A 55317-nucleotide genomic window follows, 5' to 3' on the forward strand; every position below is an offset into this window, starting at 1 on the left:
TCACACCCGTTCCCATCCCGAACACGGCCGTTAAGCTCTTCTGTGCCAATGGTAGTTGGGGGCTGTCCCCCTGCGAGAGTAGGTCACTGCCAGGCCTTATGGAGGATTAGCTCAGCTGGGAGAGCGTCTGCCTTACAAGCAGAGGGTCATAGGTTCGAGCCCTATATCCTCCATATTTTATGCCGGTCTAGCTCAATTGGTAGAGCAACTGAATCGTAATCAGTAGGTTGGGGGTTCAAGTCCTCTGACCGGCACTCTTTAAATGTGAGCCGCTAGCTCAGGGGTAGAGCATCTGACTTTTAATCAGAGGGTCGAGGGTTCAAATCCCTCGCGGCTCACCATTACAATTAAATTTTATGTAATGACGCGGAAGTAGTTCAGTGGTAGAACATCACCTTGCCATGGTGGGGGTCGCGGGTTCGAATCCCGTCTTCCGCTCCATTTTCATTTATTCGCATGCCGGGGTGGCGAAATTGGCAGACGCACAGGACTTAAAATCCTGCGGTGGGTAACCACCGTGCCGGTTCGAGTCCGGCCCTCGGCACCATTTTTGTATTTTTTTGATATGCGCCCTTAGCTCAATTGGATAGAGCGTCTGACTACGGATCAGAAGGTTGGGGATTCGACTTCCTCAGGGCGCACCATTTCGGGAAGTGGCTCAGCTTGGTAGAGCACCACGTTCGGGACGTGGGGGTCGCAGGTTCAAATCCTGTCTTCCCGATTATTGTCTTTGGGGCCTTAGCTCAGCTGGGAGAGCGCCTGCTTTGCACGCAGGAGGTCAGGGGTTCGATCCCCCTAGGCTCCATATCATTAACGGAAAGCAGACTGTCTGACAAGTTCAGGCAGTCTGTTTTTTTTCGCCAATATAGCAATAAGGACTTGGCTACGCCAAGTTTATCTTAAGAGATAAGAAAGTATAAGGATTTTTGCACAAAAATGCAGCGCTGGCGCGAGATGCCTGCGGGAAAAACGAGCCAAGTGAAACCCAGCAGATTCTAGTTTGATTGAGGAGGCTCACGGATCGCCCGCGGCAAGCGAGCAGCCGAAGCGCAATTGTTAAAAAAAACTTGGTTATGCCAAGTTTTTCTGACTTTTTGATATGTATTAATCAAAGATGAAAAAATGTCGGGTTTTTGATCGGTTGATAAATTGGCTCAATTAAGCCATAATATTATTATAGTCAAAGTTAGTCAAAGTCAGGGAGGTCATGCCCCGATGCGCAATATCTCAGATATCATTGAAAAATATATTAAAGAGGTCTTGGACTCAAGCGATATTGATATCATTAAGCTAAAACGCAGCGAATTGGCGGAAAAATTTCAATGTGTGCCATCGCAGATTAATTATGTTCTGAAGACCCGCTTTTCTATTGAACGCGGTTATGTTGTTGAGAGTAAACGCGGCGGTGGTGGCTATATTCAGGTTGTTAAGGTTCGCCCAGTTACTGATGCAGATTTAATTGATGAAATGATGCGAATTATTGGGTATAAAATTACGGAAAATATGGCAGATTCAATTATTGTGCATCTGCTGGAAGAAGAAGTGATTAGTGATCGAGAGGCGCGGTTGATGCTGAGCGCAATTGATCAAGGCGTGAATGACTTAGACATTCCGATTCGGGATGAAATGCGAGCCAATCTTTTAAAGGCCATGCTCTTGTCGTTGACATACAGTCGCTGATCGGATCCGTCCGAAACTTCCGGCTGCGTCATAAAGATGAAACGCTGCATAATAAAATAGAGAAGCGGGAACCATTTTTTTCAAAGTTGATGGCCCTCTTTTTTGCGGCAGTTTAGAGGATTTTTGTAGGTGTAAAACGAATAGTATAAAAGTGGGCAGTAGTTTGCCTGCGGGAACGAAAGTACGAGAATTTGGATGTATTTACCGGGCACTTTCAGGGGAAAATAGAGAACTGTGCCCCACATAACGGAAGGGTTAATTCTTTATTTTCACAAGAGTCTGAGCATAAATGTTTGAAGATTTAATTTAGGTTCTCTACAATAAACGGAACAGGAGATACAGCCGTGGAATAAGTAAACGATCCACTATTGCGGCGGCCTTCTGTCGAAGTATTTACACAGTAACAGGCAGTGATGCATTTTAAATAAGGCCATGAGAGCAACCAAAGGAGGCCAAAATTATGATGTTCGGAAGATTTACGGAGCGTGCACAGAAGGTTCTTGCCCTTTCTCAGGAAGAGGCGATGCGCCTGGGGCATAATAATATCGGTACCGAGCATATTCTGCTTGGACTTGTTCGCGAAGGGGATGGCATCGCGGCCAAAGCACTGATTGCGCTGAATCTGAGCCCGGAGAAAATCCAAAAGGAAGTGGAAGCGCTGATTGGCCGTGGCAACGAGACCGTTCAAACACCGCATTATACGCCGAGAGCGAAACGCGTGATTGAATTGTCCATGGACGAGGCGAGAAAAATCGGCCACTCGTATGTTGGCACGGAACATATTCTGCTTGGGCTGATCCGCGAAGGCGAAGGCGTAGCAGCTCGAGTGCTAAATAACCTTGGTGTCAGTTTGAACAAGGCGCGACAGCAAGTCCTGCAGCTTTTAGGCAGCCACGAGGCAACCTCCGGCGGCACGCAGGGGCGTAATACGGCTCACGCGAGCACGCCAACGTTGGACAGTCTGGCACGTGATCTGACTGCGATGGCTGCTGAAGGCGGCCTCGATCCAGTCATTGGCAGAAACAAGGAAATTGAGCGTGTTATCGAAGTGCTCAGCCGCCGGACAAAGAACAATCCGGTGCTGATCGGTGAGCCTGGCGTCGGAAAGACAGCTGTGGCCGAAGGATTGGCTCAGGAAATTGTGAACAACGAAGTGCCTGAGATTCTGCGCGACAAACGTGTCATGACGCTTGATATGGGAACCGTTGTCGCCGGTACGAAATATCGCGGTGAATTTGAGGACCGCCTGAAAAAAGTAATGGACGAAATCCGTCAAGCCGGCAATATTATACTATTTATCGATGAACTTCACACATTGATCGGCGCTGGTGGCGCAGAAGGCGCTATTGATGCATCGAATATCCTCAAACCGTCTTTGTCCCGCGGCGAATTGCAGTGCATCGGGGCGACGACGCTTGACGAATATAGAAAATACATTGAAAAGGATGCGGCTTTGGAACGACGCTTCCAGCCGATTAAGGTTAAAGAACCAACGAAAGATCAGTCCATTCAAATCCTTAAGGGCTTGCGTGATCGCTATGAGGCGCATCATCGGGTCAAAATTACCGATGCGGCAATTGAAGCTGCTGTTCGCCTGTCTGATCGCTATATTTCCGATCGTTTTCTTCCAGATAAAGCGATTGATTTGATTGATGAGGCAGCTTCCAAAGTTCGACTACGTTCGTATACCGCACCGCCGAATCTCAAGGAATTGGAGCAGCGTCTTGAAACGGTGAAAAAGGAAAAAGATGCCGCTGTTCAAAGCCAGGAGTTCGAAAAGGCTGCTTCGTTGCGAGATAACGAACAGAAATTGAAGGAACAAGTTGATGTTTGCGAAAAGGAATGGAAAGAGAAGCAGGGCAAGGAAAATACTCAGGTTTTGCCAGATGATGTTGCGCTTGTTGTAGCTAATTGGACCGGTGTGCCAGTCGTCAAATTGGAGGAGCACGAAAGTGAGCGCTTGCTCCATATGGAGGACATTCTGCATCAGCGAGTGGTTGGTCAGGATGAGGCGATTAAAGCAATTTCCCATGCGATTCGCCGGGCACGTGCCGGCTTAAAGGATCCGAAACGGCCGATTGGCTCATTCATTTTTCTCGGACCGACCGGTGTCGGCAAGACTGAACTTGCTCGTGCCGTTGCTGAGACATTGTTCGGAGACGAAGAGGCTATTATTCGAATTGACATGTCGGAGTATATGGAGAAGCATACCACATCGCGACTTGTTGGGTCCCCTCCTGGCTATGTCGGTCATGAAGAAGGCGGACAGCTGACTGAAAAAGTGCGCCAGAAGCCTTATTCCGTTATCCTTTTCGATGAAATTGAAAAGGCGCATCCGGATGTCTTTAATATTCTACTCCAAGTGCTTGATGACGGTCGTTTAACCGATTCGAAAGGACGGACAGTTGATTTCCGTAATACGGCGATTATCATGACCTCAAATGTCGGCGCGAGTGAACTGAAGCGCAATAAATACGTTGGTTTTTCGGTTGGCGATGAGGGACATGAGTATAAGGAAATGAAGGGCAAGGTGATGAATTCGCTCAAAAAAGCGTTCCGCCCAGAGTTCCTTAATCGTTTAGACGAAATCATTGTCTTCCATGAGTTAACGAAACCGCAGCTGCTAGAAATCGTTTCGCTGCTTGCTGAACAATTGAAGCACCGGTTATCAAGTCAAGGCATTGTAATTGAGCTAACCGAGGCAGCCAAGAAGCAGATTGTGGAAGAAGGCTATGATGCGGAATATGGTGCTCGTCCTTTGCGACGCGCGTTGCAGCGACGTGTCGAAGATAAATTGTCCGAAGAATTACTGAAGGGCAATATTGCCAAGGGCACGCATGTGGTTATTGATTATCAAGACGGTACGTACCAAGTGCAGACAAAGCCTAAAGAAGAAGAGGAAAAAGCTGTCGCAAAGTCGTGACTGTCACTATATATCAGGAATCACAATAAAGAAGCCGGGTTGATCTGCCTTGGCTTCTTTGGCTTCATGAAATGAAGTGCGCTGTACAAGAATAAGAATGTATAAGATTTTGCGCAAAAGATGGAGTGAAGGCGCTCTGGCGCCTTGCGGGATAAGTGAACCAAGTACGACCCGTAGATTATCGTCTATCTGAGGAGACGCGCGGCGCCCGCGGCAAGCGAGCAGCCAAAGCCAAGTTTTTCTCAAGTGCGAAGCAATGGATTGCCACGGGTAGACAGGACAGGTGATGACATGGCGAAATCGAAAACAATATTTATCTGCCAGGAATGTGGCTACGAGAGTCCAAAATGGATGGGTCGTTGCCCTGGTTGTCAGAATTGGAACACAATGGTAGAAGAGACGCTTCGACCGGCGCGGACATCCGCTGGCCGTCAGGTGAAGACGGAAAGCAAACCGTCTCGTCTGACGGATGTCGTTCTTGAAGAGGAGCCGCGTATTGTAACTGAATTAAAGGAGTTCAACCGGGTCATGGGGGGTGGTATTGTGCCTGCTTCTCTGACCTTGGTCGGCGGTGATCCAGGTATCGGCAAATCGACGCTCCTTCTCCAAGTCTGTGATCAGCTGGCTTCAGGTGGTGTTCGCGTGTTGTATATCTCAGGAGAAGAATCCGTCCGTCAGACGAAAATGCGAGCCAGCCGTCTGCATGTATCTGCCCCAGAACTTTATGTCCTTGCAGAAACGGACATTCGCCATATTGAGGATCAGATTGAAAACGTTCAGCCAGTTGTTTTAATTATTGATTCGATTCAGACGATATATGATTCGGAAATGAGTTCCGCACCAGGAAGTATCTCTCAGATCAAGGAATGTACGGCGCAACTGCTTCGTCTGTCCAAGGAATCGGGCGTGGCGGTGTTTATCGTCGGACATGTCACCAAAAACGGTGCTTTGGCTGGTCCACGGACACTCGAACACATGGTTGATACGGTTTTATATTTCGAAGGTGAACGCCATCACACATTTCGTATCCTTAGGGCGGTTAAAAACCGCTTCGGTTCGACGAATGAAATGGGTGTGTTCGAAATGAAAGAAGATGGATTAACAGAAGTTTCCAATCCCTCGGAAATTTTTCTTCAGGAACGGTCCAAGGGCGCGGCTGGTTCAGCAATCGCATCGGCAATGGAAGGCACGCGGCCAGTGCTCGTTGAAATTCAGGCGCTTGTGACACCGACGAGTTTCGGTAATCCGCGGCGAATGGCTGCTGGCATGGATAATCACCGGGTTTCTTTGTTGATGGCGGTACTGGAGAAGCGAGTCGGGCTGCTTCTTCAGAATCAGGATGCCTATATCAATATTGCGGGGGGTATCAAGCTGGATGAACCAGCCATTGACCTCGCATGCGCGCTCAGCATTGCTTCAAGCTTCAATAACCAGCCAACGCCGATAACTGATGTGTTCATCGGCGAAGTCGGCCTGACTGGAGAGGTTCGGCGTGTGTCGCGGATTGAGCAGCGCGTTCGCGAGGCGGCAAAGCTTGGTTTCACAAAGGCCTATGTTCCAGCGAAGAATATCGGCGGGTGGACACCGCCTGAAGGCATGCGCTTGGTTGGGGTTGAAACACTGGCCCAGACAATCCAAATTGCGCTCGGCAGCGTGCAGCCGCCGCAAGAAGAGGATTCTTTTTTTCTGGAAGACTTGTAAACTGTAAACGAAGTTTGTGTATCGGGATTAATAGAAATGTGGGATTATTTAAAGAATCTGTTTCATTTCCGATTATTTGTCAATAATGTTTTAAGGAGGTGATAGAAAAGATGTTAAAACGTATTATCCAGCTATTTTTTATTCTTTTAGGCGGTACATTAGGCTTTGTTTATCTGCCGAATATTGTCGTGCTTCTGAATTTTGGAAATGGAGTTCCGGACTGGATTGGGTCGCCGTTTTTCGGCATGATTGTCGGGGCGCTAGTGCTGGCGTTGGTTACTTTTTGGTTTGTGGACTCATTGCTTAATTTCTTCAAAACATTAGAAGATCGGATTATTAAAGCGCCAGTCACAGATGTTGTCTTCGGTACAATCGGGCTTGCTTTCGGGCTTGTTATTGCTTTTTTGATCCAGTTACCCCTTTCCCGATTTAATATTGCTGGGTTCGGTACGGTTCTACCGATCTTTATTTACATTCTGCTCGGGTATTTCTTTTTCCGAATTGGTTCGAAAAAGCGGGATGAATTAATCAGTCTTTTCCACATTCCGGCTCGCAGCAAGGATAAGAAGCGTGAAACGAGAATTGAGGCGCCTGCTTCAGGTATTCCGTATAAGATTTTTGATACGAGTGTCATCATTGACGGCCGTATTGCCGATATTTGCCAAACGGGATTCCTTGAAGGGACAATGGTCATCCCTCATTTCGTTCTTGAAGAGTTGCAGCATATTGCGGATTCTTCCGATGTTCTGAAGCGGAACAGAGGACGGCGCGGACTCGATATCCTTAATCGGATCCAGAAGGATACGTCGATCCATGTGGATTTGTATGAGGGCGATTATGACGATATTACAGAGGTAGACAGCAAACTCGTCCGTCTGGCCAAAGCGATGAATGGTATCGTCGTCACGAATGATTTTAACCTGAATAAGGTATGTGAATTTCAGGGCGTTCCTGTACTGAACATCAATGATCTGGCCAATGCGGTTAAGCCGGTTGTTCTTCCGGGCGAGGAACTTCAGGTTCAGGTTATTAAAGGTGGTAAAGAGCAGAACCAGGGTGTTGGCTATCTTGATGATGGAACGATGATTGTCGTAGAAGAGGGGCACCGCTATATCGGCAAGACCATTGATGTGATCATCACCAGTGTGTTGCAAACATCAGCCGGTCGAATGATTTTTGCCAAACCGAAGATGCTTGAAAAAGCATTGTAATCTTTTCAGGGCTGAAGAAAGACGGGGAATTTTCGATGAGTTATCAGGTGGTAGTCGTGGCAGCAGGTCGCGGCGCACGGATGGGGGCGGCGCAGAACAAGGTCTTGTTGCCGATTAGGGAAATACCGGTGATTTGCCGCACTTTGCGGGTTTTTGATAATGATCCGGACTGCGCGCAGATTGTACTCGTTGCCAAACCGTCCGAACAAGACACGTTCCGTTCGGTTCTCGCAAAGGAGAATCTGGCGACGCCGCTTGCTTTCGCAAATGGCGGTAAAGAACGTCAGGACAGTGTCTATAACGGCCTGCTAGCAATCAGCGGAAGAGAAGCTGATCCGATCGTGTTGATTCATGATGGGGCGCGGCCTTTTCTGAAAAAAAAACAGATTGCTGCAGTGACATCCGCGGCAGATGACACGGGGGCGGCTATTCTTGCTGTTCCGGTCAAAGACACGATCAAAGAGGTCAGCGAAGGCGAGGTCAAACAAACGCTGAAGCGGGAAAGCCTGTGGGCGGTGCAAACCCCGCAGGCTTTTCGCCTGTCGCTGATTTTGGAGGCGCACCGTCAGGGTATGAAAAAGAAATATACCGTGACGGATGATGCGTCGCTTGTGGAGCAATGCGGGCTGTCCGTGCATGTTGTACGTGGATCTTATGAAAATATAAAATTAACAACACCGGAAGATATGATTTTTGCAGAAAAGTTGCTTGAGGAAGAGGAGAAAAAACAATGAGAATTGGACATGGCTTTGATGTGCATCAATTTGCGGAAGACCGGCCGTTGCTGATCGGCGGGATCTCAATTCCCTATGCGCTCGGTCTGGCTGGTCATTCAGATGCTGATGTCTTGCTGCACGCGATCAGCGATGCGCTGCTCGGCGCTGTTGCGGCCGGTGACATCGGCAAACATTTTCCTGATACAGATGCTGCCTATAAAAATGCTGATTCAAAAGTGCTGCTCGCTCATGTGGCTAAGATTGTCCGAGAAAAAGGTTATGAGATTGGCAATATTGATGCGGTGGTTATTGCCCAGAATCCAAAGCTAGCGCCTTATATCCCAGATATGTGTCGGGTGATTGCTGAGGTGCTCGCTGTGTCTGAGGAACAGATAAATGTTAAAGCGACGACGACAGAAAAACTCGGTTTTACGGGTCGGGGTGAGGGCATCGCTTCCGAAGCCGTTTGCCTGCTAGATAAAATCACAGATGAGACGAACGGCTGAAACAGCTGAAGGCAGAAAGTATGCTCTTTTTTGCAGAAATTATTTCCTGAGTTTGTCCATCCGTGCTAAAATAAAAGCAATAACGGAAAGTGGTGAATGTCGTGACAGAAGAAGTCAGGGTACGCTATGCACCAAGTCCGACAGGGTTCTTACATATCGGCAACGCGCGTACCGCAATTTTTAATTACCTGTTCGCTCGTCATGCGGGCGGTAAATTTGTCATCCGCATTGAGGATACCGACCAGAAGCGTAATGTGGAAGGCGGCGAAGAGAGCCAGCTGAAATTTTTGAAATGGCTGGGCCTAGAATGGGATGAAAGTGTGGACATCGGCGGGGCATTCGGCCCTTATCGTCAGATGGAGCGCCTCGATATTTATAAAAAATACTATCAGGAACTGCTGGATAAGGGATTCGCATATAAATGCTACTGCACGCCTGAAGAATTGAAAGAAGAGCGTGAGCAGCAGATGGCTCATGGTCAAACACCGGGTTATTCTGGGAAATGCCGTCATTTGACGCCGGAACAGATTGCCGCGTTTGAAGCGGAAGGACGGAAACCGACACTCCGTTTCCGCGTTCCGGAAGACGAGACGATTGAGTTCAACGATATGGTTAAAGGGCACGTTACCTTCCATTCGTCAGACGTTAGCGACTTTGTCATTGTTAAACAGAACGGTGTACCAACGTATAATTTTGCTGTGGTTGTGGATGACCATCTGATGAAGATGACGCATGTCCTTCGTGGCGAAGAGCATATTTCCAATACACCGAAACAAATTATGCTTTTCCATGCCTTTGGTTGGCAGGAACCGACGTTTGCCCATATGACGCTGATTGTCAACGAAAATCATAAGAAATTGAGCAAGCGTGATAACAGTATTGTTCAGTTCATCGAGCAATATAAGAATATGGGTTTCCTTCCTGAAGCGCTGTTTAATTTCATCACGCTGCTTGGTTGGTCGCCGAAGGGTGAGGAAGAGATCTTCAGCCGTGATGAATTCATTAAGCTTTTTGATGCGGAACGATTGAGTAAATCACCAGCGATGTTTGATAAGAGCAAGCTGGAATGGATGAATGGCCAGTATATTACGAAAATGCCTGAAGACGATTATGTTGCGATGACGATCCCCTATCTCGTCAATGCCGGTCTTCTTCCGCAAGAGATGACGGATGCTCAGAAAGATTGGGCACGGCGGGTTGTTCTTCTGTACAAGGAACAGCTGCATTACGGAGCGGAAATTGTTCAATTGAGTGATATGTTCTTTAATAAAACAATTTTGAAGACGGAACTGACGAAAGATGAAGAGAAGATTCTCTCGGGTGAACAAGCGAGCGACGTGTTGTCTGCATTTAACCGCGAGCTGAAGGCACTTGATAGTTGGACTGCTGAAGTAATTGCTCCGTTAATCAAGGTTGTTCAGAAAGAGACGAAGCAACGCGGTTGGAAGTTGTACATGCCGATTCGCGTGGTTGCTACTGGCTCACAGCACGGTCCGGAACTCCCGGAAGCACTTGAATTACTCGGCCGTGATTTGGTGTTGAAACGTATGGATGCTTACTTGGAGAAGCAGCAGACGGTCTAACCGCACCTTGATGGGTGTCGGTGCATACGATGAACTAAATATCGCTAAAGCATTGACGAGGATAAGTATGATTCTGGTTCCCCAAAAACAGAGAAAGCGATCTCGGGTGAAAATCGCTTTTGGGCAGGATTCTGAAATGCACCTCTGAGTTTTCCGTTGAAAAGTATTCAATTAGACGGAGACGGGCTGTTCCGTTAGCAGCCGAAAGTGGGGGATTTGTTCCCCAAACAGAGTGGAACCGCGTCATCAGGCGTCTTTGTGTCATCGGACACAGAGACGCCTTTTAAATTAAGGCATAAAAGTCCGGCTTTTTTTAAAGAAAGTATATGATTTTTGGCAGGAAATGTAGAGCAGCCGAAGCGCAATTTTTGCAAAAAAGACTTTGCTACGCCAAGTTTTTCTCAAGCAAGCACATTTAAGGCTGTATGAAAATCAAGTAGAACAGGCAATACAGGAGGTGTAGCGATTGTTCAGTAAATTTCGCGAGGACTTGAGTAATGTCTTTGATCAAGATCCGGCGGCACGCAGCAAAATTGAAGTCGTTTTGACTTATTCAGGCCTGCATGCGATCTGGAGCCATCGAATTGCCCACTGGTTTTGGGGAAAGAGGCGATTTTTTGTCGCACGGGTGCTGTCGCAGTTCAGCCGTTTTCTAACAGGTATTGAAATTCATCCCGGTGCACAGATCGGTCGGCGATTTTTTATTGATCATGGGATGGGTATTGTGATTGGTGAAACATGTGAAATTGGCGATGATGTGACGCTATTTCAAGGTGTGACGCTTGGTGGAACCGGCAAAGAACGGGGGAAACGTCATCCGACAATTGGCAATGATGTGCTGATTTCATGCGGTGCGCGCGTCCTCGGATCGATTACGATCGGCGATCATTCTAAAATCGGTGCAGGATCAGTTGTGCTCCACGATGTGCCGGAAAATTCAACAGTCGTCGGCATTCCTGGACGAGTCGTTCGCCAGAACGGTGTTAAAGTGCATCATCATGATTTGGATCATACCAACCTGCCGGATCCGGTCGCCGATAAAATGTATCAGCTAGAAAATCAGATTGATGAAATGAGAAGGGAAATGCACGTGTTGAAAACACTAGCTGAGAAGGAGCGAAACAATGAGCATTCAAATTTTTAATACGATGTCACGGCAGAAAGAGCCGTTTGTCACTTTGGAGCCAGGAAAAGTGAGAATGTATGTCTGCGGTCCAACTGTTTATAACTATATTCATATTGGCAATGCGCGACCAGTTGTTGTCTTTGATACGGTCCGGCGCTATCTGGAATATAGTGGCTATCAGGTTTCCTATGTTTCAAATTATACGGATGTGGATGATCGACTGATACGTGCCTCAAAGGAGCGCGGCCTTTCGGTGCCCGAGATTGCCGATCAATTTATCCGGGCCTACGAAGAAGATACAGATGCATTGAATGTGATGGAAGCAACGATTCATCCGCGGGCAACGCGAACAATGCCGGAAATTATTCGCTTCATCAGCCAGCTGGTTGCTAAAGGGTTTGCTTATGCTGTGGACGGCGATGTCTATTTCCGAACACGAAAGTTTGCAGATTACGGCAAGCTATCCCATCAGTCGATTGACGACCTGAAATCCGGCGCACGGATTGAAATTGACGAGCGAAAGGAGGACCCGCTCGACTTCGCACTCTGGAAGAAAGCAAAACCGGGCGAAATCAATTGGTCGAGTCCGTGGGGCGAAGGACGACCAGGCTGGCACATTGAATGCTCCGCAATGGTAGAGAAATATTTGGGCGACACCATTGATATTCACGCGGGAGGCACAGACCTTGTTTTCCCACACCATGAGAATGAAATCGCGCAATCTGAAGCCCTCCATGGACAGACGATGGCACGGTATTGGATGCATAACGGCCATATACAGATCAACCATGAAAAAATGTCGAAATCGATCGGCAACGTCATCTTGGTTCATGATCTGGTAAAAAAATACGATCCTCAGGTCATCCGTTTCTTCATCCTTTCGGTACATTACCGTCATCCGATTAATTTCAGCGACGAATTGCTGACGGATGCCGTTCAAGCATTTAACCGAATAAAAACCGCAGCCTATAATCTGACCCATCGACTGAAAGACGAAACAGTGCAAAAGCCTGATCACGCAATCGAAAAAATTTATCGTGATCGCTTTGCTGAAGCGATGGATGATGATTTCAATACAGCAAATGCAGAGGCGGTGCTGTTCGATATCGTTCGCGATGCCAATATCGCGTTGCAGGATCCGGATGCGCCGGCTGGCCAGTTGCTCGCCTATCGGCGGGTATTGTATGAATTGTCCGATGTTCTGGGCCTGAAACTTAATGATTCGAAGGCAGGTATATTGGATAAAGAAGTTGAAGCACTGATCGAACGACGTCAAGAAGCGAGAAAAGCAAAAGACTTCAAATTGGCGGATGCACTGCGTGATCAATTGAGCGAAGCAGGCATTATTCTGGAAGATACCCCACAGGGCGTTCGCTGGAAGAGGGCAGATCAATGATCGATAGACAGCAGATAGTCGACCCAGCAGCGCTCAGTAGTCTGGCGCTTGCCTTTATGGGCGACGCAATTCTAGAAACCTATGTCCGTGAGGCGGTGATCGCTTCAGGAAAAGCAAAAATACATGCATTGCATCAGATGACAGTGGATTATGTATCGGCAAGAGCACAGGCGGGGTTTCTTCATCAATTGATTGATGAATCATTCCTGAACGAAGAAGAATTGGCGGTTGTTCGGCGCGGACGAAATGCCAAGGCGCATGCAGCACCGAAAAATACAGATGTTCAAACCTATAATTATAGTACGGGTTTTGAAGCGTTAATCGGTTATTTATATTTTTCCGGGAATGCGGCGCGGATTGAAGCAATCATCGAAAAAATGTTTGCCGCACATCCGATTGAAGGGAGCGCTGTGTAATGAGTGATGAATGGATTATCGGCCGGCATCCGGTATCGGAGGCGATTCGATCCGGCAGAGCCATTAATAAGATATGGCTGAATAAAGAAGGTAAGGGATTTTCTGAATTACTAGACTTAATTAAAGGCAGCGGGATTGCTTATCAGTTTGTACCGAGGCAGAAAATTGACCAGTTGGCCCAATCAAGTCAACACCAAGGGGTCGTCGCGTCAATAGCCGCCTATCAGTATGCTGAAATCGATGATCTATTTGCGTGCGCCGCTTCACGCGGCCAACAGCCGTTTTTTGTGATGTTGGATAATCTTGAGGATCCGCATAACTTAGGGTCGATTCTGCGGACAGCCGATGCCTGCGGCTGCCATGGCATTATTATTCCGAAGCGGCATTCGGTTGGCCTGACATCTGTTGTAGCGAAAGCGTCGACTGGTGCCATTGAATATGTACCGGTTGCCCGGATCGCCAACTTGGCGAGTACAATGGAGCAATTGAAGAAACGCGGTGTCTGGTTTGCGGGCACCGCTGCGGATGGTGAAGTGGATTATGGTGCTGCCGATTATTCAGTTCCGATTTGTCTTGTGATCGGTAATGAGGGCGAGGGCATGTCTTCGCTTGTCCGCAAAAAATGCGATTTCTTGCTTAGCATCCCAATGGTCGGAAAAGTAACATCACTCAATGCATCGGTCGCCGCAGGACTGCTTATGTACGAAGTTTTTCGCAAACGCGGCGCCGGGGAGTGAGCTCATGGATGACATCCTGATTGTAGACGGTTACAATGTTATTGGCGCATGGCATAACCTGAGCAGTCTGCGAAGAAAGGATTTTGAGAATGCCCGTGATTTGCTGATTGATAAATTGTCGGAATATCAGGCGCAAACCGGTTGGCGTATCATTCTTATCTTTGATGCCTACCTGAAGCCGGGAAAAGAGACAACAACAAGAAAAGCCAACGTTGACGTGATTTACACGAAAAAGAATGAAAAAGCTGATCAGAAAATCGAAGGCTTAATCAGCAAATTGAAAAACGTGAAAACGCGAATTCATGTTGCCACTTCAGATATGGCCGAACAATGGGCGGTTTTTTCCCAAGGTGCGCTACGGATTCCTTCTCGTGAGTTGATCAACGAACTTGAAAAAATGGATCAGCATCTAGAAGAAAAGACGCAGAGGAAACAGACTTTTAAGGGCGGGAAAATTCCGATGGATGAAGCAACACGCAAGAAGCTTGAAAAAATGAGAAGAGGATTTTGAATTTCTTGACTTTTCAATTTTTTCTACTGTATAATTGCTTTACAACATGGATCCAGTGCTCGGAGGGATAAATATGACAAGCATTCCAGTTCAAAATGCATCAGTGGCCGTTCATTCCCTTGACGATGATCAGTTACTTGTTGCCGCACACAGCGGCAACGGTGAAGCTCTTGAATTTTTGATTGCGAAATACAAGAATTTTGTCCGGGGTAAAGCCAAGGCGTATTTTCTCGTGGGTGCCGAGCGGGAAGACATTGTTCAGGAGGGCATGATTGGCCTCTATAAGGCGATTCGCGATTTTAGGGATGATAAGCTGTCTTCATTTAAAGCGTTTGCAGAACTTTGCATTACCCGGCAGATGATAACCGCAGTCAAGACGGCGACACGGCAGAAACATATTCCGCTGAATTCTTATGTTTCACTGGACAAGCCAATTTTTGATGAAGAATCTGAGCGGACACTGATGGATATTGTTCGTGAAGTTCGCACGTCTGATCCGCAGGAATTGCTTGTGAACCGTGAGGAATACGATGATATTGAGGAGAAATTGTCACAGGTTCTCAGTGATTTGGAGCGTCAAGTGCTTAGTCAATACCTCGATGGACGTTCTTATCAGGAAATTTCCGTGGACTTGAAACGACATGTGAAATCGATTGATAACGCCCTACAGCGAGTGAAAAGAAAACTGGAGCGCTGTATCCAATTGAATGAGATGACTATTTGACGCCACGCTCAGTCCCGTCGGGTATCATTGACAGGAAGGGCTGCATGTGCTACTTTATATAAAGTATATACCGACAACAAGAGAGGCGCTTGCGCCTTTCTTTCTTTTGCTTAAATTTTTATGTCATGCTGTAATTTTAACGACAGAAGGATTGCCGGTTCCGCTGGTTTGTCTTGCATAAGGCAGTTCTTGAAGCGGGAACGGAAAATGAGCATCAGACACTGAAAAAACAGATGAAGGATTGTTAATACTGCAAATGAATCAGCAGAACGCGAGCGGAGGTAAGATGAATTATGGCTGGCATTGTTAAAGGAACCGGCAAGTTCTTTCACAACATTGTAACGGAAACAAAGAAAATTACATGGCCGACCGGTAAGGAATTGGTTAAATATACGGTAACGGTTATCGTCACGGTCGTTTTTCTGGCGCTGTTTTTTGTGATTGTCGATTTTGGCGTGACACAGCTGTTGCATTTGATTACCCAGTAATAAGGCAGCGGGTATCCTGATTGAATTATTTTTTTGGAGGAAAAGGCTATGGAGAAGAACTGGTATGTTGTTCACACATACTCAGGCTATGAAAATAAAGTGAAAACGAACCTTGAAAAACGGGTTGAGTCAATGGGTATGGCCGACAAAATTTTCCGTGTTCTTGTTCCTATGGAAGAAGAGACGGAAGTCAAGAATGGTCAAAAGAAAACAGCTATGCGCAAAGTTTTCCCGGGCTATGTGCTGACGGAAATGATTATGACTGATGATTCCTGGTACGTCGTCCGTAATACGCCTGGCGTGACTGGATTTGTCGGTTCCTCTGGAGCGGGTTCGAAGCCGATTCCGCTTCTTCCTGAAGAAGTGGACGCGATTCTGAAACAAATGGGCCTGAAAGAGCAAGTCGCTAATGTCGATTTTGAGCTCAAGGAACAGGTCAAAGTGAAGGAAGGACCGTTTGCCGACTTTATCGGTAGTGTGGAAAATATTGATCTTGAGAAGAGTAAATTGAAGGTTCATGTGAATATGTTTGGCCGCGAGACACCGGTTGAACTGGACTTTAACCAGGTCAGCAAACTAGATTAACTCGCTTATTGGCGCAAGTCCAGATGTCTGACAGTCTTGCAATTTGCGCCTTGCCCGTGTATAATCTTGTTGTTTGTATGATTTTTACCGATCTCACCATCGCCGATTTAAAAAAGGAAATAGCGCCATAGAGGTTCTTAAAGAAGAGTGGGAGGGTTTATCCCGGACCACAAATTGATGCAGGGAGGTGCTCTCATGGCTAAGAAAGTCATCAAGCTCGTTAAATTACAGATTCCAGCAGGTAAAGCTAACCCGGCTCCGCCAGTTGGTCCGGCACTGGGCCAGGCGGGCGTTAACATTATGGGATTTTGCAAGGAATTCAATGCACGTACATCGGATCAGGCAGGCCTGATTATCCCAGTTGAAATTACGGTGTTCGAAGATCGTTCGTTTACGTTCATCACGAAGACACCACCGGCTGCCGTTCTACTAAAGAAAGAGACCGGCATTGAATCCGGTTCTGGTGTGCCGAACAAAACGAAAGTTGCGACGATCAAACGTGATAAGGTACGCGCGATTGCCGAACTGAAAATGCCTGATCTGAACGCTGCCAATGTTGAATCGGCTATGCGTATGATCGAAGGAACAGCCCGCAGCATGGGCATTGTTGTCGAAGACTGATTTTTTTGTTTGGCTTGGAGATCGGTGGGAGGTCTGATGCAAACCGTTAGTACCACTAAGGAGGATTTACGAATGGCTAAAAAAGGAAAGAAATATCTTGAAGCTGCTAAATTAGTCGATCGCACAAAAGCGTACGATATTGAAGAAGCAGTAAGCCTCGTCAAAAAAACGGCAATTGCCGCTTTTGATGAATCAGTTGATGTTGCTGTTCGCTTGGGTGTCGATACCCGTAAAAACGACCAGCAAGTTCGCGGCGCCGTTGTGCTCCCGAACGGAACCGGCAAAACGCAGCGCGTGCTTGTTTTCGCTAAAGGCGACAAGGCTAAAGAAGCACAGGCTGCAGGCGCTGATTATGTCGGCGAGCAGGATCTTGTCGAAAAAATCAGCGGCGGTTGGTTTGACTTCGATGTAGTTGTTGCGACACCTGACATGATGGCTCAGGTTGGACGTCTTGGACGTGTGCTCGGACCTAAGGGTCTGATGCCGAACCCGAAGACGGGCACGGTTACTTTCGACGTTGAAAAGGCGGTTAAAGAAATCAAAGCCGGTAAAGTTGAATACCGCGCACAGAAAGACGGCAACGTTCACGTGCCAGTTGGAAAGGTTTCTTTTGATGATCAAAAACTTGTTGAAAACATCAAAGTTTTGATCGAAACGCTTGTTAAAGCAAAACCTGCTGCTGCCAAGGGTACTTACATGAAGAATATTGCGATTTCTTCAACGATGGGCCCTGGCGTCAAAGTCGCTGTCGCTTCCATTCGCTAATTGGCGGATATTTCCGGCGACGGAGGGGTTGACAGTCTGTCTCCGATTCAATATAATATTTAATGTTTGTTAACAGTTTAATATTTATTTTACCGTAGACAGCTGGGGCATGTAACATGCTTAAATTATCCCCGCCGAGGTTGCAGTTCATCTTGATAACTCTCTAAGCGTTAGATAGATAAGCCCCTCATGTCCTGCGGACAGAGGGGCTTTTTAATAGCAAACTCGGATTTGTCGGGTGGCAGGGCCGCCCTCTGGATAGACTGGATACGGAATGCTTGGAACAGGGAGGTGTGACAAACATGAGCAATGAAAAAATCTTGGAAGCCAAAAAACAGACGGTCAGCGAAATTGCTGATAAACTGAAGGAAAGCGCGGCTATTATTGCTGTGAACTACCGCGGTCTCTCTGTTTCTGAAGTGACTGAACTTCGGAAAGAGCTTCGCGAAGCCGGTGTGGAATACAAGGTGTACAAAAACACTTTTGTTCGCCGCGCGACAGAATTGACTGGTCTGACTGATTTTGATGCGTCTCTCACGGGACCGACTGCTGTTTCATTCAGCAAAGAAGACGTGATTGCGCCAGCTAAAGTTCTTTTCAACTTTGCAAAAGATCATGAAGCACTCGAAATCAAATCTGGAATTATTGAAGGCAAGGTTGCACCTGTGGAACAGCTTAAGGCACTTGCTGAATTGCCGTCCAGAGAAGGACTGCTTTCGATGCTGGCCAATGTGCTTCAGGCACCGATTGCCGGTTTTGCACGCAGCGTAAAGGCTGTTGCAGAGAAAAAGGAACAAGAAGCTTAATTGCAAGCTAAACGAAGAAAATAACAAATAACAATTAAATCCAGGGAGGATTAATTTCAATGACTAAAGAAGATATCATTGGCGCAATTAAAGAGATGTCCGTTCTTGAATTGAACGACCTCGTTAAAGCAATCGAAGAAGAATTCGGTGTAACTGCTGCTGCAGCTGTTGCTGCTCCGGCTGCCGGCGGTGCTGCTGCAGAAGAAGAAAAAACGGAATTCGATGTTATCCTTGCTGATGCAGGCGCACAGAAGATCAAGGTTATCAAAGTTGTCCGCGAAATCACAGGTCTTGGCCTGAAAGACGCTAAGGCTCTTGTTGATGGCGCGCCGAAGGCTGTTAAGGAAGGCGCAGCTAAAGAAGAAGCTGAAGAAATCAAAGCTAAACTTGAAGAAGTTGGCGCAAAGATTGAATTGAAATAAGTTCAATTGAGGAGCCCGCGCTTGCGCGGGCTTTTCTTATTTTTGAGGATTTTTTTAGAAGAAAACGCTGGCGAGGCTCTTTTGGAAGTAATCAACCGGGCAGCTAGGTATATTTTTACCTTTTGTAGTCAAAACAAGTAGGTGTCTGCTGCTTGCCGGGCTGGCTTCCTGTTGAAGGAGACGATAACTGATGAATGAACATTATTATACGGAACATCCACAGTCGGCGAGCGATCGCCAGTCATTCAAGACTGAGCTTAAAGGCACGTCGCTTGCATTTGTAACGGATGCCGGTGTTTTTTCAAAAAGCAGCGTTGATTTCGGTTCGAGACTGCTGATCGAAACATTTCGCGAACCGGAAATCGATGGACCGATTCTTGATATGGGCTGCGGATACGGTCCGATCGGAATCAGCCTAGGCAAGTGTTACAAGACTCGGAAAATCATTATGGCAGATATTAATGAACGTGCCGTGCAACTTGCTGCGGAAAATGCTCGAAAGAATCAGGTCAACGCGGATGTACTGCAAAGCTTTTTATTCGAAAAGATTACAGGAGACTTCGCATCGATTGTTTCCAATCCGCCAATTCGCGCTGGAAAAAAAGTCGTTCATCAGATCTTCTCGGAAAGCTTCCGCTTTTTGAAGTCTGGTGGCACGTTTTGGACGGTCGTTCAGAAAAAGCAGGGTGCACCGTCCGCATTTGCGGCGCTCGAAGAAATCTTTGATGCGGTCGAGGTGGCTGAACGAAAAAAAGGTTACCACATTTTTTGTGCAAAAAAGCTTTGACATGGAAATTTGGTTATGGTATTATGTTATAATGCTAATATTGATATAATTGTCGTTTATAATTCCCTGATTTTGGGAATGCTTTATAAATAATTTTTGAATCCCGGTAAGCTGGAAGTTTGGGTTGCCGATTTTTAATATGCTCGATTTGAGGGGTGAATTAGTTGACAGGTCAACTCGTACAATACGGACGCCACCGCCAGCGCAGGAGCTACGCTCGCATTAAAGAAGTGCTGGAACTCCCTAACCTGATTGAAATTCAGACAGCCTCTTATCAATGGTTCCTTGATGAAGGTATTAGGGAAATGTTTCAGGACATCTCCCCGGTGGAAGATTTTACGGGGAATCTCGTTTTGGAATTTGTCGATTATAGTTTGGGAGAACCCAAATATTCGGTTGACGAATCAAAATCGCGCGATGTAACTTATGCGGCACCGCTTCGTGTCAAAGTTCGCCTGATTAATAAGGAAACTGGTGAAGTGAAAGAACAGGAAGTCTTCATGGGCGACTTCCCGTTGATGACGGAAGCAGGTACCTTTATTATCAATGGGGCGGAACGAGTGATTGTATCACAGCTCGTTCGTTCGCCAAGTGTTTATTTTAATGAAAAAGTAGATAAAAACGGCAAAAAAGGTTTCGGCGCGACGGTTATTCCGAACCGCGGCGCATGGCTTGAATATGAAACAGATGCCAAGGATGTTGCTTATGTCCGAATCGACCGTACAAGGAAAGTTCCAGTAACGGTTCTTTTGCGTTCTCTCGGATTCAGCAGTGATCAGGAAATTATCGATTTGCTAGGCGATGATGAATTCCTAAGAAACACGCTCGAAAAAGATAATACAGACAACACGGACAAGGCGCTGGTTGAAATCTACGAACGTCTGCGTCCGGGCGAACCGCCGACCGTCGAGAATGCGAAGAGTCTCCTCGAAGCACGTTTTTTCGATCCGAAACGTTATGATCTGGCCAATGTTGGCCGCTATAAAATGAACAAGAAGCTGAATATTAAAAATCGGCTTTTCAACCAGCGATTGGCTGAAAAATTGATCGACCCGGAAACCGGAGAAATTGTCGCCAATGAGGGTACACTGCTCGATCGCCGAACACTGGATCGCCTTCTACCTGTTATTGAGAAGAAGCTGGGCTTTGTGGAATACACCCCGCACGACGGCGTAATCGCCGGACAGACAGTCAGGCTGCAGTCGATCAGTGTTTATTCACCTCTGGATGAAGACAAGGGAAAAATCATCAAGGTTATTGGTAATTGCGGCATCGATACGGCCATCAAGCATATTACACCGGCAGATATTCTGTCTTCGATCAACTATTTCTTTAATCTGCTCCATGGTATCGGCGACACGGATGATATCGACCATTTGGGCAACCGCCGCCTGCGTTCAGTCGGCGAATTGCTACAGAATCAGTTCCGGATCGGCTTGTCGCGTATGGAACGCGTGATCCGTGAAAGAATGTCAATTCAGGATACAAACAGCATTACGCCGCAGGCGCTGATTAATATTCGCCCGGTGATTGCGTCAATTAAAGAATTCTTCGGCAGTTCTCAGCTGTCCCAGTTTATGGATCAGACGAACCCGCTTGCTGAGCTGACACATAAGAGAAGGCTTTCTGCCCTTGGACCTGGCGGTTTGACTCGTGAACGTGCCGGCATGGAAGTGCGTGACGTTCACTATTCACACTATGGCCGTATGTGCCCGATTGAAACGCCTGAAGGTCCGAACATCGGGCTGATTAACTCCCTATCGAGTTATGCCCGGGTCAACAAATACGGGTTCATCGAGACGCCATATCGGCGCGTCGATCCCGATACCGGAAAAGTAACAGAACATATCGATTATCTGACTGCAGACGAAGAAGATAACTACGTTGTGGCCCAGGCAAACGCAGAACTGACTGAAGATGGGGCTTTCACAGAAGATCATATTCTCGCGCGTTTCAGAAGTGAGAATTTGGTTGTGCATAAAGATCGCGTCGATTATATGGATGTTTCGCCGAAACAGGTTGTTTCCGTCGCTTCCGCCTGCATCCCGTTCCTTGCAAACGATGACTCGAACCGTGCGCTGATGGGCGCCAACATGCAGCGTCAGGCCGTACCGCTTTTGAATCCGGAAGCACCGCTCGTTGGAACTGGTATGGAATACGTGTCTGCACGTGACTCTGGTGCGGCAATCCGCTCCAAACATCGCGGACGTGTGGAGTTTGTTTCTGCAAGAGAAATCCGTATTCGCACGCTTGAGAATGTGGACGGCAAGGAAACAGTCGGCGATGTTGTTTCTTATAAATTATCGAAATTCGAACGTTCCAACCAAGGCATGTGCTATAACCAGAAACCGATAGTCGAAACCGGTATGGTTGTGAAGAAGGGTGAGATTATCGCCGATGGTCCATCGATGGATAAAGGCGAGTTGGCCCTTGGACGCAACGTTCTGGTCGGCTTTATGACTTGGAACGGCTATAACTATGAAGATGCCGTTATCATGAGCGAGAAACTAGTCAAAGATGATGTCTACACATCGATCCATATTGAGGAATATGAATCAGATGCTCGCGACACGAAACTCGGACCGGAAGATATTACGCGTGACATTCCGAACGTCGGCGAAGATGCATTGAAAAATCTCGACGATCGAGGCATTATTCGTATCGGTGCCGAAGTGCGTGACGGCGATATTCTTGTTGGTAAAGTAACGCCAAAAGGTGTGACCGAGCTGACTGCTGAAGAACGGTTGCTCCATGCTATTTTCGGCGAAAAAGCACGTGAAGTGCGTGATACATCACTGAAAGTACCACATGGCGGCGGCGGAATTGTGCATGATGTTAAGATATTCACGCGCGAGGCTGGCGATGAACTGCCACCGGGCGTCAATGAATTGGTTCGCGTTTATATTGTTCAGAAACGTAAGATTCACGAAGGCGACAAGATGGCCGGACGACACGGAAACAAGGGTGTCATTTCAAAGATCCTTCCAGAAGAAGATATGCCATTTCTTCCGAGTGGCCGTCCGCTCGATATCATGTTGAACCCTCTGGGTGTACCATCGCGAATGAATATCGGACAGGTGCTTGAATTGCATCTTGGTATGGCCGCCCGCGAACTCGGCATTCACGTGGCAACGCCTGTTTTTGACGGGGCGCGTGAAGAAGATGTCTGGAGCACACTTGAAGAAGCGGGACTTTCCCGCGATGGGAAAACGATTCTTTATGATGGCCGGACAGGTGAGCCGTTTGACAACCGGGTATCTGTCGGTGTGATGTATATGATCAAACTGGCACACATGGTTGATGATAAGCTACATGCTCGTTCGACTGGACCTTACTCGCTTGTCACTCAGCAGCCGCTTGGTGGTAAAGCACAGTTTGGTGGCCAGCGATTTGGTGAAATGGAAGTTTGGGCGCTGGAAGCTTACGGCGCTGCCCATACACTTCAGGAAATTCTGACCGTAAAATCCGACGACGTGGTTGGTCGTGTCAAAACATACGAAGCTATTGTTAAAGGCGAGAACGTGCCGGAACCTGGTGTACCAGAAGCGTTCAAAGTGCTTATTAAGGAATTGCAAAGTCTTGGCATGGATGTCAAAGTGCTTGCGGCTGACCATTCTGAGATCGTCATCAAGGAACTTGAAGATGAAGAAGAAACGCTGGATGACAGCCTGAACGTGCAAGTCTGAGCAAGGGAATACCTGCCTTCGGACCGCTCATAATCAGCATTATTATCGAACCAGCTAGAAAGAACAACTCGGCATCAAAACGGGTGGCGTAAGAACCATACACTGAAAATATAAGGGAGGTTGCCCCCTTGCTGGATGTTAATAAATTTGAGTTCATGAAGATTGGTTTAGCATCACCGGATAAAATCCGCTCTTGGTCGCATGGCGAGGTCAAAAAACCGGAAACGATCAATTACAGGACACTTAAACCTGAAAAGGATGGTCTGTTCTGCGAAAGGATTTTTGGACCGACAAAAGACTGGGAATGTCATTGTGGTAAGTACAAACGCGTTCGCTATAAAGGCGTTGTCTGCGACCGATGCGGCGTCGAGGTCACACGGGCGAAAGTCCGCCGTGAACGCATGGGACACATTGAATTGGCAGCCCCTGTGTCGCATATCTGGTATTTTAAAGGAATTCCGAGCCGCATGGGTCTGCTGCTTGACATGTCCCCACGCGCTCTTGAAGAAGTTATTTACTTTGCTTCATACGTAGTCATTGAACCTGGCGATACACCTTTGGAGAAAAAGCAATTGCTTTCTGAAAAGGAATACCGCAGCTATCGTGAAAAATACAGCAATGCCTTCAAAGCAGGCATGGGCGCCGAATCAATTAAGAAGTTGTTGCAAGATGTTGATCTGGACAAAGAGTCAGCAGCCCTGCAGGATGAACTGAAATCAGTTCAAGGCCAACGAAGGACCCGCGCGGTGAAAAGACTGGAAGTTATTGAAGCCTTCCGCGAATCCGGCAATGAACCATCTTGGATGATCTTGGACGTTCTGCCGGTTATTCCGCCGGAACTGCGTCCAATGGTACAGTTAGACGGCGGACGCTTCGCAACGTCCGATTTAAACGACCTGTACCGACGGGTAATTAACCGTAACAACCGACTGAAGCGGCTGCTTGAACTGGGTGCGCCGAGCATTATCGTTCAAAACGAAAAGCGTATGCTTCAGGAAGCGGTCGACTCTCTGATCGACAACGGCCGTCGTGGTCGTCCGGTTACCGGTCCTGGCAACCGTCCACTCAAATCCCTATCCCATATGCTTAAAGGGAAACAGGGGCGTTTCCGTCAGAACCTGCTCGGAAAACGTGTCGATTATTCAGGACGTTCAGTTATCGCGGTTGGGCCAAGCCTGCATATGTATCAATGTGGTCTGCCGAAAGAAATGGCTATTGAATTGTTCAAGCCGTTTGTCATGAAGGAATTGGTCAGCCGTGGGATTACCAATAATATCAAGAGCGCAAAACGCAAAGTTGAGAAGCTGAGTCCAGATATCTGGGGCGTTCTCGAAGACGTCATCAAGGAACATCCAGTGCTTCTGAACCGTGCGCCAACGCTGCACCGACTCGGCATCCAGGCATTCGAACCGACGATTGTCGAAGGACGCGCCATTCGTCTACACCCGCTCGTTTGTACAGCATATAACGCTGACTTCGACGGTGACCAGATGGCTGTTCACGTGCCGCTTTCGGGCGAAGCACAAGCTGAAGCTCGTCTGTTGATGCTTGGCGCCCAGAACATTCTGAATCCAAAGGATGGCAAGCCGATTGTTACACCGTCTCAGGACATGGTGCTCGGTAACTATTACCTGACTTTGGAACGTAAAGGGGCAACGGGTGAAGGCAAAGTATTCAAAGATGATGATGAAGTGATGCTTGCTTATCAGAACGGTTATGTACATCTGCATTCCCGTATCGCGATTCCAGCATCTGCTACACATAATCCGACCTTTACGGAAGAACAGAATAAGAAATACTTGCTGACAACGGTAGGTAAAATTATTTTTAACCATATTCTGCCGCCAGCATTCCCTTATATCAACGAACCGACGGATGCCAACTTGCAAGTAGCAACGCCCGATAAATATTTTGTGGCGATGGGTTCGGATGTTCCAAAAGTGATTGCTGAACGTGATGAGATTCCGCCTTTTAAAAAGGGTTATCTCGGACATATTATCGCGGAAGTGTTCAAGCGATATAAAGTGACTGAGACGTCCAAATTCCTGGACAGACTGAAAGCTCTCGGCTTCCAGTATTCAACGAAGGCCGGTATTACCGTTGGTGTATCCGATGTTATCGTCCTTCCGGAAAAACAGGAAATTCTATCTGCTGCAGAAGACAATGTCGAGAAAGTGACCAAACAGTTCCGACGCGGGCTGATCACGGAAGATGAACGCTATGAACGTATTGTCGGTATTTGGAGCGACGCAAAAGACACGATTCAGTCGAAACTGATGGACTCCCTGGAAAAAACGAACCCGATTTTCATGATGAGTGATTCTGGGGCTCGTGGTAACGCTTCGAACTTCACACAGCTCGCTGGTATGCGTGGATTGATGGCTGACCCTTCAGGCCGAATTATCGAACTACCAATTATCTCCAGTTTCCGTGAAGGTTTGACCGTCCTAGAATACTTTATCTCGACGCACGGCGCGCGCAAAGGTTTGGCGGATACCGCGTTGAAAACGGCAAACTCAGGTTATCTGACCCGTCGTCTTGTCGATGTTGCTCAGGACGTCATTGTTCGTGAAGATGACTGCGGAACTGATCGCGGCATCGTTGTCCGTTCGATTCGTGAAGGCACAGAAGAAATCGAAAGTCTTTATGATCGTTTGGTAGGCCGTACATCCAATCAGACGGTTTACCATCCGGATACGGATGAAATCCTCGTTCAAAAAAATGAATTGATAACAGAAGACATGGCATCTAAAATTGTCGACGCCGGCATTGAGGAAGTAGAAATTCGTACTGTATTTACGTGCGAGACGCGTCATGGTGTCTGCAAGAAATGCTATGGTCGTAACCTTGCGACGGGTTCGACAGTTGAAGTCGGAGAAGCTGTTGGTATCATCGCGGCTCAATCAATTGGTGAACCAGGTACCCAGCTGACGATGCGTACCTTCCATACGGGCGGTGTTGCCGGTGATGACATCACGCAAGGTCTCCCACGTATTCAAGAATTGTTTGAGGCCCGCAACCCTAAAGGGCAGGCTACTATTTCAGAAATCGACGGTGTGGTCACCTCGCTGACTGAACTGAAAGATAAGCGTGAGTTGGTTGTCAAAGGTGTATTGGAAACACGAACCTATACGATTCCGCTCAGCGCGCGTATGAAAGTCGGCGAAGGCAGCGAAGTCAAGGCTGGTGCGCCGCTGAATGAAGGTTCTATTGATCCGAAGGAACTGCTTCATGTTGTCGGTCTACGTGGTGTTCAGAACTATCTGCTTCGCGAAGTGCAGAAAGTATATCGGATGCAGGGTGTTGAAATCGGCGACAAGCATATCGAGGTTATGGTGCGTCAGATGATGCGTAAGATTCGTGTGCTTGATAGTGGGGATACGAGTGTTCTTCCAGGAGCGTTAATTGATATTCATCGTTTCAAAGATGACAACCGTGATGTGCTGCTTGCACGCAAGAATCCGGCGACTGGTCATCCGGTACTGCTCGGGATTACAAAAGCCGCTCTTGAAACAGAATCCTTCCTGTCTGCAGCGTCTTTCCAGGAAACAACGCGCGTGCTGACTGACGCAGCAATTAAAGGCAAGGTAGACGAACTTGTTGGTTTGAAGGAAAATGTTACAATCGGTAAGTTGATTCCTGCAGGAACTGGTATGGCCAAATATCGCAACATCGTACCAGTGACAGCGGATGAATTGGAAAAAGAAGCCAAAGAAAGCAAGGACGACGCAGAACTGATTAATCAAGAAAGCTGATCAGCTGTTGACACAGACTTTCTCTGATGCTATTATATCTGAGTGTTCTTGCACACTGGTTACTTTGGAGGATATATTTTGATGTCTTATGAAAAAGTGACACAAGCAAAGAACGGAATTATTATTGGCACGAAACAAGCGCTGAAAGCACTGAAGGAAAACCGCGTCGCAGAAGTGATTATTGCTGAAGATGCGGATGTCCGCGTGACCAATAAAATACTGACTCTAGCGGAAGAACTTGATGTGCCGGTGCATGTCGTTGATTCGATGAAGAAGCTCGGTCAGGCTTGCGGTATTGAAGTCGGGGCATCGGCCGTCGCGATAAAAAAATAATGTTTTTGCGGGAGACATCTCCTGCAAAAACAATTTTTTGCGAAAAAAAGGAACCGCCTGGATCAGTGGTATTAGAATATTGAAAGGAGGAACAGGTAAATGCCTACAATTAATCAATTAATTCGTCAGGGACGTAAGTCAAAAATCAAGAAATCCACTTCACCTGCTCTGAACAGAGGGTACAACAGTTTTAAGAAATCATTAACGAATGATTTCGCGCCGCAGAAACGAGGCGTGTGCACACGTGTTGGCACACTGACCCCTAAGAAACCGAACTCTGCGCTCCGTAAATATGCGCGTGTCCGTCTGTCCAACAACATTGAAGTGAACGCCTATATTCCGGGTATCGGTCACAACCTTCAGGAACACAGTGTTGTGCTGATCCGTGGCGGACGTGTCAAAGACCTTCCTGGTGTGCGTTATCACGTTATCCGCGGCGCACTCGATACGGCAAGCGTTGTCGATCGGAAGCAAAGCCGCTCGAAATACGGCGCAAAGAGACCGAAAGGTTAATCATAGAACAAGTAGAAAGGAGGAACTATTATGCCTAGAAAAGGTCCTGTTGAAAGACGTGACGTACTGCCTGACCCGCTTTATAATTCCAAGCTGGTTACACGGCTGATCAATCGTATTATGAAAGATGGCAAAAGAGGTAAAGCACAAACGATCCTCTATGATGCCTTTGATTTAATTAAGGAACGCGCGAACCAAGAACCTATGGAAGTGTTCGAACAGGCATTGAAGAATGTTATGCCCGTTCTTGAAGTAAAAGCTCGCCGTGTCGGAGGTTCTAACTACCAGGTGCCGGTAGAAGTTCGTCCGGAACGCCGCACGACTCTCGGTCTGCGTTATCTGGTTAATTATTCGAGACTTCGCGGTGAAAAGACAATGGTTGAACGTTTGGCCAACGAAATTATCGATGCATCAAACAACACGGGTGCTTCGGTAAAGAAACGCGAAGATATGCACAAGATGGCGGAAGCAAACAAAGCATTCGCTCATTATCGTTGGTAATTATCCAAACTATAGGAAGGAGAGAAAATCATGGCAAGGGAATTCTCCTTGGAAAATACGCGTAATATCGGTATTATGGCGCATATTGATGCGGGTAAAACGACAACGACTGAACGTATTCTTTTCTATTCCGGCCGTATTCACAAAATTGGTGAAACCCATGAAGGGGCTTCACAGATGGACTGGATGGACCAGGAAAAAGAACGTGGAATTACGATCACGTCTGCTGCGACGACTGCTCAATGGAAGAATCATCGGATTAACATCATCGATACGCCAGGACACGTCGATTTCACGGTTGAAGTTGAACGTTCCCTGCGTGTCCTTGACGGCGCAGTAACGGTTCTTGACGCACAGTCCGGAGTGGAACCGCAGACGGAAACTGTTTGGCGTCAGGCGACAACTTATGGCGTTCCGAGAATCGTATTCGTCAATAAGATGGATAAGATTGGTGCCAACTTTCTCTATTCATGCAAGACATTGCATGAAAGGCTGCAGGCCAATGCACACCCGATTCAGTTGCCAATGGGCGCTGAAGACGACTATAAGGGCGAAATCGACCTTGTAACGATGAAAGCTTATATCTACGAAGATGACCTTGGTTCAATTATTGATGCGGAAGAAATTCCGGATGAATATAAGGAACAGGCAGAAGAATACCATGACAAGTTGATTGAAGCGGTTGCTGATGTCGACGATGACATCATGGAAAAATATCTTGGCGGCGAGGAAATCTCGATTGACGAGCTGAAAGCTGCCATTCGTAAAGCGACTTGTGCCGTTAAGTTCTATCCGGTACTTTGCGGTACGGCTTTCAAGAATAAGGGCGTGCAACACGTGCTGGATGCCACTATCGACTACCTGCCGTCTCCAGTCGACGTTCCAGCGATTAAGGGAACGCTGCCGGACTCTGGCGAAGAAGTCGAACGTCCAGCCGATGACAATGCGCCATTTGCCGCTTTGGCCTTCAAAGTTATGACTGATCCATTTGTCGGTAAACTGACCTTCTTCCGCGTTTATTCAGGTACGGCGGAAGCCGGTTCTTATGTGCAGAACTCAACGAAGGATGCACGTGAACGCCTTGGTCGTATTCTTCAAATGCATGCCAATCACCGTAGTGAAATCAAAAAGGTTTACTCGGGCGATATTGCCGCGGCTGTTGGTTTGAAGAACACAACAACTGGCGACACGCTCTGCGATGAAGGAAACCTGATTGTTCTTGAATCGATGGAATTCCCTGACCCGGTTATCCACGTGGCTATCGAACCGAAATCGAAAGCCGATCAGGATAAAATGGGTATCGCTTTGGCTAAACTGGCTGAAGAAGATCCGACTTTCAAAACACATACTGACGAAGAAACGGGACAGACGATTATTGGTGGTATGGGTGAACTTCACTTGGATATCATCGTTGACCGTATGCGCCGCGAATTCAAAGTTGATGCAAACGTCGGCAATCCGCAGGTTGCTTACCGTGAAACGCTGACAAAAGCAGGACGCGCTGAAGGTAAGTTTATCCGGCAGTCCGGTGGCCGCGGCCAGTATGGTCACGTTTGGATTGAATTCGAACCGCTCAAAGAGGGCGAAGGCTTTGTCTTTGAAAATAAGATCGTCGGCGGTGTTGTTCCTCGCGAATACATCCCAGCGGTTGAACAAGGTTTGAAAGAAGCATTGCAAAACGGTCTGCTCGCCGGATACCCACTTATCGATGTCAAAGCCGCATTGGTTGACGGTTCTTACCACGATGTCGATTCCAGTGAAATGGCCTTCAAAATTGCTGCTTCGATGGCATTGAAGAGTGCAAAAGGCGTCTGCGCGCCAGTTATCCTTGAACCGATTATGAAGGTAGAAGTCAGCATGCCGGAAGAATATCTCGGCGATATCATGGGCGACATCACGAGCCGTCGCGGTCGTGTGGATGGTATGGAAGCACGTGCCGGCGCTCAGGTTGTATCCGCTCATGTGCCGCTCTCTGAAATGTTCGGCTATGCGACAACGCTTCGTTCATCAACACAGGGACGCGGAACGTTCACGATGCAATTCGATCACTATGAACAAGTTCCGAAGAGCGTCAGCGAAGAAATTATTAAGAAAGCAACGGGTGAATAATTTTCGCCGGATTGCCTGATTGTCACACTTTGTTTTTTATTGTAAGCTAAGGAGTAGGACATGCTTCGTGTCCGTTACCTTACTGCATATAAATTAAACTTTGCTATCAGAATTAAAGGAGGATATAAATCCATGGCTAAAGAACATTATGAACGCACAAAACCGCATGTTAACATCGGCACAATCGGTCACGTTGACCACGGTAAAACAACTCTGACTGCTGCGATTACAACTGTACTTGCAAAACAAGGCAAGGCTCAGGCTCGCGCTTATGATTCAATCGACGGCGCTCCGGAAGAAAGAGAACGTGGTATCACGATTTCCACGGCTCACGTTGAATATGAAACAGATACGCGTCACTATGCACACGTTGACTGCCCAGGACACGCTGACTATGTTAAAAACATGATCACCGGTGCTGCACAGATGGACGGTGCCATCCTCGTTGTTTCCGCTGTCGATGGCCCGATGCCTCAGACGCGTGAACACATCCTGCTTGCTCATCAGGTAGACGTGCCTTCTATCGTAGTCTTCCTGAACAAAACAGACCAGGTCGACGATCCTGAACTTCTTGAACTCGTTGAAATGGAAGTTCGTGACCTTCTGTCCGAATACGATTATCCGGGTGATGATGTTCCGGTTATCAAGGGTTCTGCTTTGAAAGCATTGCAAGGCGATCCTGAAGAAGAAAAACACATCCTCGAATTGATGGATGCTGTTGACGAATACATCCCGACACCTGCTCGTGAAACTGACAAGCCGTTCATGATGCCTATCGAAGACGTATTCTCGATCACAGGTCGTGGTACAGTTGCAACTGGCCGTGTAGAACGTGGTACAGTTAAGATTGGTGACGAAGTTGAAATCCTCGGTTTGACTGAAGCACCGAAGAAAACGATCGTTACCGGCGTTGAAATGTTCCGTAAAACACTTGATTTCGCTGAAGCCGGCGACAATATCGGCGCACTGCTTCGTGGTGTTGGCCGTGAAGATGTTGAACGTGGCCAGGTTTTGATTAAACCAGGTACCGTTACGGCTCACAAGAAATTCAAAGCTCAGGTTTACGTTTTGAAAAAAGAAGAAGGCGGTCGTCATACTCCGTTCTTCACAAATTACCGTCCGCAATTCTACTTCAGGACGACTGACGTTACCGGAACCATTACTCTTCCGGAAGGAACAGAAATGGTAATGCCTGGCGATAACGTTGATATGACAGTGGAACTGATTGCGCCAATCGCCGTTGAAAAAGGTACGAAATTCACCGTTCGTGAAGGTGGCCGCACAGTAGGTGCCGGCTCTGTATCTGAAATCATCGAGTGATTTGTTTTTGAAAAGAGTGCCCCTAATCGGGCACTTTTTTTATACCCGTTTTTCAAAGAATAAAGCCGTGTATAAAAAATAGCTATGTGTAAATTTAATATTGTTTTTCTGACCGATGGCAATGTGTGAGACGCCTGCGGGAACAGCTGCCGGCGAGACCCCGCAGAATTTTGCCTGTACGAGAAGGCTCGCGGTGCGCGCGCGGCAAGCGAACATAAAAAAAATTATAATAACAAAGCCAAAAAAATAAGAGTGAGAAAGAGGATTGACGTGCAGCCCCACATCGAATCAATTTGACCTCTATTAAAAAACTCTTTATAATAGAAAGGCTGCTGATTAATGTAAGGAATACCTTGCTTTATATCGTGATTTCAGATATAATGGTATGGTTGGTTTTCAGCAATGATGCGAGAGGTTGCGGATACACCCGGCTCCTTTGCCAAGGCGGGGTAGACGGATATTTTCGCGGAGCAAGTCTATTTTTCAAAAATGGACGAAAAAAGGAGGGAATACAATGGCAAAGCAAAAGATTCGCATTCGTTTGAAGGCATATGATCATCGTATTTTAGATCAGTCCGCTGAAAAAATTGTGGAAACGGCAAAACGTTCTGGTGCAAAGGTATCTGGACCGATTCCGCTTCCGACTGAAAAGTCGATTTACACAATCCTGCGTGCTGTTCATAAATACAAGGACTCACGTGAACAATTCGAAATGCGTACGCACAAACGTTTAGTCGACATTGTTGAGCCAACACCGCAAACGGTAGATTCGTTGATGAGACTGGATCTTCCTTCAGGTGTGGACATTGAAATTAAATTATAATTACTTAACGTCAATTAACAGGAGGTGTTACGGATGACTAAAGGAATCTTAGGCAAAAAAATCGGCATGACTCAGATTTTTGCTGAGAATGGCGATGTAATCCCTGTAACGGTTATCGATGTTTCCGGCAACGTTGTACTGCAAAAGAAAACAGCTGAAACCGACGGATACGAAGCGGTTCAGATTGGATTCGACAACGTGAAAGCATCGCGCATTACCAAGCCGGCACAAGGTCACGCTGAAAAAGCAAAAGCGGAACCTAAGCGCTTCGTAAAGGAAATCCGTGATGTAAATCTTGACGAGTACGAACTCGGCCAAGAAGTTGCTGCAACAACATTCAAAGTAGGCGAAATTGTCGATGTAACCGGCACGTCAAAAGGTAAAGGCTACCAAGGCCCTATCAAGCGCAACAATCAGTCGCGCGGACCGATGGCACACGGTTCCCGTTACCATCGTCGTCCAGGTTCTATGGGTGTTATCGACCCAGCTCACGTTTTCAAAGGCAAAAAGCTCGCCGGACGTATGGGCGGAGAAACGATTACAGTTCAGAACCTCGAGATTGCCAAAGTTGACGCAGAACGCCATTTGCTGCTGATCCGCGGAAACGTGCCAGGCGCAAAGAAGAGCTACATCGTGATTAAATCTGCTTTGAAAGCAGCAGAAGCTAAATAAGAAAGGAGGATGCTTCCATGCCAAAATTAAGTGTTTTTGATCAAAAAGGTGCTGAAGTAGGAAATGTTGAGCTGGCTGATTCTGTTTTTGGAATTACGCCAAATGAACATGTTGTCTACCAGGCAATCGTTATGCAACAGGCATCGCGCCGTCAAGGCACACATGCTGTAAAAAATCGCTCGGCTGTCCGCGGCGGTGGACGCAAGCCTTGGAAACAAAAAGGAACCGGCCGCGCGCGTCAGGGTTCTATTCGTTCGCCTCAGTGGGTTGGCGGCGGTACTGTTTTTGGACCGACTCCGCGCAGCTACGCTTACAAACTGCCGAAGAAAGCGCGTCGTCTCGCTATCAAGTCCGTATTGTCTGAAAAAGTAGTCGATAACGATCTTATTGTATTGGATGGTTTGGCATTCGATGCACCAAAGACAAAAGATTTTATCGCTGTTTTGAAAAATCTTTCCGTATCGGAAAAGGCACTTGTTGTCACTCAGGATTTTGATGATAACGTCATTCTTTCTTCCCGGAATATCCCAGGTGTGACGGTGCTTACGGCAACTGAAGTCAACGTTCTTGATGTTGTTGCACATAACAAGCTGATTGTGACAAAAGAAGCTGCCGAAAAGCTTGAGGAGGTGCTTGGATAATGAAAGATCCACGCGATGTCATTAAGCGCCCCGTGCTGACTGAACGGACAACTGATCAGATGGCCGACAAGAAGTACACCTTTGAAGTTGACCGTCGTTCCAATAAGTCTGAAATCAAACGTGCGGTTGAAGAAATTTTTGATGTTAAAGTTGTTAAAATCAACACGGTCAGCGTCAAGAGCAAGCCGAAACGTTATGGTCGTTACTCAGGCCATACATCTGAATGGAAAAAAGCAATTGTCACACTGACACCGGAAAGCAAAGAACTTGATTTCTATGGCTCCGGCGAATAAGAATCACTAAAGAAGGAGGTAATCGATCGTGCCACTTAAAAAGTACAAACCGACATCCAACGGTCGCAGGAATATGACATCGCTGGATTTCGCTGAAATTACAACAGACACGCCTGAAAAGTCGTTGTTGAAGAAGCTGCCGAAAAAAGCAGGACGCAACAACCAAGGTCGACTGACCGTTCGTCACCAGGGCGGCGGACATAAACGTCAGTACCGAGTTATTGATTTCAAAAGAAATAAGGATGGCGTACCAGGCAAAATTGCTACCATCGAATATGATCCGAACCGCACAGCAAATATTGCGCTTGTTCACTACGTTGATGGTGAAAAACGCTATATTATTGCACCAAAAGGTTTGAAGGTCGGCACACAGATCATGTCCGGCGTCGATGCCGACATCAAGGTTGGAAATGCGCTGCCGCTGAAAAACATTCCTGTAGGTACCGTGGTTCACAATATTGAGTTGAAACCTGGCAAAGGCGCACAGCTCGTTCGTTCCGCCGGAACTTCAGCACAGATCCTTGGTAAGGAAGGCAAATATGTGCTTGTTCGCCTCGTATCTGGTGAAGTTCGCATGATTCTCGAAACCTGCCGCGCGACCATCGGACAGGTTGGCAATCTGGAACACGAACTCGTATCGGTCGGCAAGGCCGGACGTTCACGTTGGAAAGGCATTCGCCCGACGGTCCGTGGTTCTGTAATGAACCCGAACGATCACCCGCATGGTGGTGGTGAAGGTAAGGCACCTGTTGGACGCAAATCGCCAATGTCTCCTTGGGGCAAGCCGACGATGGGCTACAAGACACGGAGCAAGAAAAATCCGTCCGAACAATTTATTATTAGACATCGTAAGAAAAAATAAGTGCGGATAATCATTTAATTTTGGAAGGAGGCCTACCCATGAGCCGAAGCCTGAAAAAAGGACCTTTTGTTGATGATCATTTAATGACAAAAGTCGTTGCTCTGAATGAAAAAGACGAAAAGAGAGTCATTAAGACATGGTCACGCCGGTCGACGATTTTTCCTGATTTTATTGGTCACACCATCGCCGTATATGACGGACGCAAGCATGTGCCGGTTTATATCACGGAAGACATGGTAGGACATAAGCTGGGAGAATTCGCCCCAACCAGAACGTACCGTGGACATGCAGCTTCTGACAAGAAAACAAGCGCGCGCTAACGAAAGGAGGAACTATGATGCAAGCAAAAGCTGTTGCTAGACAAATTCGTATTGCTCCTCGTAAGGCACGTCTTGTCATCGATCTTATCAGGGGCAAAGATGTCGGATATGCTTTGGCTGTTCTGAAGAACACACAAAGGTCCGCATCACCGATTATTGAAAAAGTACTAAAATCCGCGATCGCCAATGCGGAACACAATTATGATATGGATACTGAAGACTTGTTTGTTGAAAAGGCATTTGTTGACGAAGGCGCGACACTGAAACGTTTCCGCCCGCGTGCACAAGGCCGTGCGAGCAAGATTAACAAACGCACAAGCCATATTACGATCGTCGTATCAGATAAAAAGGAGGGATAATGCGTGGGTCAAAAAATTAATCCGATTGGTTTCCGTATCGGTGTCATCCGTGACTGGGAATCCAAATGGTATGCTGACAAAAACTATGCGGAATATCTTCATGAAGATATTAAAATCCGTAAATATGTTGAAAATAGGCTGAAAGATGCTGCGGTTTCCTCTATTGAATTGGAACGTGCGGCAAATCGTATCAACATTACAATTCGTACCGCTAAACCGGGCATGGTTATTGGCAAAGGCGGTTCTGAAGTTGAAGAATTAAGAAAAGCGTTAAACGCATTGACAGGCAAACGCGTTCATGTCAATATCTTCGAAATCAAGCAGGCAGATCTTGACGCGAAACTTGTTGCTGAAAACATTGCACGTCAGCTCGAAGGCCGTATCTCTTGGCGTCGTGCTCAGAAACAGACGCTGCAAAGAGCAATGCGCGCAGGTGCTAAAGGGATTAAGACACAATGTGCCGGACGTCTGGGCGGTGCTGATATGGCTCGGACAGAGGATTACAGTGAAGGAACCGTTCCGCTGCATACGTTGCGGGCTGATATTGACTATGGTACTGCAGAAGCAGACACAACCTATGGCAAAATTGGCGTAAAAGTATGGATTTATCGCGGAGAAGTCCTTCCGACGAAAGGAACGACTAATAAGGAAGGAGGCAGATAACTATGTTAATGCCAAAACGTGTGAAATATCGCAGACAGCATCGAGGCAGAATGCGCGGCAAGACAAAGGGCGGCGCAGCAGTCACTTTCGGTGAATTCGGCTTGCAGGCACTTGAATCCGCATGGATCACAAGCCGCCAGATTGAAGCAGCCCGTATTGCTATGACTCGTTACATGAAGCGCGGTGGTAAAGTCTGGATTAAGATTTTCCCGCAGAAGTCTTATACAAAGAAACCTCTTGATGTCCGAATGGGTTCCGGTAAAGGTGCTCCTGAAGGATGGGTGGCTGTTGTTAAACCAGGACGTGTTCTTTTTGAAGTTGGCGGTGTTAGCGAAGAAGTGGCTGCGGAAGCGCTCCGACTTGCAAGCCATAAACTGCCGATTAAAACGAAATTCGTAAAACGCGAAGAAGTGGGTGGTGACGCAAATGAAGGCTGAAGAAATTCGTAATTTAAACACTGCCGAGGTTGAACAAAACATCAAGTCTTTGAAAGAAGAATTGTTTAATCTGCGTTTTCAACTTGCAACCGGACAATTGGAAAATCCCGCCCGTATTCGTGAAGTTCGTAAATCCATTGCTCGCGCGAAAACAATTTTGCGTGAACGTGAATTGAATGTCCAAAACAGCTGAAAAGGAGGTTATCTGAATGGCTGAAGAAACCCGTGTGAATCGGAAAAAGGTATTGACCGGCCGCGTTGTTTCAGACAAGATGGATAAAACCATTACTGTACTGGTTGAAACATACAAAAACCATCAACTGTACGGCAAGCATGTCAAATACTCCAAGAAATTCAAAGCACATGATGAACAGAATCAGGCCAAAGTTGGCGATATCGTGGAAATCATGGAAACTCGCCCGCTTTCCAAAGATAAACGTTTTCGTCTTGTGAAAATTGTTGAGGAATCCGTTATTATCTGATCGCGTGCTTTGTCACAGATCGAAGGGAGGTCACTAAGTTATGATCCAGCAAGAAAGCCGTTTGAAAGTTGCCGACAACTCGGGCGCTCGTGAAATTCTGACGATTAAAGTGCTTGGTGGTTCTGGCCGCAAAACAGCGAACATCGGCGATATTATTGTTGCTTCTGTAAAACAGGCAACACCAGGTGGCGTTGTCAAGAAAGGCGACGTTGTCAAAGCCGTCATTGTTCGCACGAAGCATGGCGTAAGAAGGACTGACGGTTCTTATATTCGTTTCGACGAAAATGCCGCAGTGTTGATTAAAGATGATAAGAGTCCGCGTGGAACACGTATCTTTGGGCCCGTTGCCCGTGAATTACGTGACGGACAATTTATGAAAATTGTATCTCTTGCACCGGAAGTATTGTAATTCCGAACCCTCAGGAAAAGGAGGTGCTGCGCGCCATGGCAAAACTGCATGTTAAAAAAGGCGATAAAGTCCAAGTCATTACCGGCAAGGATAAAGGCAAACAAGGTGTTATCCTTGCAGCTTATCCAGATAAGGAACGTGTGCTTGTTGAAGGTGTTAACATCATCAAAAAGCATTCTAAGCCGACTCAGGCAAGCCCACAAGGCGGTATCATTGAACGGGAAGCACCGATTCACGTGTCCAACGTGATGTTGCTTGACCCGAAAACAAATGAACCGACCCGCGTTGGTCATCAAGTGGTTGACGGTAAGAAAGTACGTGTTTCCAAAAAATCAGGCGAAGTGATTGACTGATCCCGCGATTAAGAAGGGAGGCAAACTCATGGGACGTTTAAAAGAAAAATATGAAAAAGAAGTCGTACCGGCTCTTGTTGAAAAATTCAATTACACATCTGTGATGCAGGTGCCGGCGATTGAAAAGATCGTTATCAATATGGGTGTCGGCGAAGCCGTTCACAATTCGAAAGTTCTGGATAGCGCTGTTGAAGATTTGACTGCTTTGTCCGGACAGAAACCGGTAATTACCCGCGCCAAGAAATCAATTGCTGCATTCAAGCTTCGTGAAGGCGTTGCTATCGGCGCAAAAGTCACATTGAGGAAAGATCGGATGTATGATTTCCTTGATAAATTGATTGCAGTGGCACTGCCGCGTGTTCGCGATTTCCGTGGTATCTCCAAAAAGGCTTTTGACGGCCGCGGTAATTATACGCTTGGTATCCGCGAACAATTGATTTTTCCGGAAATTGACTACGATAAGATTGACAAAGTACGCGGCATGGACATTGTCATTGTTACAAGTGCGAAGACGGATGAAGAAGCTTCAGCACTACTGACATTGCTTGGTATGCCTTTTACAAAATAATAATCGATAAGGAGGATATGAATTTTGGCAAAAACATCGATGCTTGTATCCGCACATCGCCCGAAGAAGTTTAAAGTGCAGGAATATACACGCTGTGAACGTTGTGGACGTCCTCATTCGGTTCTAAGGAAATTCAAATTATGCAGAATTTGTTTTCGCGAGCTTGCTTATAAGGGACAGATTCCTGGCGTCAGAAAATCCAGCTGGTAAAAATTAAGTCACAGGGAAGGAGGTCGAATTTGCATGGTCATGACAGATCCAATTGCAGATATGCTGACTCGCATTCGTAACGCAAATATTGTTCACCACGAACAGATTGAACTGCCGGGTTCCAGAATTAAAAAGGAAATCGCTGATATTCTGAAACGCGAAGGCTTTATTAAAGATGTTGAATATATCGAAGATGACAAGCAAGGTGTGCTTCGTTTGTTCTTGAAATATGGTGCAAATAAAGAACGTGTCATCTCGGGCCTGAAGAGGATTAGCAAACCGGGACTACGCGTGTATGCGAAGGCCGATGAAGTGCCGAAAGTACTTGGCGGTCTCGGAATTGCTATCGTTTCTACATCGAAGGGTGTCATTACGGACAAGGAAGCGCGTCAACAGAAGGTTGGCGGCGAAGTCCTCGCTTACATCTGGTAATTAGTAAAAAAGAATGGAGGTGTACTTATGTCTCGTATCGGTTTAAAACCTACAACAGTACCGGAGAATGTCACGGTTACGATTAACGGTCAGACAGTGACTGTTAAAGGTCCTAAGGGAGAATTGTCCCGTAAATTTCATCAGGATATGATCATCACGCATGAAGACAACTTGGTTAAAGTTGCGCGCCCGGATGATTCCAATCAACACAAGGCACTGCACGGAACGACGAGCAGCCTGATCAGCAATATGGTTCAGGGTGTTACTGCAGGATTTGTCAAGAACCTGGAACTTGTCGGCGTTGGTTACCGCGCTAGCAAAAAGGGTAATAACCTCGTACTTAACGTTGGTTATTCCCATCCGGTTGAAATCGTTCCTGAAGAAGGAATTGAAATCAATGTTGAAGGAAACAACAAAGTAATTGTTTCCGGAATCGACAAACAGCGTGTCGGCGAAGTTGCTGCTAACATTCGTTCCGTTCGTTCTCCGGAACCTTACAAGGGCAAAGGTATTCGCTATGAAGGCGAACATGTGCGCCGCAAGGAAGGTAAAACAGGTAAATAATTAGGTTGCCGTAAGGCCGGCCTTTGAAGAATTAAAGGGATGAGCATTACATCCCGCTATCCGAAAATTTGGACTGACTGGAAAGGAGCGACACAACATGATCACGAAGAAAGACAAAAATGCCATTCGTCAAAAAAGGCATTTACATGTCCGTCACCGGATTACCGGTACGAGCGAACGTCCGCGCCTGAACGTGTTCCGTTCTTCCAAGAATATTTATGCACAGTTGATTGATGATACGAAGGGTGTTACCCTCGTTTCTTCATCTTCACTTGATAAAGCTCTTGAGTTGGAAAAAGGCAGCGACGTTGCAGCAGCAAAAAAAGTTGGCGAAGTCATTGGCCAGCGTGCTCTTGAAAAGGGCATTGACACAGTTGTTTTTGACCGTAGCGGCTATCTCTATCACGGACGCGTTCAGGCAGTAGCTGAAGGCGCACGGGAAGCCGGATTGAAATTCTAATTAAGGAGGGAAACCATGGCTAACAATAATGATCGCAATAAATCAGAATTTGAAGAACGCGTCGTAACGATTAACCGCGTCGCCAAGGTTGTTAAAGGTGGACGCCGTTTCCGTTTTGCCGCATTGGTTGTTGTTGGTGACAAAAAAGGCAATGTAGGCTTCGGCATGGGTAAAGCACACGAAGTTCCAGAAGCTATCCGCAAAGCCATTGAAGATGCAAAGAAAAATGTATTCAATGTGCCGATCGTGCATACAACGATCCCGCACCAGGTTGTCGGCCATTCAGGAGCTGGTAGCGTACTCCTCAAACCGGCATCAGAAGGTACGGGAATTATCGCGGGCGGTCCTGTCCGCGCCGTGCTTGAACTTTCCGGCCTTGGCGATATTCTTTCGAAATCACTGGGTTCAAATAATCCGATTAACATGGTTCGTGCGACGGTTGAAGGTTTGAAAAGCCTGAAACGTGCAGAACATGTAGCTAAGCTTCGCGGTAAATCTGTTGAAGAGCTGATGGGCTAAGGAGGGAACAGCGATAATGGCTAAGAAATTGGAAATTACCCTCTCTCGCAGTGTGATCGGGACGCCGCAGAATCAGCGCGTAACTGTCCGCACACTTGGACTTAGGAAAACTTATCAGACAGTCGTTCAGGAAGACACACCTGCCATTCGTGGCATGGTGAACAAAGTCTCCCACTTGCTGACTGTTCGCGAATTAAACGATTAAAATCATACGATACTGAGAATAAGGAGGTGCCAAGATGAAACTCCATGAATTGAAACCTGCCGAAGGTTCGCGTGCGGCAAGAAAAAGAGTAGGCCGCGGTTATGGTTCCGGGCTTGGCAAAACATCTGGCAGAGGTCAAAAAGGACAGAAAGCCCGTTCAGGCGGTAATATCCGCCCTGGTTTTGAAGGCGGTCAATTGTCTCTGCTTCGTACGTTGCCTAAAAAGGGATTCAAGAATCCGACACGCAAAGTGTACACGATTGTCAATGTAGAACAGCTGAACCGTTTTGAAAACGGAACGGAAGTCACTCCGGAACTCTTGCTGGAAACACGCGTCATCAGGAAACTGAATGATGGTGTTAAAGTATTGGGCGAAGGCAAGCTGAATGCAAAGTTAACGGTGAAAGCCGCTAAATTTTCTGCTTCTGCCAAAGAAGCTATTGAAGCTGCCGGCGGAAACATTGAGGTGATCTGATGTTTCAGGTGCTTTCCAGTGTGTGGCGTGAAGCTGAGATTCGTAAGAAAATTATTTTTACATTGCTTATGCTTATTATTTTTCGGATTGGGACATTCATTCCCGTTCCGGGAATTAATACGGCAATGATTAATATCAGTGATTCCAGTGCCTTTGGTTTATTTAATACCTTTGGCGGCGGCGCGTTGCAAAACTTCTCCATTATTTCTATGGGGGTTATGCCTTATATCACTGCTTCCATCATCGTACAGTTGTTGCAGATGGATGTCGTGCCAAAGCTGACTGAATGGTCCAAACAAGGGGAAATGGGCAGGCGCAAGCTCAATCAGCTGACGCGTTATCTGACAATTGTCCTTGGCTTTATTGAAGCGCTAGGTTTATCCTATACGTTTAGTAAAAGTTATGCGGGCCTGGTCAGTGACCCGTCCATCTGGACATTTTTGATCATTGCTGCGGTATTGACAGCTGGTACAGCTTTTCTTGTCTGGCTTGGCGATCAAATTACGGCTTATGGTGTCGGAAACGGTATTTCGATTCTTATTTTTGCCGGAATTGTCGCTCGCATTCCGACGGCAGTCAATCAGATTTATGCTCAGCGCTTTGCTTCTTCAACCAACACATTTATGGAAGTGCTTGGGCTTCTGGCAATCATTGTTGTCGTTTTGCTAATTGTCGTAGGAACGATCTTCGTGCAACAAGGCATGCGAAAGATTCCCATTCAATATGCGAAACGGACAAATGGGACAACGACTTACAGCGTGGAACCGGCGCACTTGCCGATTAAGGTAAATGCTGCAGGCGTTATTCCAGTCATCTTTGCGATTTCTCTGATGATTACGCCGCCAACGATTGCCAACTTTTTTGGCAATAATACGGCGACACAATGGATTACCCGGATATTTGACTATTCGACTGTATATGGGATGCTTATCTACGCAGCGCTAATCATTGCGTTCACGTATTTCTACACCTTTGTACAGGTCAATCCGGAGAAGATGGCGAAAAACCTTGGCGAACAAGGTGGCTATATTCCAGGTATTCGTCCGGGGAAAAGTACTGAAAAATACATTACAAAAATTTTGTACCGTCTGACGTTTCTCGGTTCAATCTTTTTAACAGTTATCTCGCTTCTGCCGATTGTTTTCGGTGAAATAGGCGACCTGCCGACAAGTGCCAGAATCGGCGGCACGAGCTTGCTGATTGTTGTCGGTGTAGCCTTGGATACGATGAAGCGGATTGAGAGTCAGCTGGTCAAAAGAAATTACCGCGGCTTCATTAGAAGATAAAGCGCGGCAAGCGCACGGGAGGCAACAATGAATTTAATTTTAATGGGTCTGCCTGGCGCGGGAAAGGGAACGCAGGCGGAAAAAATTATTGAGGCATATGGTTTGCCGCATATTTCAACTGGCGATATGTTCCGCCAAGCCATTAAAGACGGAACTGCTTTGGGGAAGAAAGCAAAGTCTTTTATGGATAAAGGTGCCCTTGTACCGGATGAAGTGACCATCGGTATCGTTCGTGAAAGGCTCAGCAAGGAAGATTGCAAGAATGGCTTTATGCTGGATGGTTTTCCTCGAACGGTGTTCCAAGCTGAAGCGCTGGATAAGATTATGTCCGATCAAGGAAGCACAATTGATGCGGTTCTCAATATCACGGTTGATCCTGAGCAACTCATGGCACGGCTGACTGGCCGGCGGATTTGTTCAAATTGCGGTGCTACCTACCATCTTATCTATAATCCTCCAAAACAGGAGGGCGTTTGCGATAAGTGTGGTGGCGAGCTGAAGCAGCGTGTGGATGACAGTGCAGCAACTGTACGTGAACGGCTCAAAGTCAACATGGAACAACAGCAGCCGCTAATTACTTATTACACAGAGAAGCAACTGCTGAAACAAGTGGATGGCGATCAGGCAATCGATCAGGTGTTTAGCGAGATTTCCGCAATTCTCGGAGCTCTGTCCGTTTGATAACATTGAAGAGCGCGAAGGAAATCGATAAGATTCGAAAAGCCGGGAAAATTGTTTCGGAAGTGCTCGATGTGCTGAAGCGCCGCATCGATCCGGGTGTCCGAACAATCGAACTCGACGTACTGGCAGAGCGCTTAATCAAAGCTGCCGGGGCCCGGCCATCTTTCAAAGGCTTTGACGGTTATCAATATAGTATCTGCACTTCAGTGAACCATCAGCTCGCTCATGGAATACCTGGTTCATACGTTCTGCAGGATGGAGACCTGATCAGCATAGATATCGGTGCTGCATATGACGGTTATCATGCGGATTCCGCATGGACATTTCCTGTCGGCAAGGCCTCACCGGCCGGCCGTCGGCTGATGAAGGCAACCGAGGATGCGCTTTATCAAGGAATTGCCCGGGCGAAACCGGGCGCCCATCTGTCCGATATTTCTCATGCGGTGCAAACCTGTTCTGAGTCGTATGGATTTTCCGTCGTGCATGAACTGACGGGTCACGGTATCGGCCGCTCACTTCATGAAGATCCGGAGGTGCCGAATTTCGGCGAAGCCGGTCACGGTCCACTTCTTGTTCCCGGTATGGTGCTTGCCATCGAGCCACTTGTGAACGAGGGCAGTCGCTCCATCTGGATTGTGGAAGATGATGACTGGACGATCGAGACAGAAGACGGCAAATTGTGTGCGCACGATGAACACACATTGGTCATAACGGAAAATGGGAATGAAATCTTGACAAAGCAATAAGTGAAGGTGATGATTGATGGGTAGTGAGCAGGCAGCGCCTGTCCCCGGCCAAATTGCCCAAGTTTTAAAGGGCAAAGAAACCGGTTCTTATTTTGTGATTGTACGTCTTCTTGATCACCGTTTTGTTTTAATTGCTGATGGCGACAGACGGAAGTTCGACAATGCAAAGAAGAAGAACATCAGCCATCTGAAACTTCAAACGTATGTATCATTTGAAGTCCAGAAAAGCCTCCTTGAGACCGGGCGTGTAACGAATGGGAAATTGCGTTATGCCATCGCCCATTTTCTGGATGAAGAAATGAGTAATCTAAGGAAGGGTGAGTCAGCGGATGGCTAAAGAAGATGTCATTGAAGTTGAAGGCACCGTTATTGAACCGTTGCCCAACGCGATGTTTCGTGTTGAATTGGAAAATGGCCACAAGATTTTGGCTCATGTATCCGGTAAAATCCGGATGCATTTTATCCGTATTTTGCCAGGTGATAAGGTAACGGTCGAATTGTCGCCATATGATGTGTCGCGCGGCCGTATTACGTTCAGGCATAAATAATATTAAGGTGCTCTGCGGGTGCATGAAGGAGGGTTCAGCAATGAAAGTGAGACCATCAGTTAAAAAGATGTGCGAAAAATGCAAGATTGTCCGCCGTAAAGGTGTTGTCATGGTGATTTGTGAAAATCCGAAGCATAAACAAAGACAAGGATAAAAGGAGGTGCGTTAACGTATGGCACGTATTGCAGGTATCGATATTCCAAGAGAAAAAAGGGTTGTTATTTCGCTGACCTACATTTACGGTATCGGTCTGACAACGGCCAAGAAGATTTTGGCGGAAGCCAAAGTCTCCGAAGACACACGTGTTCGTGATTTGACTGAAGAAGAACAGACGCGTATCCGTGAAGTTGTCGACCATTATCGTGTGGAAGGCGATTTGCGCCGCGAAGTTTCTCTGAATATCAAGAGGCTTATCGAAATCGGATCCTATCGCGGCATTCGTCACCGTAGAGGTCTTCCGGTTCGCGGACAGAATACGAAGAATAATTCCCGTACAAGAAAAGGTCCTAAAAAGACCATGGCAAATAAAAAGAAATAAGTGAAGGAGGGTTAAACATTTATGGTAAAACAACAACGTACGCGTAAGCGCCGGATCAAGAGGAATGTTGAGAACGGGGTGGCACATATCCGTTCGACGTTCAACAATACAATCGTTACGATTACCGATCCCCATGGCAATGCCATCTCTTGGGCAAGTGCCGGTGGTCTTGGATTCAAGGGTTCGAGAAAATCCACACCATATGCCGCTCAGACTGCAGCAGAAGCTGCCGGCAAGAGCGCGATGGATAATGGCATGAAAACCATTGAAGTATCTGTCAAAGGACCAGGCGCTGGACGTGAAGCGGCAATTCGTGCTTTGCAGGCAGTGGGCCTTGAAGTGACTACAATCCGCGACGTAACGCCTATTCCTCATAACGGCTGCCGTCCGCCAAAACGTCGTCGTGTCTGACCGGTATACGTATAGCATGCTATGAATCTGTTTATAATGCTTATGATTTATAAACGTTATGAAACAATAGATTGAGAAAGCAAGCCGGTATGCCTGAACGAAAACTTATCGGGGAGCTTCAGTCCGCTTATAGTTGGCTGAAGTTCCGACGTTTCGAAGGAGGGTTTCTAGTTGATGATTGAGATCGAAAAGCCGAAGATCGATACGGTTGAACTGTCTGACGACGGAAGCTATGGCAAATTTGTTGTCGAACCACTCGAACGCGGGTACGGCACGACTCTGGGTAACTCGTTACGCCGGATTTTGCTTTCGTCCCTCCCGGGCGCGGCTGTGACAACCGTACAGTTTGATACGGTGCTTCATGAATTTTCCACCATCGAAGGCGTTGTCGAGGATGTAACGGCGATTATTCTGAATATAAAGAAGCTTGCTTTGAAGCTTTATTCAGATGATGAAAAGACACTTGAGATTGACGTTCAAAGAGAAGGAAAAGTGACAGCAGCTGACATTGTCCATGACAGCGATGTCGAAATTCTAAATCCTGAACTGGAAATAGCGACGCTTGACAAAGGCGCAAATTTCCATCTGAGAATGCAGGCCCAAAAAGGCCGCGGCTATGTTCCTGCCGATGGGAACAAGACCGAAGATCTGCCAATCGGTGTGATTCCGATTGATTCGATTTACACGCCAATTGAGCGAGTAAACTATCAAGTGGAAAAGACACGTGTCGGCCAGGTTGCCAATTATGACAAACTGACCCTTGATGTCTGGACCAATGGCAGCATCCGTCCGGAAGAAGCGATTGCGCTCGGCGCGAAAATTCTTTCCGAGCACTTGAATCTTTTTGTCGGCTTAACCGATCAGGCACAGAAAGCTGAAATTATGATCGAAAAAGAAGAAGACAAGAAGGAAAAAGTGCTGGAAATGACGATTGAAGAACTGGATCTGTCCGTACGTTCTTACAATTGTCTGAAACGCGCTGGGATCAATACGGTTCAAGAACTGACTCAGAAATCGGAAGAAGATATGATGAAAGTTCGCAATCTGGGTCGTAAATCTCTTGAAGAAGTTGAAGAGAAGCTAAATGATCTCGGACTTGGATTAAGAGTGGAAGAATAACACATTTATTTAAAAGATATTTTTCTTTTTTGCGCAAAAAAGAAGAATCAAGAGTGACAAAGGAGGTACAGGTACATGGCTTATGTAAAACTGGGTCGGGACTCTGCGGCAAGAAAGGCTCTGTTCCGTGATCTGGCGACTGATTTGATTATCAATGAACGTATTGAAACAACACTTCAGAAAGCTAAGGCCGTTCAGCCGATCGTTGAAAAGATGATTACACTGGCAAAACGCGGCGATCTTCATGCACGCCGTCAAGCGGCTGCGTTCATTCGCAATGAAGTAGCTAATGATGAAGGAACGCAGAATGCTGTTCAGAAATTGTTCGATGATATCGCAAAGCGTTATGAAGAACGTCAGGGCGGCTATACGCGCGTTCTGAAAGCAGGCCCTCGTAAAGGCGACGGCGCGGAACTCGCGATTCTTGAATTGGTAAAATAAGTTTTTTCGAATGACGAAGGCAGAAGCGGGTATCATCAACCTGTTTCTGCCTTTTTTGCAGCTTGCTGCAGCATTGTTTTTTGGGGATGGCCGATCGTTGAATTGAGTGAAAGGCGGTTAGATCCGGCCAATCAGAAATTCTGCTATACTGAGAAATAAAAGTCTAATGAGTTGAGATGAGCCTGAGTTCGAGAGGAGGAGATCGTGTGCCAAATATCATTGATGTTAGTGATTTGTCGTACCGTTACCAAGAAGCGGGATCACGAGTACTCGATCACGTCACGCTGTCCGTCAAACAGGGCGAGTGGCTGGCAATTATCGGCCACAACGGTTCGGGAAAATCAACGCTGGCAAAATGTCTGAACGGCCTGATTCAGCCGGAGCAAGGAAACGTGGTGGTTTCCGGCTACAATACAAAGGATGAATCCGCGATTTGGAAAATTCGCCGACGCGTTGGGATGGTGTTTCAGAACCCCGATAACCAATTTGTTGGGGCCACTGTCCGCGATGATGTAGCGTTCGGTATGGAGAATCACGGCGTCGCTCGCGAAGAGATGCTTCAGCGTTTGGATGAAGCGTTGAAGTTGGTCAAAATGGAAGCTTACGCGGATCAGGAACCGCATCGTTTGTCGGGCGGCCAAAAGCAGCGGGTGGCCCTGGCTGGTATAGTCGCTTTGCAGCCGCTGATTGTGATTCTTGATGAAGCCACATCGATGCTTGATCCAGAAGGTCGGCGCGATGTGCTGGAAACCATGAAATTATTAAATAAACAACGGGGACTAACCGTATTGTCGATTACGCATGACCTCGATGAAGCGGTGCATGCTGACCGGCTGATTGTAATGAATGAAGGCAAAGTCATTCGTCAGGGGACGCCGGCAGAAATCTTCCAACATGCGGAATTACTCGAAGAAATCGGGCTTGATCTCCCGTTTGCAGTCAAAATGGAGCGGTTGCTTCGTCAGAGGGGACTTGAGATGACGGAGCGGCCACTGACTCAGGAAGGATTGGTGAATGCACTGTGGACATTACGGTCAACCATGTAACGCATACGTATCAACCGGGAACACCCTTTATGCGCATGGCGTTAAATGATGTCAGTGTGGCATTCCCATCGGGATCCTTTACATCCATCATCGGTCACACAGGATCCGGAAAATCGACCCTAGCGCAGCATTTAAATGGTCTGCTTCTGCCCTCCACCGGCTCTATTACAGCGGGTGATCTCACATTAGAAGGTGGCAGCAAACGCAAGAAAAAAAAGATTAATTTTAAAGCTTTACGCGAGAAAGTCGGCTATGTTTTTCAGTATCCGGAACATCAGCTTTTTGAGGAAACGCTGCTGAAAGATGTGGCTTTCGGACCGATTAACTTCGGTGTGCCGCAGGATGAAGCCGGTCGTCGAGCGAAAGCATGCCTAGAACTGGTACATATCCCATCAGCGTTTTGGGAACGTTCGCCATTTGACCTCAGCGGCGGGCAGATGCGCCGGGTGGCAATTGCCGGCGTGCTCGCCGTTCAGCCGGAAGTGATCATTCTTGATGAACCGACTGCTGGGCTCGATCCGAGGGGCAGAAAAGAAATCATGGATTTGTTTGATCAGTTGCATCGCCAGCAGAAGCGAACGATTATTATGGTTACCCATAACATGAGCGACGCCGCTCTTTATTCTGATCAGGTTGTTGTGATGAATCATGGATCGCTCATCATGGCGGGCTCACCAGCCGAAGTCTTTTCACGTGACGAAGCGCTACAGCGAATTGGGTTGGAAAGCCCGGAAACGATGCAATTTATTCGTCGCTTAGCGGAGAAAATAGGTACACCGCAGCCAACCCTGTCAGCCTTCACGATGGAGGATACAGCAGACGCAGTGCTGAAATTGTTAAAGGGGGATGCGGCCCATGTTTAATCTCGTCATCGGCCAGTATGTGCCAATGGAGTCGCTGGTGCACAGGCTGGATCCGCGCTCGAAACTGATCAGCATGTTTCTGTTTGTCATTATCGTCTTTCTGGCTAATAATTGGCTGTCCTATGGACTCTTAATCTTATTCTGTCTTGCAAGTATTACCGCTTCCAAGCTGCCGTTTCAATTTATTTACCGCGGCCTGCGGTCCGTTTTTTTTATTGTGTTTCTAACCTTTATTTTGAATTTATTTTTTACAAATGGTGGATTGCTGCTCTTCAGCTGGGGTTGGCTGCATATCTATCTGAATGGCTTGATTCAATCGATCTTCATATCATTTCGGATTTTGGTAATTATCGTTATCACGACCCTGCTGACATTGACAACCTCGCCGATAGAGATTACCGATGGTCTGGAATCTTTGCTCCATCCGCTCAAGCGAATTAAATTGCCGGTTCATGAATTTGCGCTAATGATGTCGATATCATTGCGTTTTATCCCGACTCTGCTTGAGGAGACGGAAAAAATTATTAAAGCCCAGGCGGCGCGCGGTTCTGATTTTACCACGGGTTCGATCAAAAGCCGGTTCAAAGCTGTTGTACCGCTACTGGTGCCGCTTTTTGTCAGCGCGTTTAAGCGCGCGGAAGAACTGGCGATGGCGATGGAAGCGCGCGGTTATCATGGCGATGAGGGCAGAACGAAGCTGCACCGGCTCGTTTGGAACAACCGTGATACGGTGCTGCTCCTCATTCTCGCAATCATGACGATCGCACTGATTCTGTTTCGATATTAGTACAGGAGATTGAGTTGAGATGGTCAAACTGAAATGTACGGTGGCGTATGACGGCACCCATTTCTTCGGATATCAGGTGCAGCCGGAAAAACGGACCGTGCAAAGTGAAATTGAAGCAGCCTTGAAAAAACTGCATAAAGGTTGCCCGGTGCGGATCGCCGCCTCGGGGCGCACTGATCGCGGTGTTCATGCGTACGGTCAGGTCTTCCATTTTACAAGCGATTTGCGGATCCCAGAGGAGAATTGGGCCAAAGCGCTGAACAGTTTGCTGCCGCAGGATATCTTTATCCGCCAGGCGGAGCAGGTGGACAATGCGTTTCATGCGCGCTATGATGTCCGGCGCAAAGAGTACCGCTACCGTCTGCTGACACGGCCCGAGCCCGACTTGTTCCGACGCTTTTACACGACGCACATCCCGCAACCGCTTGATATCGGACAGATGCAGGCAGCCGCTCGCTTTATTGTTGGTACGCATGACTTCAGTTCGTTCTGTGCCGCCAATACATCCGTCATTGACAAAACGCGGACGGTTTATGAACTAGCAATTGAACCCTTTGCAGATGAAACGATTATTCGTATTGCCGGCAGCGGTTTTCTTTACCAGATGGTACGGATTATCACGGGGACCTTGCTTGACGTCGGCATGGGGAAATTCACACCGTTGCATGTGGCGGAAATTGTCGCAGCAAAGGACCGCAATAGTGCGTCGAAAACAGCGCCGCCCACGGGCTTGACGCTATGGAAAGTAACCTATTAATCACTTTTTAAAAGAAATTAAGAGAAACAGGATGCTGCTTGACAAAAGCAGCTCAATACGTTACTATATGCTTTGGCATTTCTAATTTGACCACTATTAGCCCCAAAGATATTGGCTCAAAATAGATGACGGATTTAGGAAAGCAAGATGCTTTCCCTCCTGAGACGGTTGTGGGTCGTCTCAGGCAATTGAATGATTCAAGGAGGAAATCATTGTGCGTACAACCTATATGGCTAACTCGGCAACCGTTGACCGCAAATGGCTCGTTATCGATGCCGAAGGTCAGATTCTCGGACGCCTTGCCAGCGAAGTTGCATCAATTCTTCGCGGCAAAAATAAACCGACTTTTACACCGCACGTAGATTGCGGAGACAATGTAATTATTATCAATGCAGATAAGATTGAATTGACAGGCAAGAAACTACTGACGAAACAATATACGCATCATTCAGGTTTCCCGGGCGGTATCAAACAGCGCTCTGCGCTTGAAATGCGCCAGACGCGCGCGAGAGCAATGCTCGAAATCACGATTAAGGGCATGCTGCCGCATAACAGTCTCGGACGCAAGATGTTCAATAAACTTCATGTTTATGAAGGCGCAGAACATCCGCATGCTGCACAAAAACCAGAAGCGTATACACTTCGCGGATAATTGAGGAGGGACAATAAATGGCACAAGTACAATATTACGGCACTGGCCGCCGGAAAAGCTCAGTTGCCCGCGTAAGGCTCGTTCCTGGCGATGGCAATGTTCTTGTTAACGGCCGCGCTGTTGATGAATATTTCAACCTTGAAACACTGCGCACGATTCTAAAACAACCGCTCGTTACAACAGAAACGGAAGGACGTTACGATGTCCTCGTTAATGTAGACGGCGGCGGTTTCACCGGCCAGGCCGGCGCAATCCGTCACGGCATTGCTCGCGCACTGCTGAAAGCTGATCCGGAATACCGCGCGGTTTTGAAAGCCGCTGGCTTCCTGACACGTGATCCGCGTATGAAAGAGCGTAAAAAATACGGACTCAAAGGCGCACGTCGTGCACCACAGTTCTCAAAACGCTGATTTTCGGGCGTTCAAAGGCTCTCAACCTTATTGGTTGGGAGCCTTTTTGCAAGATAAGAAAGTATAAAAAATTTTTGCCAAAAAAGACTTGCTAATCCAAGTCTTTTTTTGATGCTTTAACAATGGGTTTTGACCCTCATTTGACGATCAGCAGTTCTGTTTTATCATTTTTAATGGATTCCAAATACAAAATGGGATCGATTAGATAATTTGTTATCACCAGAGTCCTCTTTAAGATTTAGGCAATGTCTTCAGTTTTTCCATTGTTGTTTCAGTTCTCGCTTAAGGTCAGAAAGTATGTTCATCATTCTTTGCCCGAAAATAGGGATATTTATTCTTATTATATCTTGAAATACGAATATATGTTCGCTATAATTAAGAAAAATTGAGGTGATTAGATGCGATCAGGGGATGTCATAGTAATTATTTATCAAGCGAAAGATGGTCAATTTTCGAAGCGGCGTGTCAGGATCATAAGTGTAGGCACGGCCTATATTAAAGCATATTGTTACACGCGGCGACAAGTACGGACATTTACTATTGATCGTATCTATTCCAGCCAAAGAGTCGTCGCTTAAGCGTGTTTTCACCTATGAATATCCGCAGTTGAAAGGGAAAGAATAGAAAGAATAAATCTGATCAAAAAGGATGATACGGTGATTTACATCTATAACGATTTTGGCGGGACGCACACGACGGCACTCGCTGCAGCTTATCATCTAAAAAAAATATCTGGAAGCCAGAAGTTGACGAAAGCAGAGATTTTATCTGTACCTTATTTTAATAAGCTCAATGCGTCGGATATGGGGAAATTTATCTTTCATGGGCAGGATGACGACGGAAATTCAGTGTACACAGTTGGTCGCGGCGCATCGAAACATCTGCTTCCGGCGATCGTTAATTTAAGTATTCTGCTTCAGAAGAAATACAACGGATCGGAGAAAATCATTTTCTCGAACACATCGCCGACCGTTCCGTTTTCAATGACGATCGGCGGCTTGTTTTCTCGGTGGATGAAGATAGATTTCATTGGCGTCCCCTTGCTTGTTGCTGGAGCGAAGCAGTGCTATCCGGACATTGTCCGGCTTGTGAACGACACGAAAGAACGGGCGAAAACTGCGGTTGAGAAAGTCACGGTCTTAGAGAATCAAGCATTTAAATAACGAGTGGCAGTCAAAAAAGTGTTCTGCCGAAAAAGGCTGGTTTTAATCTGTGTCGTGCTGATGGAAATACCACTGAAGAAACGATTCTACCCAACCCACCTGAGACAGCATCAGGTCCGTTGCGCAGACGCCGAAATGACTGGAATGCCCGGTTCTTTTGATTGCCAGGACTTTTTACAACACGGTTCCGAAGGCGTTCACTATAATGGGAATGAAGGTCAAAAGAAGCACATTATCTGTGTTCCGGGCCAAATTTATATCTTGGAGGGGCTTGAGAGTGAAAGCAGTGATTGTGTCTAAGTTTGGCGATCCGTCGGTACTTAACTGTACAGATCTGAAAATTCCGAAGATTGGTGCGGAACAGGTGCTGATCCGCGTCGTTGCCACAAGTGTGAATTTCGCAGATATTATGTCGCGTCAGGGAAGATATCATTCCGGCAGTAAACCGCCTTTTATACCCGGACTTGACGCAGCTGGAATTATTGAAGAAACAGGTGCCGACGTACACGATCTGCACGTCGGTCAGCATGTCATCGCGCTTCTGAAGCATGGGTCCTATTCAGAGTATGTGGCTTCCGATGAGAATCTAACTTTTCCGATTCCGGATTCAGTGGATTTTGAGACCGCCGCCGCTTGCCCGACAGTGGCCTTCACTTCATATAAATTGCTTGCCGATGTGGCCCGTGTTCACCCGGGTGAAACGGTGCTGATTCATGCGGCAGCCGGCGGTATCGGTACAACGGCAGTACAATTGGCACGGCTGTTCGGCGCGGACAAAGTCATCGGCACTGTCGGCAGCGACCGGAAAAAGCCGATTGCAGAACAGGCAGGAGCCGATGCGGTGATCAACTATCAGACTGAAGACTTTGCATCAGAAGTCAATCGGCTGACCGGCGGTAAGGGTGCCGATGTGATTCTTGATTCGCTGTCCGGAGAGATTGCCGAGAAAAGTCTGACCTGTCTTGCCCTATACGGCAGGCTTGTTAATTTCGGCAGTGCCGGCGGAGATACAGGTCGTTTTAAGACGACAGACCTGCATTCCAGTTGCCGTGCTGTCCTTGGCTTCAGTCTCGGAACAACGATCAGAAATCGGCCTGATCTCCTGACCGATGCGGCAAAACAGCTCTCAGCGTTTCTGAAGGACGGCCGGCTGAAAATGAAGATTGGCCGGCACTATCCCCTGAAAGAAGCCGCAAAGGCGCAGGAGTGGATGGAAAGCAGACAGAGTACGGGGAAAATCCTGCTGGATGTCGCAGACTGAAGACCCGCGCCCATGGCATACACCGTGGTCTTGGCCATTTCAGAAGACTCAGTTTTAATGGATTCACTAACGAAGAGGCGTGCTTACTGATGATTAGCCGGTTAGGCATGGATGAACGATTCAATAGTCCGTGCGAGCATCATTCATTTGAAAACGATGATCCGAGTGAATCTTTGAAAAGCGCGACTGCATTTTTGTCTTGATGTGTGCAAGCAGGATCAATCCAACAAAACCCACAAAAAGCTTTCCGTCTAAAGTAGCTTCTGATGAAACTAGCATGCGACGCAAGTTCGTCCGCATTTTTATGTCCCCAAAACAATTTTCAATGGGGTCTTTCCCCCGATAGATTTTCAGTCCTTAAATGGAAGCTCAAGGAGAACAACTGGAAACATTGTGCATCCACTTGCTGTCACAAATGCCTCAAAACGGTTGCTACTCGTCCCTTCTGTAACAAAAGGCGGCACTTCTTTTTCCATTCGAAGCACAAGCAACCAGTATCAGAAAACAAAAGTCAAAAAGGTGCGTCACCGTTTTCGCATCAGTCATCACAATTTGAAAAAATAAACAGTATGCCTCAGCAATCGATGTAATCGACCTTGAGGCTTTTTTTATTGCAGTAAAAACGCTCTGGTGCCCCGGCAAGTAAATAAATGGAACGCAAGGACAAGACGAGTCCAGTTTTTCATGAAAAATGGCGCGATGGCCGCGGCAAGCGAGCAGCCAGGGCTGAATTAAAAAAAGCAAATTTTCTCTAATGTTGACTCTGTTGGGTAGCAAGTCAAAAGCAACGCGCAAGTCTATTTTTTGCGTTGGGCACGTTTCTATACCGTCATGGAAAAACATGTTATGATTGAACCTTTTACATTTGAAAAACCTAAAAGAGAAAAAGGAGGAGCAAAAATGGCAGTGATTACAAACTTTCAGCAGCGAAAGTACAATA

General features: G+C 47.0%; 68 protein-coding genes, 8 tRNA genes, 1 rRNA gene, 1 pseudogene and 2 other annotated features (1 of these 80 only partly in view). Of the genes and pseudogenes, 77 read left to right on the top strand and 1 reads right to left on the bottom strand.

Annotated elements, in window-relative coordinates; translation table 11 throughout:
* The 76 genes from rrf to JOC27_RS10065 form a co-directional block, all read left to right on the top strand.
* Positions 1-95: ribosomal RNA gene (gene rrf / locus JOC27_RS09695) — 5S ribosomal RNA — on the top strand; the annotation flags it as partial.
* 5 nt (positions 96-100) lie between these two features.
* Positions 101-173 (top strand) — tRNA-Val (locus JOC27_RS09700).
* Positions 174-181: 8 nt separating this feature from the next.
* Positions 182-254: transfer RNA gene (locus tag JOC27_RS09705), tRNA-Thr, on the top strand.
* 12 nt (positions 255-266) lie between these two features.
* Positions 267-341 (top strand) — tRNA-Lys (locus JOC27_RS09710).
* Between the two features lie 25 nt (positions 342-366).
* A tRNA-Gly gene (locus tag JOC27_RS09715) sits at positions 367-441 on the top strand.
* 17 nt (positions 442-458) lie between these two features.
* A tRNA-Leu gene (locus JOC27_RS09720) sits at positions 459-547 on the top strand.
* A 20-nt stretch (positions 548-567) separates the two neighbouring features.
* Positions 568-644: transfer RNA gene (locus tag JOC27_RS09725), tRNA-Arg, on the top strand.
* A gap of 3 nt (positions 645-647) precedes the next feature.
* Positions 648-721, top strand: a tRNA-Pro gene (locus tag JOC27_RS09730).
* Positions 722-732: 11 nt separating this feature from the next.
* A tRNA-Ala gene (locus JOC27_RS09735) sits at positions 733-805 on the top strand.
* 410 nt (positions 806-1215) lie between these two features.
* Positions 1216-1680, top strand: coding sequence for a CtsR family transcriptional regulator (locus JOC27_RS09740; protein WP_205007102.1), 465 nt, complete (start codon positions 1216-1218; stop codon positions 1678-1680).
* A 460-nt stretch (positions 1681-2140) separates the two neighbouring features.
* A complete protein-coding gene (gene clpC, locus JOC27_RS09745; protein ID WP_205007103.1) occupies positions 2141-4603 on the top strand; it encodes an ATP-dependent protease ATP-binding subunit ClpC in 2463 nt (820 codons plus the stop codon).
* A 291-nt stretch (positions 4604-4894) separates the two neighbouring features.
* A complete protein-coding gene (gene radA, locus JOC27_RS09750; protein ID WP_205007104.1) occupies positions 4895-6304 on the top strand; it encodes a DNA repair protein RadA in 1410 nt (469 codons plus the stop codon).
* 110 nt (positions 6305-6414) lie between these two features.
* A complete protein-coding gene (locus JOC27_RS09755) occupies positions 6415-7515 on the top strand; it encodes a PIN/TRAM domain-containing protein (RefSeq protein ID WP_205007105.1) in 1101 nt (366 codons plus the stop codon).
* Between the two features lie 35 nt (positions 7516-7550).
* Complete coding sequence (ispD, locus tag JOC27_RS09760; RefSeq protein ID WP_205007106.1) at positions 7551-8249, top strand: 2-C-methyl-D-erythritol 4-phosphate cytidylyltransferase; 699 nt, start codon at positions 7551-7553, stop codon at positions 8247-8249.
* Positions 8246-8737, top strand: a complete 492-nt coding sequence (ispF, locus tag JOC27_RS09765) for a 2-C-methyl-D-erythritol 2,4-cyclodiphosphate synthase (RefSeq protein WP_205007107.1) — start codon at positions 8246-8248, stop codon at positions 8735-8737. Before ispD ends, ispF begins: the two co-directional genes overlap by 4 nt.
* Positions 8738-8838: 101 nt before the next feature.
* On the top strand, positions 8839-10320 hold the full coding sequence (gene gltX, locus JOC27_RS09770) for a glutamate--tRNA ligase (RefSeq protein ID WP_205007108.1): 1482 nt from the start codon (positions 8839-8841) through the stop codon (positions 10318-10320).
* 43 nt (positions 10321-10363) lie between these two features.
* Positions 10364-10581: a binding site (T-box leader), on the top strand.
* A gap of 205 nt (positions 10582-10786) precedes the next feature.
* Entirely contained in the window at positions 10787-11464 is a 678-nt protein-coding gene (gene epsC / locus JOC27_RS09775; RefSeq protein ID WP_205007109.1) for a serine O-acetyltransferase EpsC, read from the top strand.
* Entirely contained in the window at positions 11445-12842 is a 1398-nt protein-coding gene (gene cysS, locus JOC27_RS09780; protein WP_205007110.1) for a cysteine--tRNA ligase, read from the top strand. Before epsC ends, cysS begins: the two co-directional genes overlap by 20 nt.
* Positions 12839-13258, top strand: a complete 420-nt coding sequence (locus JOC27_RS09785) for a Mini-ribonuclease 3 (protein WP_205007111.1) — start codon at positions 12839-12841, stop codon at positions 13256-13258. The genes cysS and JOC27_RS09785 overlap by 4 nt, the downstream gene beginning before the upstream one ends.
* On the top strand, positions 13258-13995 hold the full coding sequence (gene rlmB, locus JOC27_RS09790) for a 23S rRNA (guanosine(2251)-2'-O)-methyltransferase RlmB (protein ID WP_205007112.1): 738 nt from the start codon (positions 13258-13260) through the stop codon (positions 13993-13995). Before JOC27_RS09785 ends, rlmB begins: the two co-directional genes overlap by 1 nt.
* Positions 13996-13999: 4 nt before the next feature.
* On the top strand, positions 14000-14506 hold the full coding sequence (locus JOC27_RS09795) for an NYN domain-containing protein (protein WP_205007113.1): 507 nt from the start codon (positions 14000-14002) through the stop codon (positions 14504-14506).
* Between the two features lie 73 nt (positions 14507-14579).
* Entirely contained in the window at positions 14580-15230 is a 651-nt protein-coding gene (gene sigH / locus JOC27_RS09800; RefSeq protein WP_205007114.1) for an RNA polymerase sporulation sigma factor SigH, read from the top strand.
* Positions 15231-15523: 293 nt separating this feature from the next.
* Positions 15524-15718 (top strand): preprotein translocase subunit SecE, encoded by a 195-nt coding sequence (secE, locus tag JOC27_RS09805; protein WP_205007115.1) that lies wholly within the window; start codon positions 15524-15526, stop codon positions 15716-15718.
* Positions 15719-15766: 48 nt separating this feature from the next.
* A complete protein-coding gene (gene nusG, locus JOC27_RS09810) occupies positions 15767-16303 on the top strand; it encodes a transcription termination/antitermination protein NusG (protein WP_205007116.1) in 537 nt (178 codons plus the stop codon).
* Between the two features lie 195 nt (positions 16304-16498).
* Positions 16499-16924: a 50S ribosomal protein L11 gene (gene rplK, locus JOC27_RS09815; RefSeq protein WP_205007117.1), complete on the top strand. Its 426-nt coding sequence runs from the start codon at positions 16499-16501 to the stop codon at positions 16922-16924.
* Between the two features lie 72 nt (positions 16925-16996).
* The gene (gene rplA, locus JOC27_RS09820) at positions 16997-17689 is read left to right on the top strand and encodes a 50S ribosomal protein L1 (RefSeq protein WP_205007118.1); all 693 of its coding nucleotides are present in this window, start codon (positions 16997-16999) and stop codon (positions 17687-17689) included.
* 74 nt (positions 17690-17763) lie between these two features.
* Positions 17764-17913: a sequence feature (ribosomal protein L10 leader region), on the top strand.
* Between the two features lie 78 nt (positions 17914-17991).
* The gene (gene rplJ / locus JOC27_RS09825) at positions 17992-18495 is read left to right on the top strand and encodes a 50S ribosomal protein L10 (RefSeq protein WP_205007119.1); all 504 of its coding nucleotides are present in this window, start codon (positions 17992-17994) and stop codon (positions 18493-18495) included.
* Between the two features lie 59 nt (positions 18496-18554).
* Positions 18555-18917, top strand: a complete 363-nt coding sequence (gene rplL / locus JOC27_RS09830; RefSeq protein ID WP_205007120.1) for a 50S ribosomal protein L7/L12 — start codon at positions 18555-18557, stop codon at positions 18915-18917.
* A 190-nt stretch (positions 18918-19107) separates the two neighbouring features.
* On the top strand, positions 19108-19704 hold the full coding sequence (locus tag JOC27_RS09835; RefSeq protein ID WP_205007121.1) for a class I SAM-dependent methyltransferase: 597 nt from the start codon (positions 19108-19110) through the stop codon (positions 19702-19704).
* Between the two features lie 164 nt (positions 19705-19868).
* The gene (gene rpoB, locus JOC27_RS09840; protein WP_205007122.1) at positions 19869-23390 is read left to right on the top strand and encodes a DNA-directed RNA polymerase subunit beta; all 3522 of its coding nucleotides are present in this window, start codon (positions 19869-19871) and stop codon (positions 23388-23390) included.
* Positions 23391-23518: 128 nt separating this feature from the next.
* Complete coding sequence (gene rpoC, locus JOC27_RS09845; protein ID WP_205007123.1) at positions 23519-27145, top strand: DNA-directed RNA polymerase subunit beta'; 3627 nt, start codon at positions 23519-23521, stop codon at positions 27143-27145.
* Positions 27146-27226: 81 nt separating this feature from the next.
* Positions 27227-27478: a 50S ribosomal protein L7ae-like protein gene (locus JOC27_RS09850; protein ID WP_205007124.1), complete on the top strand. Its 252-nt coding sequence runs from the start codon at positions 27227-27229 to the stop codon at positions 27476-27478.
* Positions 27479-27577: 99 nt separating this feature from the next.
* Complete coding sequence (gene rpsL / locus JOC27_RS09855; RefSeq protein ID WP_205007125.1) at positions 27578-27991, top strand: 30S ribosomal protein S12; 414 nt, start codon at positions 27578-27580, stop codon at positions 27989-27991.
* Positions 27992-28021: 30 nt separating this feature from the next.
* Complete coding sequence (gene rpsG / locus JOC27_RS09860) at positions 28022-28492, top strand: 30S ribosomal protein S7 (protein WP_205007126.1); 471 nt, start codon at positions 28022-28024, stop codon at positions 28490-28492.
* 30 nt (positions 28493-28522) lie between these two features.
* Positions 28523-30601: an elongation factor G gene (gene fusA, locus JOC27_RS09865; RefSeq protein ID WP_205007127.1), complete on the top strand. Its 2079-nt coding sequence runs from the start codon at positions 28523-28525 to the stop codon at positions 30599-30601.
* Between the two features lie 132 nt (positions 30602-30733).
* Positions 30734-31921 (top strand): elongation factor Tu, encoded by a 1188-nt coding sequence (gene tuf, locus JOC27_RS09870; protein WP_205007128.1) that lies wholly within the window; start codon positions 30734-30736, stop codon positions 31919-31921.
* A gap of 514 nt (positions 31922-32435) precedes the next feature.
* A complete protein-coding gene (rpsJ, locus tag JOC27_RS09875; protein ID WP_010024543.1) occupies positions 32436-32744 on the top strand; it encodes a 30S ribosomal protein S10 in 309 nt (102 codons plus the stop codon).
* 33 nt (positions 32745-32777) lie between these two features.
* On the top strand, positions 32778-33416 hold the full coding sequence (rplC, locus tag JOC27_RS09880) for a 50S ribosomal protein L3 (RefSeq protein WP_205007129.1): 639 nt from the start codon (positions 32778-32780) through the stop codon (positions 33414-33416).
* Positions 33417-33433: 17 nt separating this feature from the next.
* Positions 33434-34057, top strand: coding sequence for a 50S ribosomal protein L4 (gene rplD / locus JOC27_RS09885; RefSeq protein ID WP_205007130.1), 624 nt, complete (start codon positions 33434-33436; stop codon positions 34055-34057).
* Complete coding sequence (gene rplW / locus JOC27_RS09890) at positions 34057-34350, top strand: 50S ribosomal protein L23 (protein ID WP_205007131.1); 294 nt, start codon at positions 34057-34059, stop codon at positions 34348-34350. The genes rplD and rplW overlap by 1 nt, the downstream gene beginning before the upstream one ends.
* A gap of 28 nt (positions 34351-34378) precedes the next feature.
* Positions 34379-35212, top strand: coding sequence for a 50S ribosomal protein L2 (rplB, locus tag JOC27_RS09895; protein WP_205007132.1), 834 nt, complete (start codon positions 34379-34381; stop codon positions 35210-35212).
* 38 nt (positions 35213-35250) lie between these two features.
* Positions 35251-35532: a 30S ribosomal protein S19 gene (gene rpsS, locus JOC27_RS09900; RefSeq protein ID WP_205007133.1), complete on the top strand. Its 282-nt coding sequence runs from the start codon at positions 35251-35253 to the stop codon at positions 35530-35532.
* A 17-nt stretch (positions 35533-35549) separates the two neighbouring features.
* Positions 35550-35891 (top strand): 50S ribosomal protein L22, encoded by a 342-nt coding sequence (rplV, locus tag JOC27_RS09905; protein ID WP_205007134.1) that lies wholly within the window; start codon positions 35550-35552, stop codon positions 35889-35891.
* A 3-nt stretch (positions 35892-35894) separates the two neighbouring features.
* Positions 35895-36554, top strand: coding sequence for a 30S ribosomal protein S3 (rpsC, locus tag JOC27_RS09910; RefSeq protein WP_205007135.1), 660 nt, complete (start codon positions 35895-35897; stop codon positions 36552-36554).
* Positions 36555-36556: 2 nt separating this feature from the next.
* Positions 36557-36991 carry a 50S ribosomal protein L16 gene (gene rplP, locus JOC27_RS09915; RefSeq protein WP_205007136.1) on the top strand — a complete coding sequence of 145 codons (435 nt, stop codon included), beginning with the start codon at positions 36557-36559 and terminating at the stop codon, positions 36989-36991.
* Positions 36981-37184: a 50S ribosomal protein L29 gene (gene rpmC, locus JOC27_RS09920; protein ID WP_205007137.1), complete on the top strand. Its 204-nt coding sequence runs from the start codon at positions 36981-36983 to the stop codon at positions 37182-37184. Before rplP ends, rpmC begins: the two co-directional genes overlap by 11 nt.
* Before the next feature lie 16 nt (positions 37185-37200).
* Positions 37201-37473 carry a 30S ribosomal protein S17 gene (rpsQ, locus tag JOC27_RS09925; RefSeq protein ID WP_205007138.1) on the top strand — a complete coding sequence of 91 codons (273 nt, stop codon included), beginning with the start codon at positions 37201-37203 and terminating at the stop codon, positions 37471-37473.
* A gap of 40 nt (positions 37474-37513) precedes the next feature.
* A complete protein-coding gene (rplN, locus tag JOC27_RS09930) occupies positions 37514-37882 on the top strand; it encodes a 50S ribosomal protein L14 (protein WP_205007139.1) in 369 nt (122 codons plus the stop codon).
* Positions 37883-37926: 44 nt separating this feature from the next.
* Positions 37927-38235, top strand: coding sequence for a 50S ribosomal protein L24 (gene rplX / locus JOC27_RS09935; RefSeq protein ID WP_205007168.1), 309 nt, complete (start codon positions 37927-37929; stop codon positions 38233-38235).
* A gap of 28 nt (positions 38236-38263) precedes the next feature.
* Entirely contained in the window at positions 38264-38803 is a 540-nt protein-coding gene (rplE, locus tag JOC27_RS09940) for a 50S ribosomal protein L5 (protein WP_205007140.1), read from the top strand.
* 24 nt (positions 38804-38827) lie between these two features.
* On the top strand, positions 38828-39013 hold the full coding sequence (locus JOC27_RS09945; RefSeq protein ID WP_205007141.1) for a type Z 30S ribosomal protein S14: 186 nt from the start codon (positions 38828-38830) through the stop codon (positions 39011-39013).
* Positions 39014-39046: 33 nt separating this feature from the next.
* On the top strand, positions 39047-39445 hold the full coding sequence (gene rpsH, locus JOC27_RS09950) for a 30S ribosomal protein S8 (protein ID WP_205007142.1): 399 nt from the start codon (positions 39047-39049) through the stop codon (positions 39443-39445).
* A gap of 27 nt (positions 39446-39472) precedes the next feature.
* A complete protein-coding gene (gene rplF / locus JOC27_RS09955) occupies positions 39473-40009 on the top strand; it encodes a 50S ribosomal protein L6 (RefSeq protein WP_205007143.1) in 537 nt (178 codons plus the stop codon).
* A gap of 97 nt (positions 40010-40106) precedes the next feature.
* Complete coding sequence (gene rplR / locus JOC27_RS09960; RefSeq protein ID WP_205007144.1) at positions 40107-40469, top strand: 50S ribosomal protein L18; 363 nt, start codon at positions 40107-40109, stop codon at positions 40467-40469.
* 15 nt (positions 40470-40484) lie between these two features.
* On the top strand, positions 40485-40988 hold the full coding sequence (gene rpsE / locus JOC27_RS09965) for a 30S ribosomal protein S5 (RefSeq protein ID WP_205007145.1): 504 nt from the start codon (positions 40485-40487) through the stop codon (positions 40986-40988).
* Positions 40989-41004: 16 nt separating this feature from the next.
* Positions 41005-41193 carry a 50S ribosomal protein L30 gene (gene rpmD / locus JOC27_RS09970; RefSeq protein WP_205007146.1) on the top strand — a complete coding sequence of 63 codons (189 nt, stop codon included), beginning with the start codon at positions 41005-41007 and terminating at the stop codon, positions 41191-41193.
* A gap of 34 nt (positions 41194-41227) precedes the next feature.
* Positions 41228-41668: a 50S ribosomal protein L15 gene (gene rplO / locus JOC27_RS09975; protein WP_205007147.1), complete on the top strand. Its 441-nt coding sequence runs from the start codon at positions 41228-41230 to the stop codon at positions 41666-41668.
* Positions 41668-42954, top strand: a complete 1287-nt coding sequence (gene secY, locus JOC27_RS09980) for a preprotein translocase subunit SecY (protein ID WP_205007148.1) — start codon at positions 41668-41670, stop codon at positions 42952-42954. Before rplO ends, secY begins: the two co-directional genes overlap by 1 nt.
* Positions 42955-42981: 27 nt before the next feature.
* Complete coding sequence (locus JOC27_RS09985; protein WP_205007149.1) at positions 42982-43635, top strand: adenylate kinase; 654 nt, start codon at positions 42982-42984, stop codon at positions 43633-43635.
* Positions 43632-44381, top strand: coding sequence for a type I methionyl aminopeptidase (map, locus tag JOC27_RS09990; protein ID WP_205007150.1), 750 nt, complete (start codon positions 43632-43634; stop codon positions 44379-44381). Before JOC27_RS09985 ends, map begins: the two co-directional genes overlap by 4 nt.
* A 16-nt stretch (positions 44382-44397) precedes the next feature.
* Positions 44398-44718 (top strand): KOW domain-containing RNA-binding protein, encoded by a 321-nt coding sequence (locus JOC27_RS09995; protein ID WP_205007151.1) that lies wholly within the window; start codon positions 44398-44400, stop codon positions 44716-44718.
* Positions 44711-44929 carry a translation initiation factor IF-1 gene (infA, locus tag JOC27_RS10000; protein WP_010024579.1) on the top strand — a complete coding sequence of 73 codons (219 nt, stop codon included), beginning with the start codon at positions 44711-44713 and terminating at the stop codon, positions 44927-44929. The genes JOC27_RS09995 and infA overlap by 8 nt, the downstream gene beginning before the upstream one ends.
* Before the next feature lie 40 nt (positions 44930-44969).
* Complete coding sequence (gene rpmJ / locus JOC27_RS10005; RefSeq protein WP_010024581.1) at positions 44970-45083, top strand: 50S ribosomal protein L36; 114 nt, start codon at positions 44970-44972, stop codon at positions 45081-45083.
* An 18-nt stretch (positions 45084-45101) separates the two neighbouring features.
* Entirely contained in the window at positions 45102-45467 is a 366-nt protein-coding gene (rpsM, locus tag JOC27_RS10010) for a 30S ribosomal protein S13 (RefSeq protein WP_205007152.1), read from the top strand.
* 21 nt (positions 45468-45488) lie between these two features.
* On the top strand, positions 45489-45878 hold the full coding sequence (gene rpsK / locus JOC27_RS10015) for a 30S ribosomal protein S11 (RefSeq protein WP_205007153.1): 390 nt from the start codon (positions 45489-45491) through the stop codon (positions 45876-45878).
* A gap of 174 nt (positions 45879-46052) precedes the next feature.
* Positions 46053-46997 (top strand): DNA-directed RNA polymerase subunit alpha, encoded by a 945-nt coding sequence (locus JOC27_RS10020; protein WP_205007154.1) that lies wholly within the window; start codon positions 46053-46055, stop codon positions 46995-46997.
* Positions 46998-47072: 75 nt separating this feature from the next.
* Complete coding sequence (rplQ, locus tag JOC27_RS10025; RefSeq protein WP_205007155.1) at positions 47073-47438, top strand: 50S ribosomal protein L17; 366 nt, start codon at positions 47073-47075, stop codon at positions 47436-47438.
* A 176-nt stretch (positions 47439-47614) separates the two neighbouring features.
* On the top strand, positions 47615-48484 hold the full coding sequence (locus JOC27_RS10030) for an energy-coupling factor ABC transporter ATP-binding protein (protein WP_205007156.1): 870 nt from the start codon (positions 47615-47617) through the stop codon (positions 48482-48484).
* Positions 48460-49347 (top strand): energy-coupling factor transporter ATPase, encoded by an 888-nt coding sequence (locus tag JOC27_RS10035; protein ID WP_205007157.1) that lies wholly within the window; start codon positions 48460-48462, stop codon positions 49345-49347. The genes JOC27_RS10030 and JOC27_RS10035 overlap by 25 nt, the downstream gene beginning before the upstream one ends.
* The gene (locus JOC27_RS10040) at positions 49340-50134 is read left to right on the top strand and encodes an energy-coupling factor transporter transmembrane component T family protein (protein WP_205007158.1); all 795 of its coding nucleotides are present in this window, start codon (positions 49340-49342) and stop codon (positions 50132-50134) included. Before JOC27_RS10035 ends, JOC27_RS10040 begins: the two co-directional genes overlap by 8 nt.
* A 19-nt stretch (positions 50135-50153) precedes the next feature.
* Positions 50154-50891: a tRNA pseudouridine(38-40) synthase TruA gene (gene truA / locus JOC27_RS10045; RefSeq protein WP_205007159.1), complete on the top strand. Its 738-nt coding sequence runs from the start codon at positions 50154-50156 to the stop codon at positions 50889-50891.
* 214 nt (positions 50892-51105) lie between these two features.
* Positions 51106-51543 carry a 50S ribosomal protein L13 gene (gene rplM, locus JOC27_RS10050; protein WP_205007160.1) on the top strand — a complete coding sequence of 146 codons (438 nt, stop codon included), beginning with the start codon at positions 51106-51108 and terminating at the stop codon, positions 51541-51543.
* A 17-nt stretch (positions 51544-51560) separates the two neighbouring features.
* A complete protein-coding gene (gene rpsI, locus JOC27_RS10055) occupies positions 51561-51953 on the top strand; it encodes a 30S ribosomal protein S9 (RefSeq protein ID WP_205007161.1) in 393 nt (130 codons plus the stop codon).
* Positions 51954-52351: 398 nt separating this feature from the next.
* Entirely contained in the window at positions 52352-52531 is a 180-nt protein-coding gene (locus tag JOC27_RS13690; RefSeq protein ID WP_462933470.1) for a WYL domain-containing protein, read from the top strand.
* Positions 52532-52609: 78 nt separating this feature from the next.
* Complete coding sequence (locus JOC27_RS10060; protein WP_205007162.1) at positions 52610-53116, top strand: DUF3189 family protein; 507 nt, start codon at positions 52610-52612, stop codon at positions 53114-53116.
* A 277-nt stretch (positions 53117-53393) separates the two neighbouring features.
* A complete protein-coding gene (locus JOC27_RS10065; RefSeq protein WP_205007163.1) occupies positions 53394-54377 on the top strand; it encodes a zinc-binding dehydrogenase in 984 nt (327 codons plus the stop codon).
* Between the two features lie 147 nt (positions 54378-54524).
* On the opposite strand, the pseudogene JOC27_RS13670 reads toward JOC27_RS10065, so the two are convergent.
* A pseudogene (locus JOC27_RS13670) lies at positions 54525-54731 on the bottom strand (IS1634 family transposase); the annotation flags it as partial.
* A 546-nt stretch (positions 54732-55277) separates the two neighbouring features.
* On the opposite strand from JOC27_RS13670, the gene JOC27_RS10070 reads away from it, so the two are divergent.
* Positions 55278-55317, top strand: the beginning of a protein-coding gene (locus JOC27_RS10070; RefSeq protein WP_205007164.1) for a DUF2521 family protein. The gene runs 401 nt beyond the window's last position; the window shows 40 of its 441 coding nt (coding positions 1-40); it begins with the start codon at positions 55278-55280; the stop codon falls past the right edge of the window.

The sequence above is a fragment of the Sporolactobacillus spathodeae genome (assembly GCF_016908935.1).
In the GTDB taxonomy this organism is placed as follows: Bacteria; Bacillota; Bacilli; order Bacillales; family Sporolactobacillaceae; genus Sporolactobacillus; species Sporolactobacillus spathodeae.

What these genes read in the sequence shown, in the direction of transcription:
- JOC27_RS09740 (WP_205007102.1), top strand. Translation starts at nt 1,216, where the DNA reads ATGCGCAATATCTCAGATATCATTGAAAAATATATTAAAGAGGTCTTG.
- clpC (WP_205007103.1), top strand. Translation starts at nt 2,141, where the DNA reads ATGATGTTCGGAAGATTTACGGAGCGTGCACAGAAGGTTCTTGCCCTT.
- radA (WP_205007104.1), top strand. Translation starts at nt 4,895, where the DNA reads ATGGCGAAATCGAAAACAATATTTATCTGCCAGGAATGTGGCTACGAG.
- JOC27_RS09755 (WP_205007105.1), top strand. Translation starts at nt 6,415, where the DNA reads ATGTTAAAACGTATTATCCAGCTATTTTTTATTCTTTTAGGCGGTACA.
- ispD (WP_205007106.1), top strand. Translation starts at nt 7,551, where the DNA reads ATGAGTTATCAGGTGGTAGTCGTGGCAGCAGGTCGCGGCGCACGGATG.
- ispF (WP_205007107.1), top strand. Translation starts at nt 8,246, where the DNA reads ATGAGAATTGGACATGGCTTTGATGTGCATCAATTTGCGGAAGACCGG.
- cysS (WP_205007110.1), top strand. Translation starts at nt 11,445, where the DNA reads ATGAGCATTCAAATTTTTAATACGATGTCACGGCAGAAAGAGCCGTTT.
- JOC27_RS09785 (WP_205007111.1), top strand. Translation starts at nt 12,839, where the DNA reads ATGATCGATAGACAGCAGATAGTCGACCCAGCAGCGCTCAGTAGTCTG.
- rlmB (WP_205007112.1), top strand. Translation starts at nt 13,258, where the DNA reads ATGAGTGATGAATGGATTATCGGCCGGCATCCGGTATCGGAGGCGATT.
- JOC27_RS09795 (WP_205007113.1), top strand. Translation starts at nt 14,000, where the DNA reads ATGGATGACATCCTGATTGTAGACGGTTACAATGTTATTGGCGCATGG.
- sigH (WP_205007114.1), top strand. Translation starts at nt 14,580, where the DNA reads ATGACAAGCATTCCAGTTCAAAATGCATCAGTGGCCGTTCATTCCCTT.
- secE (WP_205007115.1), top strand. Translation starts at nt 15,524, where the DNA reads ATGGCTGGCATTGTTAAAGGAACCGGCAAGTTCTTTCACAACATTGTA.
- nusG (WP_205007116.1), top strand. Translation starts at nt 15,767, where the DNA reads ATGGAGAAGAACTGGTATGTTGTTCACACATACTCAGGCTATGAAAAT.
- rplK (WP_205007117.1), top strand. Translation starts at nt 16,499, where the DNA reads ATGGCTAAGAAAGTCATCAAGCTCGTTAAATTACAGATTCCAGCAGGT.
- rplA (WP_205007118.1), top strand. Translation starts at nt 16,997, where the DNA reads ATGGCTAAAAAAGGAAAGAAATATCTTGAAGCTGCTAAATTAGTCGAT.
- rplJ (WP_205007119.1), top strand. Translation starts at nt 17,992, where the DNA reads ATGAGCAATGAAAAAATCTTGGAAGCCAAAAAACAGACGGTCAGCGAA.
- rplL (WP_205007120.1), top strand. Translation starts at nt 18,555, where the DNA reads ATGACTAAAGAAGATATCATTGGCGCAATTAAAGAGATGTCCGTTCTT.
- JOC27_RS09835 (WP_205007121.1), top strand. Translation starts at nt 19,108, where the DNA reads ATGAATGAACATTATTATACGGAACATCCACAGTCGGCGAGCGATCGC.
- JOC27_RS09850 (WP_205007124.1), top strand. Translation starts at nt 27,227, where the DNA reads ATGTCTTATGAAAAAGTGACACAAGCAAAGAACGGAATTATTATTGGC.
- rpsL (WP_205007125.1), top strand. Translation starts at nt 27,578, where the DNA reads ATGCCTACAATTAATCAATTAATTCGTCAGGGACGTAAGTCAAAAATC.
- rpsG (WP_205007126.1), top strand. Translation starts at nt 28,022, where the DNA reads ATGCCTAGAAAAGGTCCTGTTGAAAGACGTGACGTACTGCCTGACCCG.
- fusA (WP_205007127.1), top strand. Translation starts at nt 28,523, where the DNA reads ATGGCAAGGGAATTCTCCTTGGAAAATACGCGTAATATCGGTATTATG.
- tuf (WP_205007128.1), top strand. Translation starts at nt 30,734, where the DNA reads ATGGCTAAAGAACATTATGAACGCACAAAACCGCATGTTAACATCGGC.
- rpsJ (WP_010024543.1), top strand. Translation starts at nt 32,436, where the DNA reads ATGGCAAAGCAAAAGATTCGCATTCGTTTGAAGGCATATGATCATCGT.
- rplC (WP_205007129.1), top strand. Translation starts at nt 32,778, where the DNA reads ATGACTAAAGGAATCTTAGGCAAAAAAATCGGCATGACTCAGATTTTT.
- rplD (WP_205007130.1), top strand. Translation starts at nt 33,434, where the DNA reads ATGCCAAAATTAAGTGTTTTTGATCAAAAAGGTGCTGAAGTAGGAAAT.
- rplW (WP_205007131.1), top strand. Translation starts at nt 34,057, where the DNA reads ATGAAAGATCCACGCGATGTCATTAAGCGCCCCGTGCTGACTGAACGG.
- rpsS (WP_205007133.1), top strand. Translation starts at nt 35,251, where the DNA reads ATGAGCCGAAGCCTGAAAAAAGGACCTTTTGTTGATGATCATTTAATG.
- rplV (WP_205007134.1), top strand. Translation starts at nt 35,550, where the DNA reads ATGCAAGCAAAAGCTGTTGCTAGACAAATTCGTATTGCTCCTCGTAAG.
- rplP (WP_205007136.1), top strand. Translation starts at nt 36,557, where the DNA reads ATGTTAATGCCAAAACGTGTGAAATATCGCAGACAGCATCGAGGCAGA.
- rpmC (WP_205007137.1), top strand. Translation starts at nt 36,981, where the DNA reads ATGAAGGCTGAAGAAATTCGTAATTTAAACACTGCCGAGGTTGAACAA.
- rpsQ (WP_205007138.1), top strand. Translation starts at nt 37,201, where the DNA reads ATGGCTGAAGAAACCCGTGTGAATCGGAAAAAGGTATTGACCGGCCGC.
- rplN (WP_205007139.1), top strand. Translation starts at nt 37,514, where the DNA reads ATGATCCAGCAAGAAAGCCGTTTGAAAGTTGCCGACAACTCGGGCGCT.
- rplE (WP_205007140.1), top strand. Translation starts at nt 38,264, where the DNA reads ATGGGACGTTTAAAAGAAAAATATGAAAAAGAAGTCGTACCGGCTCTT.
- rpsH (WP_205007142.1), top strand. Translation starts at nt 39,047, where the DNA reads ATGGTCATGACAGATCCAATTGCAGATATGCTGACTCGCATTCGTAAC.
- rplF (WP_205007143.1), top strand. Translation starts at nt 39,473, where the DNA reads ATGTCTCGTATCGGTTTAAAACCTACAACAGTACCGGAGAATGTCACG.
- rplR (WP_205007144.1), top strand. Translation starts at nt 40,107, where the DNA reads ATGATCACGAAGAAAGACAAAAATGCCATTCGTCAAAAAAGGCATTTA.
- rpsE (WP_205007145.1), top strand. Translation starts at nt 40,485, where the DNA reads ATGGCTAACAATAATGATCGCAATAAATCAGAATTTGAAGAACGCGTC.
- rpmD (WP_205007146.1), top strand. Translation starts at nt 41,005, where the DNA reads ATGGCTAAGAAATTGGAAATTACCCTCTCTCGCAGTGTGATCGGGACG.
- rplO (WP_205007147.1), top strand. Translation starts at nt 41,228, where the DNA reads ATGAAACTCCATGAATTGAAACCTGCCGAAGGTTCGCGTGCGGCAAGA.
- secY (WP_205007148.1), top strand. Translation starts at nt 41,668, where the DNA reads ATGTTTCAGGTGCTTTCCAGTGTGTGGCGTGAAGCTGAGATTCGTAAG.
- JOC27_RS09985 (WP_205007149.1), top strand. Translation starts at nt 42,982, where the DNA reads ATGAATTTAATTTTAATGGGTCTGCCTGGCGCGGGAAAGGGAACGCAG.
- JOC27_RS09995 (WP_205007151.1), top strand. Translation starts at nt 44,398, where the DNA reads ATGGGTAGTGAGCAGGCAGCGCCTGTCCCCGGCCAAATTGCCCAAGTT.
- infA (WP_010024579.1), top strand. Translation starts at nt 44,711, where the DNA reads ATGGCTAAAGAAGATGTCATTGAAGTTGAAGGCACCGTTATTGAACCG.
- rpmJ (WP_010024581.1), top strand. Translation starts at nt 44,970, where the DNA reads ATGAAAGTGAGACCATCAGTTAAAAAGATGTGCGAAAAATGCAAGATT.
- rpsM (WP_205007152.1), top strand. Translation starts at nt 45,102, where the DNA reads ATGGCACGTATTGCAGGTATCGATATTCCAAGAGAAAAAAGGGTTGTT.
- rpsK (WP_205007153.1), top strand. Translation starts at nt 45,489, where the DNA reads ATGGTAAAACAACAACGTACGCGTAAGCGCCGGATCAAGAGGAATGTT.
- JOC27_RS10020 (WP_205007154.1), top strand. Translation starts at nt 46,053, where the DNA reads ATGATTGAGATCGAAAAGCCGAAGATCGATACGGTTGAACTGTCTGAC.
- rplQ (WP_205007155.1), top strand. Translation starts at nt 47,073, where the DNA reads ATGGCTTATGTAAAACTGGGTCGGGACTCTGCGGCAAGAAAGGCTCTG.
- JOC27_RS10030 (WP_205007156.1), top strand. Translation starts at nt 47,615, where the DNA reads ATGAGCCTGAGTTCGAGAGGAGGAGATCGTGTGCCAAATATCATTGAT.
- JOC27_RS10040 (WP_205007158.1), top strand. Translation starts at nt 49,340, where the DNA reads ATGTTTAATCTCGTCATCGGCCAGTATGTGCCAATGGAGTCGCTGGTG.
- truA (WP_205007159.1), top strand. Translation starts at nt 50,154, where the DNA reads ATGGTCAAACTGAAATGTACGGTGGCGTATGACGGCACCCATTTCTTC.
- rpsI (WP_205007161.1), top strand. Translation starts at nt 51,561, where the DNA reads ATGGCACAAGTACAATATTACGGCACTGGCCGCCGGAAAAGCTCAGTT.
- JOC27_RS13690 (WP_462933470.1), top strand. Translation starts at nt 52,352, where the DNA reads ATGCGATCAGGGGATGTCATAGTAATTATTTATCAAGCGAAAGATGGT.